The following is a 57,671-nucleotide window of genomic DNA, read 5'->3' on the forward strand; positions in this document are numbered from 1 at the left end:
ATCAAACTCTCATTTTAAAGTTTGTGACTCAAATTTATTACTAGCGAATTGACTTCGCAAATGTTGTCCTTTTTCAAGGCCCTGCACATTTGTTTATCGAAACTTTGTTCAGTTTTCAAAGGTCTACCTTATTTGTTACAACTTCTTAATGATATCAAAAATCATTAATCATGTCAAGATTTTTTTAACCACCGTTCAATCAAGAACAGCTTTTAAATCTCAACAACAATAAATATAATACCAACTTTAAATCTCTAGGTCAAGACTTTTTTGTTCTCCAATTTACAATTTAAGTACAGCAAATAAAAAAATCTACAAATAGGCCATAGAGACCTAAACTTTAAGTATCCAATAACTCTAAATAAAGTAAATCTCCATGACCCAATCCAGGAATAACTGCCAAATATTACCAACAACTCTCACCAGAAGAAAGCGGCAAAATTGAAGCCTACTTGAAAGCCAGAAAACCTCAAGCAGATATTGCCCCTTCAAATGAACGTAACCGCAGCATTATTTCTCGCAAACTCAGATGTAGAACTTTTTTACAGCGTAATTCTGACTATCTTTTCTTTAAACAATATCTTACAGAGATAAGCCAAATATACATGAAAAAGCCCAGCAAAATGCCACTTTAAGAAATTGAAAACATCCTGCCAATTAGTTTTTAAGATATTTTAAACAGCTCTCAAGCGGCGACCTTGCATCGGCAGTGACGACGATTTTATGCAGCTTTAAATAGCCGATAAATAAGCCATGCTCTTCAACGTCAAATGTTAACGCCAACTGTTTATCGTTATATTAATCAAGACTTCTTAATCGAAGAACGACCGAACTTTATAATAATTGTGAATGTTTTGCTACTTGAAAAAGTGATTCAGTCGAAGACAGACCTTAACCGACAAATCAGTACTCATAACTTTGACTGAAAGAAAGACGCGTTTTATATTGTGAAACTTCTCGCCGATAGTTGCTTAAATGACGATAAACAAGTACCCTAACTAATTCAAAACAGTCACTCTTGGCAATCGTTTTGAGTTCAAGTTCTTAGATCAAATTCAAGGCCCTAAGATCTAACTTCGCACACCCATGTTCACTCTGCAAAAGAGGCGGTAACGAGAATCAGAATAACCTTATCCAAGAAAACATTCTTAAAAATCTATCATTACATGGCTTTTCTAATAATGATAGGAGGCGATGAATTAAAAGCGTCTCATGTTCTACCCGTCTTATTGAGTCTCCATTTAGCTAGCTCCCTGGCTCGTTGCACTTGTGTTGACAATTTAGAGAAAGATCGTAACGTTAATCTTATGATAACCGTCGCTCCCAAAGAAAACCCTAATTTAATTCATTAGTCATAAATTAGTAAATACTTTAGAAACAATTTTTGCAGATGAAATCAGGATTTTTGATAAGCTGGCTCCAAGTGTGCTTGACGACAGTTTAAACTTTTTGCCATATTTGCTGCCATCTATGTCAACCATATCAACAGATTTCCCTCAAAAAAGACTTAACATGGAGACATAGTCACTATATATTTCTTTTTTAATCACAAACCTTCTCAGTACGACAGTAATAATTGTTATTATAACGTTAAGGACTAAATAAATTATTTTGAAACTGTTAAATATTTTTGGTCAGTCATACTGATGTTCCATTTTGCCTATCTAAATTTTCACGAACATCTTAAATATAACAAAACCATCTTTTTAACTAAGGTTTCTAAACTCAAGCGCAAGAACATCTCAATCCTTATTATTTTTTAGCAATACAGCCACACTCAAAGACAAAGTCTACCCCCAAAAATTTTCTTTCAAAATGCTATCACTACAGTGCTTTTTTCTACTGATTTAATCACTACTCAAGAGATTTGACGCATCCAGTCAAACAAATTAATGCAACCAAACTCACTTAAGGAGATACGCCTTCCCACTCGCTATATTCAGTTTGACAATTAAGTAAACAACTTGTCAATACTCACCATCCTCAATTGATTCTTTGTTAAATAAAAAAGCAAGTTACTTGTTCAATCAATCTAACAAGTCATTTGCTTTTCTAGATTTATTTTAGTTCTGGCGCATCCGTTTTAAATAGGTCAACAGTTGATTTACCACCATCTTCCATGATTAAACTAGTTTTCTTCTTTTGTTGAGCTTTTTTCAAACTTTTTAGTGTTGCATTATACTTATAATTATAATCCGACTTATTAACCTTCTGAAAACCACTTGGAGTATAGAAACGCAATAAGTCACCAGTTATGATCTTATCAGATAAGGAAAGTACTTTGTCAGTCCTAGATTGCATAGAATTGACTTCTTGTTTTTCACTTTTAGTCAAGCTATTAACAACATTCCCTTGATTATCATAAACCGTACTACCAATTTTACTATAGGTAGGTGAAACAAAATCTCCATCTCTGAACGCCACTGTCTGATTACGATTTGTTGCTAGCAAGTCTTGACCTAGTTGAATTGTATCATCATCTTTAATTCCTAAAAGATCCATCAAAGTTGGCATAACATCGATTTCCCCACCGTATGTGTGGTTGATTCCACCTTTTAATCCGTTCAAATGAATCATGAAAGGTACTTTTTGGAACATCGCCAAATCATAACTTGAAACAGACTTTTTACCCAATAACTGAGCAATTGCTTTCTTATGGTTATTAGAAATCCCATAATGATCCCCGTAAACAACGATCATCGAATTATTATACAAACCGGCTTTCTTAAGATACTGAATGAACTCTCCAAACGCTTGGTCTAGATAATGTGCTGTTTGGACGTAACCGTCAACAGTCTGATCTCCTGTCTTCGTCTTAGAAATAGTCTGATTTTGTTTGTCTAACTCGTAGGGATAATGATTGGTTAAAGTAATAATTTTTGCATAAAAAGGCTGCGGCAGCTGTTGCAAATATTGAACTGCCTCTTTCAAGAAAATCTTATCCTTTAAGCCATAACCAATGCTATAATTCGTTTTATCTTTATAAAAGTCCTCGTCAAAGAAATACTGATAACCCCAAGACTTATAGGTATTGTCACGATTCCAAAAACTACCTACATCTCCATGGAAAGCCGCTGTTGTATATCCTTTTTGATCCAAAATTGCTGGCAAAGCTTGAAAAGTGTTTGAAGAACCATAAGTTGTCATGACTGACCCTGTTGGCAACCCAAAAAGGGAATTCTCCAACATTGTTTCAGCATCCGAAGTTTTTCCTTGTCCGACTTGGTTGAAAAAGTTATCAAATGACAAGGTATTTTGGTCATGATAAAATTTATTAATATTTGGAGTTACCTCTTTACCATCGACCTTATAGTCAATTAAAAACTGTTGAAAACTTTCTAGATGGAAGATAAAGACATTCTTACCTTGTGCTTTACCATAATAACTAATATTGTCACCTACTCGATTAGTTTTCAAAAAATTAAGAACGTTATTTAAATCATTACTACTAGCATTAGCCCGCGTTGAATTTTCACGATAAGTTTGATAAGCATTATACCCGGCATAGAAGTTTATTCCAAGATACTTAACAATATAATTATTATCAAATGTCCTGGTAAGTAATTGAGAACGATCTTTTTCAGCAAATGAAAGATTTATCCCGAATAAAGCAACCGCAATCAGACTAACTGCTGTTGCCCACAAGAATTTAGGCTTGCGCATATCGATCGTTATTACTTTGAAAACCAATAGACCAGTTAACACCAAAAAATCAATAAAAACTAAGAAATCTGTAGGATGAATAATTTCCATAATACTTAAACCTAAGTGATTAGAAACGGAACCCGAAGATTTCATAATACTAAGAGACAAAAAATCAGAAAATTCGCGATAATATAAAATGTTTGCAAAAAGCCAAAGTGAACCTAAGAAATCAATCAGCATCAACAACCAATATGATTTACGGCCTTTAAAATAAAGTGCTATTCCCAACAAAAGCAAAGCGAAAGGGAGCGGATTAAAAAATAAAATAATCTGCTGCATAAAATCACTGATGCCTAAATTAAATTTAGTCAAATAGATAATATAGGTCTTGATCCAAAATGAAATTAAAACTAGCAGGAAAAAGCCCTTTTTTGTATTAAAAAAATTTTTTAAATTATCCTTATAATTATTTTGATCTGCCATTTTATTGCTACTCCCTAAAGACTTGATCAGTCTCCAAAATGAGTTCATTTATTCTCCTCCAAGTTTTAATTCTAATGACTTAATCAGCCAATAAATCATATATTTCCATGGCTACTAAATCAACATCATCAAATTCAAAGACTTGTTGGCTTTTATTCTCATTTAATTTAAAAGTCTTACTCTCAGAATCATAATTTACCGTAGCTACTTGCTGACCATTTTTTTCAAATCGCCGACTTTCACCGTCCCCAGCAGTTATCATTGATTCTAATCTTGAAATAATTGCTGCAAGTTTTGATGCTGCCATAATTTTCTTCCTTCCATCATTAAACTTATTAAGTTCCATTTCCGTCTATTCTAGCAAATTTTTAAAAGTAGTCCAATTAAAACTACTTCTTTTATAAAAAACTTATGACACTTTTTTATTGACTTTTATTTGACTTTTATTTGAATTAACATTACGCGGAGAAATCAGCAATGCAATCAATCCCAAAATAACCCCCAAATAATAAGTTAACAAACGCCATAATAACATAGCTAAAATTAATTTGCTTGAATTAGAAATAAAACTCGAAAAAATTGTTAAAAAACTATATTCAGCACCACCTGATCCACCAGGAATTGGAAAAAGCGAAATTATCATTACAATTAAGATATGTAATGTTGTGACCAAAATCAAACTGACATTTTTTTGACCAAGTGCCAGTAAAATAAAATAGGGGACAATATAATAAAAAACAAGTTGGATCAAGGTCAATCCCCCAATTTTTAATAATAACTTAAAATCACCCTTCAAGCGCATGCTTTCTTGATAAAAGTTTTCAATTTTTTCATCAATCACCAGTTCCCACTTGGCAACCCTCTCTTTTTTTACAAACCATTTAACTGGATAGAAAGATATTCTTACCATTTTTTTAGTAAATGAATACCAATACATTACTAATAACAAGCCAATAATAACTCCGAAATGAATCAAAAGGCCAAACAAAAACAACAATGATAAGGCATGCATTTTATCGGCAACATAATGAAATCCGACAAATAAAGCAAAAATAAAATTGATGACGATCATCGACTGATAAACGACAAACTTCATCAACAAAATTGAAGTTGCTCGCCCAGCATCAACTCCGGATTGTACTAAAGCAAATAATTGGGCTGGTTGTCCTCCAGATGAAAAGGGCGTTATGCCATTAAAAAGCTGTTCAATTAGGGGGACACGAATTGCATTGAGCCATGGAAAATTCATTGTCTCTCGATGCAATAAAATTTTAACAACAACTGCTTCCATCATGAAAGAACATATCATGCTGATCAAAGCAACTACCAACCAGCCCCACTTTAATTTGATCAAATCACTAATTAATGATTTCAAGGAGATTGATTGCAACGAAAAGTACATGATAAGCACACCAATTAGCAGCATCAACAGCAGCACAATTTTATTTTTCCTGGTCATAAATTATTCAGCTCACTTTGCGAACGATAAAATTCCAGCCATTTTTTTGCCAATCGGTCTTCCGAATATTCTTCAGCGATTGCTAAGGATAATCCTTGCTGTTGATCCCTCAATTGCCGACTATTAGCTAAATTAACAAGCAATTGCTGAAAATCATTGATTGTTTCACCAGCTAAATATTTGCCGCCCAGTATCGAACGATATAATTTTAAATTTCTGACAATAATTGGCAATCCACAACTTGCGGCTTCCAGAATGCTCATTGGAAAAAGTTCATTAAACGAAGGCAAAAAAAAGACATCTGCTGCATTATAAAATTCTCCCATTGCATTTCGCTCAACTATTCCTGGAAATTTTAAATTAACCGGCGGATCAGCAACATATTTTTTTAATTCACGATAACCGTCAGTAATTTTTCCAAAAGAAAATCCACCTGCCCACACAAAATAAAAATCCGGCAGCAATTGCGCAAGTTTTATAAAATCTAAGACACCTTTTCTTTCTTGGATTTGACCAACTCCAATGATCGTGAATTTATCAGTTGGTAATCCTAACTTTTTTCGTAATTTAGTTTTTTGTGAATGATCAATTTGATAAAAATTTTTCTTTGCCACAAAATTTGGAATATAAGTTACCCTTTTTTTGTCAATTCCATAAGTAGCTAATTTCTCAATAAATGATGGATTAACCACAACTAGTTGATCCATTCGCCGATAGAAGCTAATAACATAATGATAAAAAATACTCTTAAATGGTTGTGGAATTTTTAAGCTTCCCTCAAGAGTTTCAGGTAAAAAATGTACATAACCAATTTTCCTTCCTCGACCGGGGAAAAAAGTCGACAAATAAAATTGCGGATCAATTGTATGGTAATGACTAATATCTGCTTTTCCAAAATTATTGACCGAAATTTTGATATCTTGAGGAAAATATTTTCTCAATAATCCCATCAATTCTAGATAGGCGCTGCCAACGCCTTGACCTTTCACCTTAGTTGCCGAAGAAAACATATGAACATCTAACATTCTTCAAACTCCTTTTGCCCACTAGCCAACTTCACTCGAATGATTGGCTTCTTTTGCTTTTTCATACATGACCTGACAATCCTGATAGAAATTCAAAACACGTTTTCCAAAATCTTCTGCCGAAATTTTAGCCAGCTTGGGAGTTAATTTCGTCTGGCTGATCGGCTTCTGTGACATTTTTAAATATTTGACGATCAGCTCCGGCAAGGCGTGCAAATTATCAAAAACAACCCCAAAATCTTGATCATTTAATAAACGATCAGTATACGGGCTATGGGTTGTCACTACCCGCAGACCTGAAGCCAACGCCTCAATATAAGTCAATCCCTGAGACTCTGAAACAGATGTTGAAACAAAAAGATCTGCTGCATGATAATAATCAGCAACCTGTTCATTTGAAATCTCACCCGTAAAAATCACATGGCTTTGCATTTTCAAATCGTTAACTTGCTTTTCTAAATCTTCTCTTGCTGGACCATCACCAACAATCATTAAAAGAAGGTCTGATTCCATTGCACAAACTTTTGGCAAAGCAGCAATTAAACGATCAATATCTTTTTCATAAGCTAGTCGACTTAAAGTTAAAATTAATGGACGTTGCGGCGAAATTTGATACTTTTTTCGCACATCAATCCTAACTGGTGCTTGAAATTTCTGTAAGCTGACTCCTGTTGGAATGACTGCAATCGGAGATTTAATACCATAACCCTCAAGTGTTGTTAAAACGCGGTCACTGGGTGCAATAATACCTGTCATATGATAACAAAATGACCGTGACATTTGTTTAACATGACGTGGCTTTAATAGTTTCCCGCGAGCCACATAATGCAAATAGTCTTCATACATTGTATGGTACGTATGAATACAAGGAATCCCCAAATTTTTGGCAACAAATTTGCCAATCCACCCCATCGAAAACTCTGTTTGTGTATGAACAATATCAAGTTGCAATTCCTTAGCAACTTGATAGGCACGAAACAACCCCCTGATAGCAATCCTTCGATCAGTAAAGGAAATAAATGGAATACTTGTAAATCTGAAAATGTTTTTTTCGTATTCTCCAGAAGGTACCTTAGGATCAGTTGTTGTAAAAATATAAACATGGTTCCCCCTACTTTCCAACTGATCCCTCAAAGTTTTGATGGAGGTAGCCACGCCGCTGACTTGCGGATAATACGTATCTGTAAAAATCCCGATATTCACGAGCATCCTCCTTAACTAAGTAATCAAACTAATTATATGGTTTGTAATAAAGTTATGCAAATATTCTAAAGAAATATCTTAAAAAAGAGATAAAATCTTAAAAAATAAGATGAATCAATTCTACAAAAAAACTCATGATCATCGAATAATTTTCTATGATCATGAGAAAAAATCAAATACTCTTAAATTAATACTTGACAACTTTTTTAACTAGCTCCACAACTTCTTCAGTTGTTTCACAATCAGTTACCGCTTTTTCAGCCAATTGTTTCATCTGCGCTGAATTAAGTTTTTTCATTAAACTTCTAGTCTTCAAAATCGAAGTTGCACTCATGGAGAATTCATCAAGCCCCAAGCCAACCAATAATGGCACAGCTACTTGATCTCCAGCCATCTCACCACACATGCCAGTCCATTTACCCTCAGCATGTGAAGCATCAATAACTTTCTTTATCAAACGCAAAAGAGACGGATTATATGGCTGGTATAAATAAGAAACTCGTTCATTTCCACGATCAGCAGCCATTGAATACTGAATTAAATCGTTAGTTCCAATACTAAAGAAATCAGAATACTTAGCTAATTTATCAGCTATCATTGCTGCAGCAGGAATTTCCATCATCATGCCAACTTCAATATCATTTGCCACCGGAACTCCAGCTTTGATCAATTTAGCTCTTTCTTCTTCATAAATTGCCTTAGCAGCTTTAAACTCTTTAACCGTTGCAATCATTGGAAACATGATAGCCAATTTTCCATAATGAGATGCTCTTAATAAAGCACGCAACTGAGTCCGGAAAATATCCTGACGCTTCAAGCTAATTCGAATCGCCCGAAAGCCTAAGAACGGATTCATTTCTTTTGGCAAAGGTAAGTATGATAATTCCTTGTCCCCACCAATATCCATGGTCCGAACGACAACTTGTCTGCCATTCATACCTTCAACAGCCTGCTTATAAGCTTCAAACTGCTCATCTTCAGTTGGCAACTCACTAGAATCCATATATAAAAACTCTGAACGGAATAGTCCAACTGCTTCAGCCCCGTTGTCATTGGCTCCCTTAACATCTTTAGGAGTACCAATATTAGCACCAATGATGACCTTCTGACCGTCGGCGGTAACAGAAGCTGCTGTCTTCAATTGCTTCCATTCTGCTTTTTGTTTAGCAAAGTCGTCAGCTTTTTTTAGATATTCACTAACTTCTGTTTCGCTAGGATCAATTAAAGCTTCACCAGCAATACCATCTAAAACAACTAGCTGACCATCCTTGATTTCAGTTGTCGCAGAGTTTGATCCCACAACTGCAGGTATTTCAAGTGTTCTTGACATAATTGCCGAATGTGATGTTCTTCCGCCAATGTCGGTAATAAAGCCCTTAACATATTTTCGATCAAGTTGAGCTGTATCAGAAGGAGTCAAATCATGAGCTATAATAACTACTTTTTCATTAATCAGTGCAGGATTAGGCAGTTTAGCTCCCAACAAATGAGCCATTACTCGTTTGCAAACATCTCTGATGTCCCCTGCCCTCTCTTGCATATACTGATTATCAGTCATATTTTCAAAGATTTTAATAAACTGATCTGCAACATCTTGCAATGCTTTTTCAGCATTAACCCGATCATTCTTGATCTCATTTTTAATGTTGCCAAAGAATTCAGGATCAGCTAAGATGGTTAAATGTGCCTCAAAAACAGCTGCTTCATCAGCACCCAAATTTTCAACGGCTTTCTCTTTAATAATTTCAAGCTCAGCTTTTGAATCGGCAACCGCATCATCTAATCTCTTTAATTCTTTTTCTAAATCGTCAACTTTTTTTTCTTGGAAAGTCAAGTCAGGCTGTACAAGTAAATAAGCTTTAGCAACCGCAATGCCATCACTTGCAGCAATTCCCTTGAGTACTTTCGTCATTATTCAGCAAGTCCTTCCTTTTTCATTGCATCACTAATAGCAGTCAAAGCATCCGTTTCATCTTCACCATCAGCAGTAATAGTAACATCAGCATTTTGTCCAACGCCTAGTGACATTACACCCATGATGGACTTAAGATTTACAGACTTATCATTAAAAGTCAAAGTGATATCTGAATTATATTTGCTAGCTGCTTGGACGAGCAGTGTTGCTGGTCGTGCGTGAATACCTGTTTCTGCAATAATATGAAAGTTTTTCTTTTCCATTTGAATCAAGCTCCTTTTGATATAAGTTGATAGAAAATCTAATGACATCTAAATTAATAATGAAAAGTCCAAAAACGTTTTCATTAAAAGATGACACAATCTCCCTACTGACATAAATCTTAGCATGAAATAAAAGTCAAGACAATAGTTTTTATTTATTAATATTGCCTTTGTAATAATAAACAACTGTTCCCTTTGGCTGTGCCCTGCCAATAATTCTTTTTCTTTGACGAAAATTCATCAAAATTGGTTGAAATTTCATAAATTCTTCTGGTTCGATTTTTAAAAACTTGATTTTCTTGTTTACCAACTCTTCTAGTAAAGAATGGTAGTCTTTTTCATTCATTTTTATGATTCTCCCATTTTTTAAGTCACATTAATACTATCACTAATGAGTTTAATTAGCTAAGTTGTTCTTGCTTGCTCTTTTTTTCAGATGTAGTATACTATCTGGTGAAAAGGTCAAAGATAGTCAAACAGTTTTTGACCAAGTTAATTATGAAAGGTCGTGAAATGCGATGTTATGTCAAAACTGTCATAAAAATCCTGCAACAATTCACTTAACGACTAATATTAATGGTCGACAAACTTCAGTAGACTTGTGCCAAAGCTGTTACCGAAAGTTTAAAGAAAGTACCCAGCAATATGGACCTCAAGCAACGATGCAAGATCCTTTTGGCTTTGGCAGCTTGGACGATATTTTTCAAGCAATGAGTGGTGGCAACTATTCTACCGCGTCACGGCAGTTCCAGCAGCCACAAGCTGCCCGGGGCGGCAATAATAATCGCGGGGGGGGAATTCTTGGACAGTATGGGCTTGACCTCACTGATGAAGCTAAGAAGAATCGAATTGACCCGGTAATTGGAAGAGACAAGGAAATTTCCAGAGTTGTTGAAATCTTGAATCGGCGAACAAAAAACAATCCAGTTCTAATTGGTGAAGCTGGTGTTGGTAAAACAGCAGTCGTTGAGGGGTTAGCGCAAAAAATCGTTAATGGCGATGTTCCACAAAAACTGCTTAATAAGCATCTTATTCGCTTGGATGTCGTTTCTTTAGTTCAAGGTACCGGTATTCGAGGACAATTCGAACAACGTCTGCAGCAATTGATGAATGAAGTCAAAAATCAACCGAATGTTATTTTATTTATCGACGAAATTCACGAAATTGTTGGAGCTGGAAATGCTGAAGGTGGTATGGATGCAGGCAACGTTTTAAAACCAGCACTCGCTCGCGGTGAGTTGCAATTAATTGGAGCAACTACGCTAAATGAGTATCGAAAAATTGAAAAAGATGCTGCGTTAGCTAGACGTTTTCAGCCAGTTCAGGTCAATGAACCCAGCATTGCTGAAACTATCCAGATTTTAAAAGGAATTCAAACTAAATATGAAAAGTATCACCACGTCAAATATACTCCCGAGGCAATTAAGGCTGCGGTAGAACTTTCAAATCGTTACGTGCAAGATCGTTTTTTACCTGATAAGGCGATTGACTTGCTTGATGAAGCTGGTTCCAAAAAGAACTTGACCATCCAGGCCATCGATCCGAAAATCATTGAACAAAAAATTGAAACTGCTGAAAAGCAAAAGCAGGCTGCGCTTAAAAGCGAAGACTATGAAAAAGCCGCTTATTACCGCGATCAAGTCAATAAATTCAATCAAATTCGAGAAAACAAATCGGCGCAAACTGATACGCCAACTGTTACTGAAAAGGATATGGAAAAAATTATCGAAGAAAAAACCAGTATTCCAGTTGGTGAACTCAAGCGCAAGGAACAACAGCAACTGAAAAGCTTAGCGGATTCACTTAAACAACGTGTAATCGGTCAAGATCAGGCGGTCGACAAAATTGCTCGGGCAATTCGCAGAAATCGAATCGGCTTTAATAAATCTGGTCGACCAATTGGCTCATTCCTCTTTGTTGGACCAACTGGGGTCGGCAAAACTGAAACAGCTAAACAATTAGCACGTGAATTATTTGGAACCACCGATGCTACGATTCGCTTTGACATGAGTGAATACATGGAAAAACATTCAGTTTCTAAATTGATTGGCTCACCTCCTGGATATATTGGTTATGAAGAAGCTGGACAATTAACTGAAAAAGTTAGACGTCATCCGTACAGTTTGATTCTCTTAGATGAAATTGAAAAAGCTCATCCCGATGTAATGCACATGTTCTTGCAGATTCTCGATGATGGTCGTTTAACTGATTCGCAAGGTCGGACTGTCAGCTTTAAAGATACGATCATTATTATGACTTCCAATGCTGGTAGTGGTGATGCTGTAGCAAACGTTGGCTTTGGTGCTGCAGCAACTGGAAAAACTCACTCAGTAATTGACTCTTTAACTAATTATTTTAAGCCTGAATTTTTAAATCGCTTTGATGATATAGTTGAATTTAATTCACTGACCAAAGATAATCTAATGAAAATTGTATCTTTGATGCTTGCTGATGTAAATGAGATGCTTAAAGATCAAAATATTACTTTGAAGGTTAGTGAACCTGTAAAAGAAAAATTAGTTGATTTAGGTTATGATCCAAAAATGGGAGCTCGTCCTTTAAGAAGAACTATTCAAGAACAAATTGAAGATCAAGTTGCTGATTTCTATTTAGAACATCCAGCAACAAAGCAATTAGCAGCAAATTTAAAGGATGATCAAATCATCATCACTCAAGCAACGGCTTCATCTGATGAGAAATAGTCAATAAATTTTTAATTCAGAATATTTGGGACAAATGGTTCTCTCAGTTAGTTTAAAACTAATTTGTAAGAACCATTTTTTAATTTTCAATCATTTTCAAAATAATTCACGATCGAAAAACTTTAAAGGTCCCTTAAACCCAATTCAACGTTTTAATTTCGTTGAAGTAATAGTTTACTTCTTGATAATTGCTTCATGGGGATTTAACTTTTAAAAAAGTATCATTTATTCCAAATATTCTTAACTTTTTAGTACAATCAACTGTTGTTTTTAGCTATAATGAAATTAAGGAATGGAGGATGAGAATTATGCATTTAGTTGATGTTAGTAACAGTTATTCACGCAAGATCAAACGTGAGCTTGAAGTTTCCACGGCACATTTCATCAAGATCTATACTTTAGGTAATACCCGGGTAGTTTATAAACGAAAGGCTCAAACCGACGAATTGCTAGTTTCAAATCGTCTGCGTCCAGTTTCTGACAGAGAAATTGATTTTGTTTTAAAGAAATTGGTAAATTCAACGCAAAAGGATGCTAAAATTACTCGAACAAAGACAGTGGTGGACATTTTGCTACCAGCTAATCAGTAATTCCAGTCAAATTTTTTAAAGTGGTGATGCTAATTGTCTTTTAAAGATTTTCTGCAGAAAATCTTTTCCTTTAGAGATCAGAATGATCATTTCCAAAATAAAGAAAGATTTTCAAACTCAGACACTTTTTTAACAAGTCATCACAATCTGCCACCTCAAAAAGAAGAAGTTACTGCTTTGCAAATGCAGCACAGCACTCAAGATGCTTTAGTTTTAATTATTTATCAGGATGATTACCAAAGAGAAATTGCCCGTCCACAACTTATCAGTGGCAAACTTGGTGAAAAGGTCAATTTTAAACTGCATCCTTTACCAAATTATGATTTAATTAACATTCATGGCTTTAGCCAGCTCTTTTTCTCAAAATATGCCATTATGGTTTTTGTCTATCGAAAACAAGATGGTGCTCCAATTTTTGTTAATTTCATTGACTTTGAGGAAAATTTTCAGTTGCATAAACCATTGTTCTTACGAGGAAAAATTGGTGAAGCTTTTCAAGTTTATCCTCCTGAATTCGACGACTATAAACTTGTTTCAGTCACTGGCAAAATAAAGGGTTTTTATACGTCAAACATTCAAGTCACTACTATTTTTTATCAAAAGAAGGATTGGCAGGCAGTTGAAATGTTAACTGCCTTTTTAAAAATTAAGAAGTATACTCCTGCTTTTAAGCATGTAGAAGATCACCGTTCCTTCTTAAATCTCCATCCAAAAACAACTTGGAAGGTTTTTAAACGTTTACTTAAAGATAATCAGGAAATTTGGCTTAATTTAGGCTCATTCTGGGTCAAATATCAAAAAGATCAAATGGTATTAGAAACTGAAATGCTCTCAACAGTTAAATTACCTCAAAAAGCAAAATTAATTGCCATCGATCAAACAGCCAAGATTAATTTTGTTGCAAATAAAAAGGTGAGCTTTTTTGATGCTCCTAATGGCAACTTAATTGGTCGGATCAATGATGGACAACAAGTAACTACCTCTGCCAAAGTATTTATTGATAAAACCTACTGGTATAAGCTTATTAGTTATGGCTGGATCCCAGGATACTATTTAAAGTAATTAATGTTATTGATGACATTAATCAGCAAAATGTTAAATGCATCGTCAATAAAAAACTTATTACAAAAATCAATTTGAATTGCTGAGAAGCATTTCTATATTAAAATTGTCGAAATAAAAAAGCTGGAAAATTTCCAGCTTTTTTTATAGTTTGGCAGTTAACTTAACTTGGGGATATTTATCCTTAAACCAACGTTCTGAAAACTCATTTTCAAATAAAAACAGCGGTAGTCCTTGGCGATCTTTAACTAAAAGATTTCGCGATGATGACATTTTTTCATCAAGCTGCTCAGGTTTGATCCAACGAGCAATTTTATGACCCATTGATGTCATAATCACATCCGAATGGTATTCGTTTTTCATTCGAAATTGAAAAACTTCAAACTGTAGCTGCCCAACAGCCCCTAAAATATAATCTCCCGTGGAATAGCTTTGGTACAATTGTACTGCACCTTCTTGAACTAATTGTTTGATTCCTTTATGAAAAGATTTTTGTTTCATAACATTCTTAGCAGAAACCTTGACAAAAATTTCAGGTGTAAACTGTGGTAACTTTTCAAACTGTAAAACTTGCTTTCCATTATAAATGGTATCACCAATTTGAAAATTTCCAGTATCGTATAGTCCAATAATGTCTCCTGCGACCGCATGTTCAACAGTTTCCCGCGTATCAGCCATAAATTGCGTTGAATTTGCTAATCTGATCTTTTTCCCTGTTCGTTTTAGATAAACATCCATGCCACGTTCAAATTTACCAGAACAAATTCTAACAAAAGCAATTCGATCACGATGATTAGGATTCATGTTAGCTTGGATTTTAAAAATAAAACCCGAAAATTCCGGATCAGCTGCTGAGATAGACCGACCGTCCACTATTCGATGACTACCAGGAACTGGTGCAAACTGCAGATAAGCGTCTAAGAAAGTTTTTACACCAAAATTAGTTAAAGCTGAACCGAAGAAAACTGGTGTCATTTCACCAGCAGCAACTCTTTGAGGTTCCAACTGATTGCCGGCCATCTGCAATAACTCAATTTCTTCCAATACTTGACGATAGATGCTTTCTTCTTTCAAAGGATGATTTTCAGCTAATTTTCCAGTTTGATCTAATTTTAAAAATTTTTCCCCATGATCTTCTTTCCGGTACAACTCGATCCGCTGATTATAAATATCATAAATTCCTTTTAAGCCTTTACCCATGCCAATTGGCCAATTCATTGCATAAGCATCAATCTTCAAAACCTCTTCTAATTCATTGATTAAATCAAGCGGGGCTCGACCGTCACGATCCAGCTTGTTCATAAATGTAAAAATTGGGATTCCCCGCATGCGGCAAACTTGAAATAATTTTTTAGTTTGTGGCTCAATTCCTTTTGCCGAATCAATTACCATCACTGCTGAATCAACTGCCATCAATGTTCGGTAAGTGTCTTCTGAAAAATCTTCATGTCCTGGAGTATCTAAAATATTTATCCGTTTGCCTTGATAATCAAACTGCATCACTGAGCTAGTGACCGAGATCCCACGTTTCTTTTCAATTTCCATCCAATCTGATTTAGCAAAACTGCCAGATTTTTTTGCCTTGACCGTCCCTGCTTTACGAACAACTCCGCCAAATAAAAGCAACTGTTCTGTAATTGTCGTTTTCCCAGCATCAGGATGGGAAATAATTGCAAAGGTCCTTCGTTTATTAACCTCTTTTGCCAAATCTATGTTGCTCATCAATCATCTCTCACTTTCAAATAATTTAAATTTCCACTTTTGGTTGAGTTTGTTTTTCTGGAGGCAGAATTACTCTTATTTTTAAAATCCTACCTTCGCTAACTTGCTCCGTAACCAACTTCACATCAGCCATTTTAACTACGACATGTGAACCATCTGCTGGGATCTCTCCATAGCAAGCTATTAAATATCCAGCAATGGTATCTATGTCATCTTTTTGCAATTTGGTTTTAAACTTTGCATTAAATTCATCTAATGGTAAGCGCCCTTCCACCAAAAACTCACGATTAGAAATTCGTTGGTACTTGGGCTTAGGCTGGTCGGATTCATCACTGATTTCACCAACAATTTCTTCAATTAAATCCTCCAAAGTAACCAAACCAACTACTCCACCATATTCATCAAACAAAATTGCCATTTGATTACGCGTCTTTTTAAGTTTGATCAAGGCTTCATCGACCGGTAAAGTTTCGGGAATAAATAAAGCTGGCTGCATTACCCGTCTAATTTTAATATGTTCAAAGCCCTCCTCACGAGCTGCATAAAGAAGGTTTTTAATATGAATAATTCCAACAATATTATCTTTACTTTCACTAAAAACCGGGACTCGAGAATATGGTAATTGTACAATGGCATCAATATTTCGATCGTTGTCATTTTTTATGTCGATCATAAAAGCGTCTGTTCTGGCAACCATTACTTCTCGAACAATTTTTTGCTGAAGTGAAACAACGCCTTTGAGCATTTGAAAAGTTCCTTCATTAAAATTACCTTGCTGGTCAAAGAGTTCTTTTAAAAATCCAGCTGGTGTTTTATCCAACTCTTGTTCTGTTGTTGCTCTCAATTTCTTGCTCAAAAATACATTTGCTGTTTTTTTGGTCAACCAAATTACTGGTCCTAAAACTTTTAAACTGACTTTCGCCAATTTCCCGCCAAAAGCTAAAAAAGCTTTGGCATCATTTTTAGCTAACTGCTGAACGATTTCATTCAAGGTTGCAAGCAGGCAACCCCCTAGTAGCAAAAGCCACCACCAATTATTTTGCCAAAAAACATAGGTATTAAAAATCATCCCCAGAATCAGCAAAGCGACACCAAAATTCCAAATTGCTGTGATTCGCAAATCAGCTGACCGTCCTGCAAAGTCAGTTTGATCAAGTTGGACATTTTTTAGCAAACTAACTGGTCGGTTCAGTAAATTAACAGCTGCTGCCATTCCGTTACAGATTGCTGCATTAATTAACAAAAATAGACTGAATAACACCAAAACAGCCGGAGCAGGATCTGGATTCATTAAACTTCAACTCCAATATTTATATTTATCAATTCAAACCTGATATGCTTAAATAGCTTTAGACAAAAAATACTAGTTATTGGGGAACCTTGATTATCGAACCAGCTTTTAAATCACTTTCAGAAGAAATATTATTCAACTGTTTAATTATATCAACTGTTGTCGCATATTTTTGTGCCAGTCCTTCTAAAGTATCACCTGAATCGACATTGATAGTCTGCGTTGCAATTGACGATGATGAAGCTGATGAGGACGAAGCCGATGACGAGCTAGCAGATGAAGCCGAACTCGACTGTGAACTGCTCGAGCTTAGTGAAGAACTGCTTTTAGCTTGGCTAGTTTGGCTCGAACTATGATTTTTCTTTTTTCTCTTTCCAGATGCAGTGGTCAAATGCCTGGTCGATGAAGCTGACTTGAAGGATGGTAATAAAGTAGCAATCGATTCACCGGAAATCATCAAATAACCACCAAATCCGATCACGAGTAAACAAATCAAGGCTAATAAAAGCTTTAACCAACTTCTTTTCTGAAAAGCAGTCTGCTTTTGCTGGGGCTTGCTATCTTTTTTACGAGGTGTAGTGAGTGGATCAGCCCCCCGATCTTTAAAAAATGCGCGACGCATTTTTGGCTCATCTTTACGTGTAAAACCATTTTTAAATTGTTCGATTTTAAATTCTTCATATATTTTTTTTACATCAAACTGTAATTGTTCTGCCTGACGGTCAGCTAAATATTGGTTCTTTTCTGGCAAGGTCAGTTTCCTGATCCAATCTTGAAAATATTCAAATTGCAGCATTACATCAGCTGTTGGTCCCAAAGCTTGAACATGACCAAATTGTAACCAGAGAGTCCTTTCACAAAAACGTTCAATGTTAACTAAATTAGTATCAGCAATTACAAAAGCAACTCCGCTATCTTTCAAAGCTTGAATTTTTTGATTTACTCGCTGACTAAAAGGAATGTCAAGCACATTTAAAACACTATCGATCAAAACTAATTGTGGATTGGCAAAAAGTGCAATGGCTAACGACAAGCGAGCATACATTCCGCTTGAGTATTCTGCCACCGGTCGATAGAGCCACTCCCCTAATTCACAGAAATCAGTAACACCATTGATCAAATGATTAACTTTAAATTCATCTGGCTCCCTTTTTTCAAGTAAATGTTGAATATTTTCAAGACCGGATTCTTTTCCATCAAGTCCCCTCCGGCTGTCAGCATAATTGACATTCCCATCAATCGTTCTAAAACCGGTCGTTTGCTTAAGCCGACCAGCTAAAATCTGCATTAAAATATTCTTACCTGCACCATTAATTCCAATTAACCCGATCGCTTCACCTGGAATCAGCGAAAGTGATATTCCACGCAAGGCCCAAAATAAGCCAGGCTTTTCGAGCGAGATTTTTTTTTGACTTGATTCTTTTTTTCCCTTAACAAGAGGTAATTCTTTAGTTATATATTTAATCTCAATTTTTTCCATTATATTAACACCTGTCTATCAATAAACTTTCCAGCACTCCTAATTAATAAGACTCCGACCTAATTTGACAGCAATACGCTAGTCGTCTTTTTCATAATGCAGTCGATAAATATCATAAATGTACCCAATTACCACTTTTAAAACTGCATAAACAGGTACAGCTAAAATCATGCCCAATAAACCTGCTAAATTTCCAGCTACCAATAATAGTAAAATAATTGTTAATGGATGAATCTTCAAAGTTTTACCAATTACATTTGGATAAATCAAATTACCATCGATCTGCTGAACGACAATGCAAACTACAATTACTAAAATTGCCATTTTGGTTGAAAGGGTTGCTCCCAAGATCAACGCCGGAAAAATTCCAATATAAGGTCCCAAATAAGGAATAATATTGGTCATACCAGCAAAAACTCCTAATAAAAAAGCATACGGCATCCCAATTATCCAGTAGCCTAGTGAAATAAAAGTCGCCACAAATAAACATTCAATCACCTGACCAGCAATGTACTTTGATAAAGTTTGACTCATTTTATGGAATAATTCCGCAACTTGATCTTCATGCTTTGAAGGAAAAACCTTTTGTACATTTGGAACAAAATGCTCGCCATCTTTTAGCATATAAAATAAAATAAACGGAACAGTAACAATTGTAATCGTAATACTGGTGATCGTGTTGATAAATGAACCGAGGCTCATCGTCAAATTACCAGCCAGCTTTTTTAACCAATTTAAAAAATTAGTTTGCAATTCAGTTAAATATTGATCAACTTTCAACTGTTTGAACCAAGTCAACTGATCCAAACGCCGATAGTAATGATTACCCAGGTGTTGCAAAGTTTTTAAATAGTCCGGCGTTTGAACGATCAATGCTCCAATTTGAGAAACTAATAAAGGAATAATAATTGCCGCTGCAATTGCTGTCAAGACTGCCAAAATCAAAAAAACAATAGCAATTGACCAAGTTCTTGAGAGGTTCTTTTCTCGCACCTTAATTTTCATCAACAATCTAACGACCGGATCAAATAGATAGAATAAAAAACCGGCAATTAAAATTGGTGCAAAAAGAGTTGAAATAAAGGTGCCTAATGGACTGAAAACAAAACCAATCTGCGAGCAAACCCAGATCAGAGTTGCTATCAATAAGCACTCGATTGTCAACCACATAACTTTATTTTTAGAGATTCTTTCAAACATTTCAATCATCCTTTGAAAACAAGAGGCTGTCAGCAAAATGATTGCTGCAGCCCCAATTTGGTTATAAACATCGACTTTGTTACTGTACTCGGCGTGATAATTCAAGGTAGCGACTATACCAAATATCTACGTATTTTTTTGAAAAAGGCCCCTTGCCTTTTTCAATCCAATCAACGAGAATCAAGACATTATGTTTTAGAATCCGATCAATGTCGCTTGAATAATGCCACTGGGCACTGTGTGATTTATATTCATCAACATCTAAAAGCTTTTTTTCGCCATTTAGATATACTTTAACATCTAGATCGTAATCAATGTACTTTAATGCCTCGCGATCCAAAATTGCCGGTGAAGCTAAGTTGCAATAGTATGAGATCCCATTATCGCGGATCATCGTTACAATATTAAACCAATAGTGCTTATGAAAATAAACTAAGGCCGGTTCGCGCGTTACCCATCGTCGACCATCATCTTCCGTAACAAGCGTATGATCATTGCAACCGATCAGAGAATTTTCACTTGTCTTTAGTACCATTGTATCACGCCAGGTTCGGTGCAAACTTCCATCATGTTTATAACTTTTGATGGTGATAAAATCACCTTCTCTTGGTTCTTTAGACTGACGCATGGAAAAAACCTGCTTTCTAAACAAGACAGGTGTAACTTACACCGATATCATTTTTATTATAGCAAATTAATCCCCTAAAGCCCATAAATTTTTTGAATTAATCAATTTAATCCTTAACCCGTAAGTTTAATTTAACTAAGGCCTCAATCCGAGCAGTCTGTGGAAACATATCAATTGGCAGTATATAAGCAACTTGATACTTTTTCGTCAGCCAAACTAAATCTCGAGCTAAAGTTGATGGATTACAAGAAACATAAATTAAATTTTTGGTTCTTGATTGAATTATACTAGAAATTAGTTTTCGATCAAGGCCCGTCCGCGGTGGGTCGACAACAATAGCATCAGCAACAAACCCCATTTTTTGCCAGTACGGAATGATTTGTTCTGCTTTGCCACACTCATAATGTGTATTGAAACAATGATTCAGTTTAGCATTTTGTCTGGCGTCGTCAATTGCAGCCGGAATAATATCCATCCCTCTAACTTCAGCCACTTGATCAGCTAAATAAATTCCAATTGTTCCAGCACCACAATAAGCATCAATCAGTTTTTCTTTTCCTGTTAAGTCAAGCGCATCTGCAATTGCCTGATACAGTTTAGCTGTCTGTACTGAGTTCAATTGGAAAAAGGCCTGTGCTGAAAGTTTATATTTTTTGTCAGCAATTTTTTCAGTTAGCTGCTGTTGACCATACAATCGTTTAGTTTTTTCCCCCCAAATCAACGAAGTTTTGCCCGGATTATAGTTTTGCATTAGTGAAACTACTTCCGGCAAATCATGAGTAAGTCGTTCAATAAAAGCCCGCTGTTGGATAAACTTTTCTGAGTTAGTCACAATTGTCACCTGGGCCTGACCAGTGGCCGTTGACTCACGAACGATCAGAGTCTTAATGATCCCAGCATTTTTCTTTTCATCATAAACTGGCAGCTGTAATTCCTCAATTATCCGGCATAATTGACGTATAATTTTCATGGTTAACGGTCGTTGAGTGGTAAAAGTTGGTAAATCAACTAACTGATGGCTTCCGCGCCGATAAAGACCAGCTATGACCTGACCATTAACTTTCCTGACTTGAAACTGAGCCTTATTACGGTAATAATACGGTTCTTTCATCCCCAACATTGGCTTGATTTGATAATTTTTATAACCCATTGGATGATACTTTCTTAAAGCTTGTTTAACAATATCACGCTTAAACTCCAATTGTTTAGAGTAGGACAAATGCTCTAACTCGATTCCACCAACATCATATTGGTCTCTTTTGGCGACCCGATCGGGGCTCTTTTGGCGAATCCGGTGAATCTTAGCACTCGCAAAGCTTTTAGCAATCTTGCTTATTTCAGCGACGACGACTTCACCTGGCAATGCACCAGTTACAAAAACAATCTTATGTTTGTAATAACCAATTCCTTCGCCATTGATTCCTAAACGTTTAATCGTCAAAGGAATCCGCTGACCAACAGTTAATTTGACGGAATTTTGTTGCTGATTTTTAAACATGTTCGATACTCCTCAATGATTTCATTTCATAACGATTGCGCTATAATAAAGATCATAGACAAATAAATCTCTGGGGGTGCTTGTGGTTGATCATTACCAACATACAAACGCAAAAGCAAAAAAATCGGTTCAATCTTTATGTTGACCAAAGGTTTGTGATGGGAATCAGCGAAGATACTTTGATCGCTCACCGATTACATAAAGGTAAGTCCATCACTGACAAAGAATTAACTCAGCTAGTTAATAGCGAAGAGGTTGCGCAAGCAAAAAATGCTGCTTTAAACTATCTTTCATTCCAAATGCGCAGTTGCTTTGAAATCAATCAATATTTGAAAAAAAAAGGATTCAACGAACAAGTTGCTGCCAAAACCGTCCAAAAGTTGCAGGCAATGAATCTTCTAAATGATTTGCAGCTAGCCAACAATTACCTCAAGACAATGCAGCAAACGTCTGACAAAGGACCCCTAGTAATTAAAAAAAAGCTCCAACAAAGAAAAATTTCACCAGCGCTAATTGAGCAGGCCTTTGCCAGTTATGATTTTCAAACGGACAAACAGCGTTTAACTAAACTTGTAATGAAGTACTTTCAGCATTATCACCGTGATTCCTTTCAACAACGTTTGAACAAAGTTAAGCAACGTTTACTGAGCAAGGGGTTCTCAAACGATGCAATTGATGAAGTTCTTAACACGATTCCTGCGATCGATGAACAAACTGAGCAAGAGATTTTAATGCAGCAACTAGATAAGTCTTTAAAACATTATTCACGATTACCGCTTAGCGAACGGCGCCAGAAATGTCTGCAAGCAATGATCCGCAAAGGGTTTGCTTTTGCAGATGTTCAACAAGCTCTTAGCAGCCTTGAAAAATGAGTTTAATTATTTGCGAATTTTGTGCAATAGATAACGATTAATTCGATCCTTTCGCGGCCTGATCTGATGATAAATCGTTTCTTCAAGCGCTGCGTTTAAAACAGCACCTAACATAACGACCCATGCGGAATAATTTAACCAAAATAGTAAAACAATAAAAGTTCCCAGTGTCCCATAGCTAAGAACTGATTTAGTAAAGTAGCGCACATAAAATGAAAAGCCTTGTGCTAATAAGAGCCAGCTGGCTGAAGTAACCAGTGTCCCAGGAAGAATCAACCAGAAATGGACTTTTGCGTTAGGTAAAAAGTAATACATTGCTCCTAAAATTAGTAACAGAAAAATCAAAGTGATCGGCCATTTAACCTTACCAAAGATTCCATTCAAATCACGGGATAAGTTTAATATCGGCGTTAAATAGTCCAAAGCTAATTGTCCAAAACTAAATACCATGATTATAATTGCTAACGCAACAATGAACAAGAATGTGATTAAAATCGAAATCATTCTGGTAACAAAAACATTTTGCACATTTTCAACCCCATAAGCTGTATTAAAAGCCAACTTGAGTGAATTGATCCCACGACTGACTGCCCATAAAGCAACTAGCGCACTAATGGAAATTAGTCCTCCATTCCCATGATCAAGGAAAGAAGAAATAATCGGTTTAAGCGTCTGATAAACAGTTTTGGGCACAACTGTCGCCAAATAGGTTAAAATCGTTGACGCTTTCAAATTGATCAAGGGCAACAAATTACCAATTAAAATAATCATTGGGACAATTGCTAGCAAAGTGTAATAAGCAATCACAATGGCCGCATTATTAATATTAATTGCTGCTATCTTTTTTAAAATTTTAGCCACTAACTGCTTAATAAAAGCAAACTTATTTTTTTTCAGGTTCTGATCCTCCAATTAAATAAACTGACGACGAGTCCAATCTATCTGCTGTTTGAACTTGTCGAAGATGATGGAATTTTTAAAGTTGTTCCAGCTGAAATTGAATTACCTGACAAACCATTTGCTCTAATAATTGCTGAAGTTGTTGTTCCATAGCGACTAGCGATGCTCGAAAGCGTATCTCCTGATTCAACTACAATACTGCGATAGGTTGTTGAGCTGCTTGTACTGCTATAATAACTACCACTTGATGTTTTACCACTATATTCTTTTGAACTAGCCACGTCCTTATCAGCTGATGAGGTCGTTGTTTTTTTGTCGGTAACCTTTGAACTTGAAGTTGATTTTTTTTTCGCATTCGTCGCTGAGCCATATTTTTGATGGGCTAATTTACGCTGACGTTGATATTCGCTTTTTTGGGCTGATTGATTGTCTCCAAAGAAGCTGTTAATTCGACTTTGAAACGTTCTACTTTTCAGCCCCCAAATAACTATGAAACTAATTACGAATATACCAACTATCCAGGTGATCGTTTTTTTTAAAATGCCGTTCTTTTTTCTCCGTGACATTTTCCAACCTCCACAATTTGCTTAAATTTATATCATAATTATCTGATAAGCTAAAGATAAATTTAAGCCATGTTTAATTTTTCTAATTGCTTGCCTAATAAAAAAACCGTGGCAAGCTTTTCTTCATGCCACAGCCACGTGAAAACAGCTATTATTTCAATGTTTTAGCTAGTTCCTTAATATAGTTCTTTAAATCGTCTTTGACTTCTGGATGTTCCAAACCAAACTGAATCGAAGTCTTTAAAAAACCAAATTTGTAGCCAACATCGAATCTTTCACCTTTAAACTCATGAGCAAAAACTCGTTGAATCTTATTCAAACGATCAATTGCATCAGTTAATTGAATTTCATGACCAGCACCTGGCTTTTGTGTTTCCAACATGTCAAAAATCTCAGGTGTTAGCAAGTAGCGACCAATAATTGCTAAATCACTAGGTGCTTTATCGACTGCCGGCTTTTCAACAAACTTCTTAACATCAAAAAGTCCTTGACCGACCTCAGTTCCAGGATCAATTACTCCATATTTATAGACCTGATCATGTGGTACCCGCATAACTGCTAAAGTTGAAGCATGAGTTTGATCATAACGATTAATCAACTGTTTAGTTAACGGAACCTTATCACGCATCAAATCATCACCAAGCATAACAACAAATGGTTCATTGCCCACAAAATCCTTAGCCATCAAAACAGCATCACCAAGGCCACGGGGATGCGACTGACGGATGAAATACAGATTAATATCGGTTGTTTCCTGAACCAATTTCAGCAGACCATTTTTACCTTTGGCCTTTAAATTCTGTTCCAATTCAGGGACTGAATCAAAATGATCTTCGATCGATCGTTTTCCTTTTCCAGTAACAACCAGGATGTCCTCGATCCCAGACTTTTTTGCTTCTTCGACAATAAACTGAATAGTTGGTTTATCAATAATTGGAAACATTTCCTTAGCTAAAGCTTTAGTTGCTGGAAGAAATCTGGTCCCTAATCCAGCAGCTGGAATAACCGCTTTTCTAACTTTCATTTTAATAAGCTCCTTTAAACAATAACAATTTAACAGAGTTATTGTACCATGAATTCGATTTCCTGGAAAATTTTTATCACGATAATAAATACTTTTGGTCAAGAACCGGATCTTGTGACGTTAAGATTTTAGGCCCATCATTCGTAATCACAAGTGTATGTTCATACTGGCAGGATAAACTGCCGTCAGCTGTCCGAGCCGTCCAGCCATTTGGATCATCCATCTCAGCTTTCCAAGTTCCTATATTGATCATCGGTTCAATTGTAATCGTCATGCCAGCCCTTAAGCGCAAACCGTGACCGGCTTGACCGTAATGCGGCACATTGGGACTTTCATGCATAGTTGGCCCAATGCCGTGACCGATAAACTCACGAACATCGCCGTAACCATTCTCATCTTCTGTATAATGCTGAATTGCCGCACCAATATCTCCAATTCGATTGCCAACCTGAGCTTGGTCGATGCCTAAATAGAGAGCCTTTTTGGTGACCCTCATCAATTTATCGATTGCTGGGGTTGATCTGCCGACCACATAACTCCAGCAAGAATCGCTCATCGCACCATGGTAATCAACGACCGTATCGACCTTGATTAAATCGCCATCTTTTAAAACTAAACTCTTTCTGGGAAAACCATGACAGATTTCATCATTAACACTGACACAGGTTGCATATTTATACCCCTCAAAACCAATTTGCGCAGCGATTGCATCATGCTCCTTAAAATATTTTCTAGCAAAGATTTCAATTTCCCAACTCGAAATACCTGGCTTAATAATTTTTCTCAATCCGACATGCATTCCAGCCAAAATTGCTCCCGACTTTGCCATTTCTTGAATTTCTCGTGGTGATTTTAAAGTAATCATTCATAATGCCTCCAATTAACATACAGCATTATTATACCTTAAAGAATTAGGAAAAATCTATCTCTTAGGTTTTTTTTGCAAATTTTTGATTTTAATTTGCTATAATACTAATGTTAACTAACTCAAAGAAGGGAAGATAAATTATGATAAAAGCCAAAGTTGTTTTTGCATCAATCACTGGGAATAATGAAGATGTTGCTGACATTATTTCTGAAGCACTTGAAAAAAAAGGCGTTGAAGTTGAAACAGATGAAATCTCGCAATGCGATGCAGCCGACTTTGAAAACGTCGACTTATGTGTTGTAACTCCTTATACTTATGATGAGGGTGCATTGCCAGACGAGGGAATGGATTTTTACGATGATCTTAATGAAATGGATCTAACCGGAAAAATATACGGTGTGGCTGGATCCGGCGATACATTTTACGGAGAATATTACTGTACTGCCGTTGATGATTTTGCCAAAGCTTTTGAAACAGCTGGTGCAACTCAAGGAGCTGAAAAAGTAAAAATCAATTTAGCCCCTGACTCTGATGAAGATGTACAAAAGCTTGAAAAATTTGCTGATCAGTTATTAGCAGCTTATCAAAAACAAAATGCCTAAAAAAACTCCAAGGAAAGCCTTGGAGCTTTTTTAAATTTAAAATTCTTAATCAATTGCTGCAAATCTGCAATTAAATCAGCTGCATTCTCAATACCAGTTGAAACTCAAATCAAAATCAGGAATAATTCCAGCTTGCTTTAATTCAATTGTACATGGTCGTTGAAGATAAATGAATAATCAATGGTTTGGGATCACCAACATTTGTCAGTCGCGAAGAAACTGTAAAGGTTCAATTAATTTCTTACTAGCTTTTTCACCGCTTTTGAGTTCTAAAGTAAAAATTAAACCATCATATTGAATTAAGGGATCTGCGTAGTAAACTCAGGATAACGTCCACTAGCACGATAATCGAATTGACTATTTTCAACGATCAAGCCATTCATGGCCTTCCATGACCATCGATAAATTTAGTTACTGATTCGACTATAGTATCGACACAACAGTCTAATGACCGATAGAATATAGTCAAGCATCTTATCTGAAATCAGTAGGATGCCATGTTGCTTTCACAATCGTTGCAACTTTTTTCAAATCTACCAAAGTTAACATCAAAATTGCCAATTGTTTCAACAGAAACAGCTTTGACATGTTTATTGATTCGCTCAGCAAAATTTTTTGGATCATCAAAATTGACAAAATTTGTCTTAACTCTAAATCTTGCTAGGGTAACATCAAATAAATTATAAGTTCCACCATACAAAATACTGGCAGAAACAACTCTTATTACTTGCTTTAACAATGCTTGCATCGCAACAGCAATTACTAAAGCACCACTACTTGTTTAGTTCTAAAGTAGCTACCCGTTGTTGTTGGTTTTGGTAAATAGATATAAATATTTTCCAGTTTTTCAAAACTAAAACGATCAGCAGCTTTTTATTTTGCCGAATAATTTTTTATTGTTAAAATTAAACAGAATAAAAAAGGAAGTGACTTAATGTCTGCAATAAAAATTAAAAAAAATCTTAGTCAATGGTGTTTGTTGCTTATCGGCTTAGAACTGATCACACTTTCAATCAACTTTTTCTTTGCTCCCATTGACGTAGCTGCCGGCGGAGCAACCGGAATTGCCATTTTATTAAATGCTGTTTGGGGTATTAACCGAGCAGCGACCGTCTTAGTAATTAATGTGGCAATGATCATGCTCGCAGCTTTTTTCTTAGATACTAAAGTCATTCGCAAAATTTCAGCTGGTAGTTTTATTTTGCCTGGTTTACTTTATTTAAATCCTAGTTTTAAGTTAGTCGACGACCCCTTGCTGGCAGTTACAATTGGCGGAACAGTTTTTGCAGCCGGAATTGCTACCCTTTACCGAATTAATGCTTCCAGTGGTGGTACGACTGTCCCACCATTAATTCTAAAAAAATATTTTCATCTTAACCCGGCGATTTCCTTATTAGCATTTGATATGCTCGTTACTTTATTTAACATTCCTGTTGCTGGTGTTAATTCTTTTTTTCTCGCAGCTTTTTCGCTAGTGATCACTTCGCTCGTCATGCGCTACATTGAAGCCGGCTTAGATCATAAATATCAAATTCAAATCGTTAGTCAAAACAAAATCGATCAGATTCGACAAATGCTGTTAACCAATCAGGAAAGTGTCACCATTTATCAGGCTGAAGGTGGCTTTAGCACTCAAAATAAAGAAGTCTTACTTGTGGTAACTGACGATTTAAATTACGGAAATTTAATCCATCAAATCCATCAAATTGATTCAGAAGCATTTATTATCACCTCAAATGTTGTTAAAGTCCATGGCGGTCGCTGGGGAATGTAATTATAAGGAAGCCCTTGCAAAAATCTCTTTTTTAAAATATAATCATCAGCAGGAGAACTTGGAACGTTCCAAATAAAGCTGATGGAGGAAAAATTATGACCAAATGGTGGCAAAAAGCAGTTGTTTATCAAGTTTATCCACGAAGCTTTCAAGATAGCAATGGTGATGGAATTGGTGATTTACCAGGAATTATTCGACGCCTTCCTTATATCAAAAAACTAGGAGTTGATGTAATTTGGCTAAATCCAATTTACAAAACTTCCAATGTTGATGGAGGTTACGATATTTCGGATTATCAGGCGATCAATCCAGATTTCGGCACAATGGCTGACTTTAAGAAATTATTAGTCAAAGCACATCAAATAGGACTTAAGATCATGCTCGACTTAGTTGTTAATCATAGCTCCTCAGAACATAAATGGTTTATCGAATCACGTCAAAGCAAGGATAATCCTTATCGCGACTTTTATATCTGGCGTGATCCAGTTGATGGACACGAACCAAATAACTGGGGATCATTCTTTTCTGGCCCTGCTTGGACCTATGATACAAAAACTAAGCAGTATTACTTACACTTATTTGCTAAAGAACAACCCGATTTAAATTGGACGAATCCACAAGTTCGCCAAGCGGTGTTTGAGATGATGAATTGGTGGGCTAAACAAGGAATTGATGGCTTCAGAATGGACGTTATTTCCTTGCTTTCTAAACCAAAAGGGCTCCCTGACGGCCCGCAAGCTCCAAATGCTCCTTACGGTGATGGTGGCTCATTAGTCGCTAACGGAAAGCATGAACACGAATACTTGCAAGAAATGAATCAGCAGGTCTTAAGCAAATATGATTGGATCACTGTTGGCGAAACGGCTGGCGTAACGATTGAACAAGCTGCTAAATACGCTAATCTTGATGGTAGTGAGCTAAATATGGTTTTTCAATTTGAGCATATGGGATTAGATAGTAATCGTGATCCGCGTTTAGGAAAATGGAGTGATCGAAAAGCCACCTTAACTGATTTGCGAACTAATTTGACTAAATGGCAGCAAAAATTAGCTAACCGTGCTTGGAACAGTCTTTATTGGAATAATCATGATCAGCCACGAGTCGTTTCTCGTTTTGGGAATGATTCACCACAATATCGTGTTTTAGCTGCTAAAATGTTAGCAGCTATGTTACATTGTATGCAAGGTACACCTTATATTTATCAAGGTGAAGAACTTGGCATGACCAACACTCATTTCGCAACTCTTAACGATGTCGTTGACGTTGAAGCACGCAATGCTTACCATGAATTAGTTGAACAAGAAAAAATTATTTCTGGTCAGAAATTGTTGAGCTATTTTGACGCTAAATCTCGTGATAATGCCCGGACACCGATGCAGTGGAATAACCAAAAAAATGCCGGTTTTTCCAATAACAAACCCTGGATGCAGGTAAATCCAAATTATCAACAGATTAATGCGGCGGCGGCTTTAGCTGACCCAAATTCCATTTTTTATTTTTACCAACAATTGATCAAATTGCGTCATAACTTAGCAGTCATTACTGATGGTGATTTTCAACTAGTTAAAGATAATACTAAAGATCCCGATGTTTTTGCTTACACTCGTCGTAACTCCGATCAGCAATTATTAGTGATCTGCAACTTTACTGATCAAATACTAAAGCGTCATTATTCGCCTGCTCCCGGCTCAAAACTGATTGTTCAAAACTATCAGGGTGAGATGACATCTACTTTACGACCTTATGAAACTCGAGTTTATTTGACTGTTTTAGGAACAACCAATAATGACTGATATAAATGATGTTGCAAAATTAGCCGGAGTTTCGCGCGGATCAGTCTCAAATTATTTAAACGGAGCAAAAATGCGGCCAACAACACGTGCTAAAATTGGCTCTGCTATTGAACAGCTTCATTACTTGCCTAATGGTACCGCTCAAGCTTTAAAAAGGCGACAAACTAACTACATTGTTTTAATCTTGCCTAAAATTACAACGCCTTTCTTTGCCAAATTAACAGAACAAATTCAACTTGAAGCTAAGAAAAGACAATTAAAACTCATTCTATGTATTTCTGGCAGTCAAGCAAAAAACGAACTTGAGTATTTACAAATGGCACAAGTTCAAAAAGTTGCCGGCATCATTACAATGTCATATTCAGATATCACGCCTTGGCTGAATGTTAAGATTCCGTTGATCACTTTGGAACATCGACTAACTGAAGAGGTGCCATTGATCTCAGCTGATAACTACGCTGGCGGCAAGTTATCAGCAAACAAGCTAATTGCTACAGGTTGCCAAAAATTAGCCTTTGTCGGTTATCAACCACTTGAAAATTCTGCCTTTCAACGTTACCAGGGATTCCTTGATCAATGCTTGCAGCAAAATATTATTTGTGAAAAGATTCTGTTGCCGACCCAAACTAATACTAGTTTTTTGGACAAATGGCTGAAACTTAATTTTGATTCAACTAACTCTAAATATGATGGAATTTTTGCGGTTTCTGATGCGCTAGCTCTACAAATTTGGCTTGGATTGCAACAGCGACAGGTTATGGTGCCACAAAATGTCCAACTGATTGGTTTTGACGGTGTACCTGCTTATTCAAATGCTCAATTGCATCTTTCTTCGATCAAACAACCTGTTGAACGAATGGCACAAGCTGCTGTCGTCGCTCTCGTCAGCTTGATTAATGGTCAAACACCGCCTTCACCGCAGATTTTACCTGTTAATTTTCATCCTGGATTAACTACCAAATAAAATTTATTTCGTCAAAAAAGTCGCTAATCAACTGATTAACGACTTTTATTTGTCTACTTAAACTTTTAATCTCGCTTGATCAACGAAACCAAGTAGGCTGCAAAACCACTCGTTGACAACTCAACGGCATCTGGCAAAGCTTTAGCAAAATCAACCGTGACATGCTGATCAGCGATTGCTTGACTAACTGCTTTTTTTATTAAATCAGCCACTTGTTGCCATCCAAGATACTCAAACATCATGACCCCAGATAAAATCATCGAGGTCGGATTTAATTTATTTTGTCCAGCAAACTGTGGCGCAGTCCCATGCGTGGCCTCAAAAATTGCTCGTTTTGTTTGATAGTTGATATTAGCTCCCGGAGCAATCCCAATTCCTCCAACCTGAGCTGCTAAAGCATCAGAAATATAATCACCATTCAAATTCAAAGTTGCCACCACATCAAAATTTTCGGGATGCAATAAAGATTGCTGGAAGAAATTATCGGCTATTAGGTCATTAACGATGATTTTCCCTGTTTTAACTGCTTTTGCCTGAACTGCTTGGGCTTCATCGTACCCAGCCTGCCGCAACACGTTGGTATACTCTTCCATAGTAAAGACTTGATCATCGAATTCCTGAGCTGCCTGATACCCCCAAGCTTTAAAACCACCTTCTGTTTTTTTCATAATATTGCCTTTATGAACAAGTGTGACAGTCTGCAAATGGTGATCAATCGCATACTGAATGGCAGCCTTAACTAAACGTTTTGAACCTTCACTTGAAACGGGTTTGATCGCAAAAGCTGAAGTATTTGGGAAACGGACTTTTTCAAATTGACGATATTTTTTTAAAAGGGCTAATAACTCATCAGCCGCGGGTGTTTGTGCAGCAAAATCGATTCCAGCATAAATGTCTTCAGTATTTTCCCGAAAAACGGTGATGGAAACTTTTCCCGGATATTTGACCGGAGATGGACTGCCAGCAAAATACTCGACCGGCCGGACACAGGCAAATAAGTCAAGTTTCTGTCTTAAAGTTACATTTAAAGAACGATGTCCCTTGCCAATTGGCGTTGTCAGTGGTCCCTTGATTGAAACCAGATATTTTTTTAATGCTGTTACCGTTTCAGCTGGCAGCCATTCTCCTGTTTGATCATAAGCTGCCTGACCAGCTAAATATTGCTTCCAAACCACTTGCTTAGTTCCTTGGTATGCTTTGGCAACTGCAGCGTCAAAAACTTGTTTAGCTGCCGCCCAAATTTCCGGCCCGATTCCATCTCCAGCAATAAAAGGAATAATTGGAAAATTTGGCACTTGTAATTGATCTTGTTGAAGTGAAATTTTTTCTGGCTTTGCCACTGTTGATTCCTCCTTGTATTATATGTTTACAAGTTACACATCTTTTACTAAAGATACTTGTTTTTTGAACACCACATGTTAGTCTTTAATTTCAATTTATTTTTTCTGATAATGACGGTTTTTTGGCCCAACATATTCAGAAGACGGACGGATTAAAATATTTTCTTGACGCTGTTCCATAATATGTGCCAACCAGCCAACCGTCCGGCAAGCAGCAAAAATCGTTGTATAGGTTTCTTTTTTTAGACCAATACAGTGATAAATCAAAGCAGTATAGTAATCAACATTTGGATGCAGTTCATAGTTTTCTAACATATAAGCTGCTAATTGCTGCTGAATTCGATAATAATCTTGATTATCAGTTTCTTCTGCCAGTTTTTTGGCAATTTTTTTCAAAATAAAAGCACGGGGATCACCATTTTTATAAATTCGATGACCAAATCCCATAATTTTACGTTTTTGAGCCACTTGATTATTAATATATTCAACCGGCTTTAACTGTTGATTTTTGATTTCCTGCAGCATTTCAAAAACTCTTTCATTAGCACCACCATGCAGTGGACCTTTCAAAGCACAGACTGCCGCCGTCAAACAAGAATAATAATCCGATAAGGTCGAAGCCACCACTCGTGCTGTAAAAGTCGATGCGTTAAATTCATGATCGGCATGCAAAATCATCACCGTCGAGAACATTCGCGCAAGTTCAGTCGATGGCCGTTTGCCAGTCATCATATAAAGAAAATTTTCCACAACACTCAATTGAGGATCAGCATCGATCAGCGGTTCATTATCTCGAATCCGAATAATTGCTGCAATTGCCGTTAACATTTTTGAAAGGATCTTAGGTGGCTCATCATGTTCAACATCGTTTGTTGTTCCCAACAGTGAAGTTGTTGTCCGCAGAATACTCATTGGATGCTGCGGTTCTTTAGCTATATATAATAGTAATCTGATCGTTTCTGCTGGTAAAACCATTTTATCAACTAATTGTTGCCGAAATTTTTTTAGTTCCTGCTGATTAGGCAGTTGCTTGTACCATAAGAGAAAAACAACTTCCTCAAATGACGCATTAGCAATTTCCTCAATCGGATAACCCACATAAGTCAGGTGTGCATTAGCCGTCGAACTGATTTTTGTTTGGTCAACAACAACTCCGTCTAAACCTTTTTGACAATCCATTAAGTTCCCTCCTCAGAAATAAATTAATTCTCCGCCATTTTCTTGGTTAAGACATATGGCAAAATTCCTTGTGACTGATAGTACTGATTGTCGATCGGTGCATCAAACCGAACCTGTACATCAAATTCAACTTGATGCTTTTGATTCTGAGCTTTAATATGAGCAGTTTGTCCAGCTAATTCGATGGTAAACGTTTCACTGCCGTCCAATTCCAAACTGGCAGCGTTTTGACCTGGCAAATACTGCAATGGCAGCACACCCATCATAACTAGATTTGAGCGATGGATTCGTTCAAAACTTTCAGCAATTACCGCCTTGACGCCTAGCATTTGAACACCCTTCGCTGCCCAATCACGAGATGAACCCATTCCATAATCTTTACCAGCTAAAATAACCGTTCCAACCTTCTGTTTTTTGTAATTCATTGCTGCAGCATAAATGGTCGTTTCTTGGCCAGTCAGCCAAGATTTAGTAAAACCGCCATGTTTTTGCGGCGTAAGTTGATTTTGCAACCGAATATTAGCTAGGGTTCCTCGAATCATTACTTGATGGTTCCCGCGTCGTGAACCATAAGAATTAAAATCTTCAGGTTTTACACCACAACTCAATAAATATTGACCAGCTGGAGTATCCTGACCAATAAAACCAGCTGGTGAAATATGATCCGTGGTAATTGAATCACCCAACTTAGCTAACACTCTTAAACCAGTTAGCTGCTTTGCTTGTTGCTCAAATAACGGCGGTAAAGCTAAATAAGTTGAACTTTGATTCCAATGATAAGTCACAGATTTTGTGACTGGTAAAGCATTCCAAGTTGCATTTTGTTCAAAAATATTTTGATAATTAGCTGAAAATAATTCAGGCTTAACATAATCATGAATTGTTTTAGTAACCTCTTCAACCGCTGGCCAAAGATCCTTTAGATAAACTGGTTTGCCAGCCTGATCTTGACCAAGTTTTTCTTTAGTCAAATCAATATCTAAGGTCCCAGCTAAAGCATAAGCAACTACCAAGGGTGGAGAAGCTAAATAAGTATCTTTGATCAAAGGGTTAACGCGCCCTTCAAAATTACGATTACCACTTTCGATCGCAGCTAAAGGATAGTTAGTTTGTGCAATGACTTCTTGAACACCGGGATTTAATTTACCTGAATTGCCGATGCAAGTCGTACAACCATAGCCGACAATATTAAAGCCTAACTGATCCAAGTAAGGTTGAAGACGTGAAGCTTTGAGATAATCAGCTACAACGCGCGAGCCCGGAGCAAAAGAGGTCTTAACATACGCTGGAATCTTGAGCCCCTTTTGAATAGCTTTTTTCGCAATCAAAGCTGCTGTTATTAAAATTTCTGGATTTGATGTATTGGTACAACTAGTAATTGCTGCAATTCCTAAAGCACCAGGCTGCAAAGCAAATTTTTGTCCATTAACCTCTACTTGACAATCCGGCAGGTCATAACCAGCAAAATACTTTGGCAATTGAGCTAAAGTCACTAAGTCTTGCGGACGTTTTGGTCCAGCAACACTACTTTTAACGGTTCCCAGATCTAATTCAACGTTTTCAGAGTAATGTCGCTGATCATCTTCTGCTTGCTGATAAAACAAGTGATTAGCCTGAGCATACGTTTTGATCAGCTGAATCTGGTCAGCTGAGCGATCAGTTAACTTCAAATAGGCTAACGTTTGCTCATCAATCGGGAAAAAGCCGCACGTTGCACCATATTCCGGTGCCATATTAGAAATAGTTGCCCGATTTGCTAAAGGCAAGTTCTGCAAACCTGGACCATAAAACTCAACAAATTTACCAACAACATTGTGCTGACGCAACAAATGAGTCAAGGTCAAAGCCAAATCAGTTGCCGTTGCCGTTGCTGGCAATTCACCGGTTAACCGAACTCCAACTACTCGTGGCATTGGAAAATATGATTCTTGTCCCAACATGCTGGCTTCAGCTTCAATTCCACCAACACCCCAGCCTAAAACACCCAAGGCATTGATCATTGTTGTATGCGAATCGGTTCCAACCAAAGTATCAGGAAACAAGACTGGTACTGGAGCGTGGCTGAAACGAACAACTGACGATAAATATTCTAGATTTACTTGGTGAATAATTCCGGTATCAGGCGGAATAACGGTCAAATTTGAAAAACTAGCTTGGGCCCACTTTAAAAAAGTATACCTTTCTCGATTACGTTTAAATTCTTGTTCAATATTATATTCAAATGCTGTTGGTGTTCCAGCCATGTCAACTTGAACTGAATGATCAATAATTAAATGAACCGGTACATCAGGATTAATTGTCGCCGGATCTCCCCCTTGCTGTTTAACAGCTTCGCGCATTGCTGCTAAATCGACTAAAGCAGGAACTCCTGTGAAATCTTGTAAAACTACTCGTTCAGGCTTATAAGGCACATCATGATCATGTTGTTGATCCCAATCAATGAATGCCGGTAAAAATTTCTTTAAATCAGTCCGATCCTGACTGTGACGTAAAGTTAGCTCTAATAAAATTCTAATCGAGTATGGCAGACTAGCTACATTCTGATCCTGATCAGCCAAAAAGCCAGCAATATCAAAATATGAATATTCTTTTTGTCCGATTGTTAATTGTCGCTGATAATCTGGATTTGTAGTCATTTGCTAAAACATCTCCATTCATCACCATGTCATGAATTTTTAAATTTTCTAACATGGTCTAATTTCTAATCATTCTAACATACTTCTAATCGACTGCAAATTACACCTAATGTTAAGTCTTACTAAAAACTATTCTTTTCAAATAAAAACTGTAAATATTTCTATTTTTATAATTAAGTAAGCGGATACAAATTTGTAAACAAAAAAATATTGCTTTTTTACCTTTCAAGTTTTTGATCTTTGATCTGGCTTGAAAGCTTTAGCAATATCGGTAAAATAAATTTATTTTTGTTGATCGGACTTTAGCATTTGCGCACACAATCGGTGACTCAAGCAAATGTTTTTCTGTTTAAGCTTGGTTGAAGTTTTTGATTCCACAGCTTGAATAAATGATTTTACCATTTGATAAAACCCACAAATTTCAACTGGTTCTGACCATTTTTTGGAAGTGCTAACCTGTTTGATCAATTGATTTTGAATTTCTAATTCCTGTAAATCATTTAAAATATAATGTCCACGCTCACTAGTTAACTGGATTTGCTCATCATCAGCATTTGAATGAACATCTAGCGCTAACCAAGCAGTTGAATGCTCAGTTTCCAACTGCATAACAGCAGTATCCAGTATCCCATTTTGTTCCTTGATTTGACTATTGACCTGTTTAATGGGTTCATCAATTAGATAAATTGCCGTATCAATCAAATGAATAAAAACTTCATCAATCGCAGTAGCTGTTGTCAGCTTTAAGTCACTATAATTTTTAGTTATCATCAATAACCTTTTATGCTCGACTTGCTTAAGATCGTCTACTAAAGGAGCAAATCGGCGATTAAAACCCAACATTAAAATTTGGCGATGATTTAACGCCAAGTTTTGTAACTGACGCAACTCAGTCAAAGATTCACCCACCGGCCGATCAATAAAAACATGAACGCCATTTTCCAAACATTTTCTAGCTAATTCAAAATGAGCCGGTGTTGAACCATGAATAAAACAAGCATCAATTCCTAAATCCAGTAATTGTTGTAAATTATGGTATAAATGACTTAAACGATATTTTTGCATCAATGTTTGTTCAATTTTTTCATCCTGAACTGCAAAATAAAAATCACCTGAGTCGCGCATTGAAAAGTATAATGGCAAATATTCCTTCAAAGCCCGTTTTTCAATTCCAACTACTCCAAATTTCATCTATTCGTCTCCCTTAGCAATTTTACAAACAAACTATCTGAGAACAATTTAAAACACTTTGAGAAAATTGTCCATAAAAACTCAGCAGCTGAAACCATTCAGATTTGCTTTAGCTGCTGAATTTCATTAAAGACATTCATGGATTCTTTTGACTAGATATTGATTTTCTTCTGGCTTGCCGATCGTAATCCGAACATCTGTCGGTAAATTCCAGCCGCTCGCTGGTCGAATAATGACACCTTTTTCCATTAAACGGGTCGCCAATTGTTCCGATGTCCCAAACTTCTGAGGAATCTTGGTTAAAATAAAATTAGCCTGTGAAGTTAAGGATCTAAAACCTAGCTGCTTTAACTGGTGAAGTAAACCGGAGCGTTGCGCCAAAATTAGTTTTTTTACTTTTTGAGCTTCTGGTTGATCTTTCGTCAAAGTTGCTAAAGCTGCAAATAATCCGGTTCGATTAACACAAAAAGGCTCTGTGATTGTATTATACATTTTGACGACTGAAGAATCAGCTACCAGATAACCCACGCGTGCTCCCGCTAATCCAAAAAATTTTGAAAAGGTTCGAATAATAATAACCTTTTTGTGCATTATTTTTGAAACTAAATCTGGCCGCATACCATCTTCAATAAAATCTGCATAAGCCTCATCAACAACTACCCAGACATCATCTGCTACTTGATCGATTAACTCTTCAACTTCGGCTGGCTGATTGATCAAACCTGTCGGATTATTCGGATTGCAAAGCCAGATCAGCTTAGTTTGCGATGTAATTTTGCTCTTAAAATCAGCTAAATTAAAGGATAAATCAGCTTGTGCCTTGACCGGAATAACTTTTGCACCCATTAAACGTGATACTTCGCGATATAAACGATAGGTTGGCTCACCAATTAAAACCTCATCACCTTCATCTAATAATAAACGAGCAACTGTTTCAATCACGTTGCCTGCTCCACTGCCTAAAGCAACATTTTCGGCCTTTACCTGATTTGCCTTAGCTAATTGTGCTGTCAAAGCCCGATATTCATCTTCCGGATAGCGATTTAAATACTTAGTACTCGCAACAATCGCTTGACGCGCATGTTGATAAGGTCCGTAAGGATTTTCATTAGAACCTAACTTGACGACAAAGTCCAATCCATAACGTTTTAAAACTGTTGCCTCGCTTTCACCAGGCAAATACGGTTGACAATCAATAGCATACCTTCTAAAATCAAAATTTTTAATCAAATATCTTCACCCTTTAGACTTAAAGACTAGCAGCAATACTTTCATCAAGGATCTTAAGAGCTTGTTGCAATTGATTCTTTTCAACAGTTAGTGGCGGAATAAATCGAATCACATTATGCTCAACACCGCAATTTAATAAAATCAATTTACGTTTTAAGGCTTCTTGTCTAATCTTAGCAACCAATTCAGTTAACGGTCGCTTTTCGTCAACTGACCGGAACTCCGCCCCAATCATTAGACCCAATCCCCGAACACTGCTGATCATTGGATATTTTTGCTGCAACTGGCGCAAGCCTTGCTTAAATAGTTCACCTTTTTGGCGAACGGTCATTAAGAATTCTTCGTTTATTAAATCTAAGACTGCCACTCCCGCAGCACAAGCAAGTGGATTCCCGCCAAATGTGCCACCATGAGCTCCTGGCAGCCATTGATCCATGTATTCAATCTTGCCTAGCACAGCACTCAAAGGTAAACCATTAGCAATTCCCTTGGCAGCGGTCAAAATATCCGGTTCAATGTCATAATAGTCTTTAGCAAACAAGTAGCCGGTTCGCCCATAACCAGATTGAATTTCGTCAAAAATCAGCATTATCCCGTATTGATCGCAAATTCGACGTAACTCGGCTAAAAAAGATTTAGGAGCTGGTAAATAGCCGCCTTCACCCTGAACCGGTTCAACAATAATGCAAGCCGTCTGTTGTGGAGTTAAAAGATTAGTAAATAATTGTTTCAACTGGTCCAAGCAACGTTGAACTTCCTGCTGTTCATTCAGTTCAGAATTATCAATGTCTGGAAAATCAACATGATAAACTGGCGGTAAAACACCTTCGTAATTCTGCCGATAACCAGCATTCGAAGCTGTCAAAGCTGTTGTCAACAAAGTCCGGCCATGAAATGAACGAGAAAAAGCAATAATTCCATTACGCTTAGTCACACTCAAGGCCAGTTTGACGGCTCCTTCATTAGCTTCAGCACCACTGTTGGAAAAATAGACCTTATAACCCTTGCCCACACGCTTAGTCAGCTTTTCTGCCAATTGAATGTAAGAAGGATAATAAACTACATTATGCCCACCATGAATCAACTGCTGCAATTGTTCTTCAATCGCAGCCACAATTTTAGGATGATTATGCCCGCAGTTGACAACCCCAACTCCTGCAGCAAAATCCAAGTATTGTTGACCATCTTCACCCAGCAAATAAGTTCCTCGACCCTTAGTAACACCCAGTTTAGTTGCGCGAGCAGCCACCGGTGGCAGAACTGCCAAAGATCTTTCATACAAAGTTTTCATTCTCACCGTCTCCTAAATCAACTTTGATCTTACATAACCTTCGAAATGAACTCTTTAGTTCGCGGATTATCTGTTTCCTTAAAAATATATGCTGGACTGCCGCTATCAGCAATTTGACCCTGATCCATAAATAAGACTTTGTCAGCCACTTCTTGAGCAAAGCCCATTTCATGCGTAACAATAATCATGGTCATCCCTTCCGCAGCCAGTTTTTCCATAACCTGCAAAACATCGCCAACCATTTCTGGATCTAACGCTGAAGTCGGTTCATCAAACAACATCACTTCTGGATCCATCGCCAGTGCGCGAGCAATTGCTACCCGTTGTTGCTGTCCACCAGAAAGTGATTGCGGATAAGCATTGGCTTTGTCTTTCAAACCAACTTGTTCCAACAAACCAAGCGCCTTCTCTTTTGCAGCCTGCGGTGATGCAATCTTTAATTTGATTGGTGCAAAAGTAATATTTTCCAAGACTGTCTTATGTGGGAAAAGATTGAACTGCTGAAAAACCATTCCCATTTTTTGTCGCAAGGAACGTAATTTTTCTTTACTAGCAGTGCTAAGATCCTGGTTTTCAAAGATTACTTGTCCTGAAAAGTCTTCCAATCGATTCAAGCAACGCAACAATGTACTTTTTCCGCCGCCAGAAGGCCCAATCAAAACGACTTTTTCGCTCTTTTTAACGGTGAACGAGATGTCTTTTAAAACAACATTTTGTCCGTATGCTTTCTTTAAATTTTTGACTTCGATAATATTTGGCCCAACTGTCATCTTATTAAACACCCCTTAATTGCTTTGGACATATTTGCGGCCCATTTTTTTCTCAATGATCTGCATTAACTGCGACAACAGGAATGTCAGCACAAAATAAATTGCAGCAGCAACAATCAGCGGTGGTACAAAATTATATAGCGTCCCACCAATACCTAACGCTTGGGCAGTAACTTCTTGCACACCAATATAAAATAAAACCGATGACTCTTTGATCAGTGAAATAAATTCATTGCCCAAAGCTGGCAAAATATTGCGCACCGCTTGCGGCAAAACAATCGAAAACATCGTCGTTTTTTCGCTTAATCCTAATGATAAACCTGCTTCAGTCTGACCACGTGAAATCGAAATGATCCCTGAACGAAAAATTTCAGCTGTATAAGCACCAGAGTTAATCCCCAAGGCAATTGATCCGGGAATCACTCGATCCAGTCCTGAACCTAAAAACTGAATTTGAGGCACAGAAATTGCTTTTGATAAAGTATAATAAATCAACATAACTTGAATCATCGAAGGTGTCCCGCGAACGATTGCAATATAAACACGTGCAAGATACTCAAGAACCTTTAACTTTGAAAGCCGCATCATAACAAATAATAACCCTAGCAGAATACCAATCAGAATGCCAATGATCGAAATTAGAATCGTTTGGGCTGTTCCTTCAAGAAATACTGGATAATACTGCTTCATGAAACCAAACATGAACTTCCTCCTTAAAAATCAAACTTATTTGCCATACTTATCTTGCAAAACTTGTGCTTGTTTTAACATTTTATCCATTTTTCCACTATTTTGCAATTTTATTAAGACTTTATTAATTCTCTTAAGTAAAGCTTTATCAGACTTTCTGACTGCTATATTAACCGAGCGTTGATCCTTAGGAGTTGTTAATTTAACTTTAGCAATTGCATATTTATTAGGAAACTGTCTTAAATAATTATCAGCAATTTCATTTTCAACGACGACACCAGCTAATTTTCCTTGCGAAAGTTCAGTTGTTAAACTGGTCAAAACTGCTTCAGTAACAACATTTGCACCTTTGATCTGTTGTTTAGCAATTGACTCTTGCGTCGTTGTTTGCTGGGCACCGATCTGTTTGCCTTTTAATGAAGCAACTGTATTGTAAGTATTAGCATCCTTTTTTTGAACCAACAAAACATTTTTTACGGTGTAATATGATCGCGAAAAAGCCACTACTTTGCGCCGCTGCTTAGTTGAAACCATACCAGCTAAAATCAGATCAACTTTATTATTTTTTAATTCCGAAATCAGTGAGGGAAATTCTGTATTTTCAATTTTTAATTTGACGCCTAAATTATCAGCAATTTCTTTGGCAATCAGCATGTCGTAACCAACGATCTTCTTTTGCCCATTTTTAACAATTGGAAATTCAAATGGTGCATAATCTGCTGAAGTTCCAACAGTAATTGTTTTTTTATTCTGAATTTTTTTGACACTATTATCTTTGCTGCTGCTTGAACAACCAGCTAAAACTAAACTGGCAATTAAACTAGTTCCCACAATTGCTAAAGCTTTTTTCCATCCCTTTTTCATAGCTTGATCCTCCCGTTATCCGCGGCTCAGTGGATAAGTCATGCAGTGTGGCCCCCCACCTGCTTTAAGTGTTTCTGTAATATCCAATTCAATGACATCGATCCCATGAGCCTCCAATTGACGATTGACAGTTTTGTTTTGTGCTAATGACAAAACTCGTTTTTCTCCAAGACTTTCTAAATTACAACCATGTTTAAAAATAGCTGCTTCTTTCACTGGGATAATTTCAATCTCCATTCGATTAAGCAAATGTAAGAAATCAGCTGGTAAACCTTGGCGATATGCGACCGCTAAATGATCTGCAACTAAATTGAAACACATATCTAAATGTAAGTAGCGAGAATCTGCCGGTACCGGATAAACTTGATAACCATACTTGGCTAATCCAGCTCGGACCTCAGAAAAGCCTTCTTGGTCTGTCCGAGCAATCATTCCCAAAGCAACTGTTTTTTCATTTAAAAAAGCAAAATCACCTCCTTCAAAAAAGCCATTTTTAACTTCAACAATTTTAGGAATTCCCAGTTCAGCCATCTTTTTTTCATACGCTTGGCGTTCAGAAAAACGCAAACTTTCTTTAAAGCGTCCTAAAATATAGCCTTCTTTAACACAACCGCCAAAATCACGGGCAAAAACCGAATTTGTCATTGACGAATCAGCAGTCAACTCTTCAACTTCAACCCCTGCTTCCACATATGCATCCAGCAATTGCTGATACTCAATCAACAGTTTTGACTGATTTAATGGTCGATCGGCATATTTTTTTGAAATTTCGTTAATCGGTGCGGCCATTTGCAAAAAGGTCGGTGGACAGGTCAAGACACGGTTTAATTTACTAGTTCCATCTTTAACAAACATTTGATCACTCCTTAGTTGCTTGCCAAATCTGCTGAGAAAATTCGCGAATCAAGCACGGTAAGGCGTTAAATGAATATGGTTTATAAACTCTTTCTTTCCAAGTATGGGCACCTTTTCCATAGACACCAATATCTACAGCTGGAATTGCTAGCTCACGCATCTGATCAAAGGGCAGCGGATAAATTTGTTCAGCCAGCGGAAAGTTTGCTTGCAATCGGCTCAACTCTTTGCTGGTTTCATCAATTGCTAAATAACTGCTGTCGGATAAATAAGGGAAAAATTCCTTAAGTTCAATTTCAGTCTGATTTTGCGACCGTTTTAAAACCTTGACTAATTGTTGATAAACCACAGTTGTTTTTTTAACACTGTTGTGCGGACAAAATGGCGGTTCAATAAATAACACAACTTTTGCTTGATTATCATTGAGATGCTGATCTAAAAAGTCAATCAATTTAAACCCGACTTGGCGGCGATCAAATTGATCCGCTTGCTGAGAAAACTCTGCAACTAAAGCCGCCGTATTCAGTCCTTTTGTTTTTAAGTAAGCCAAATACTCCGCAAAGGTGTAAACAAAAAGCTGCTTATGTTCCGCAACTGCCGGCATGCCTAATGTAGAAAAAAACTTTTGTTGCCGCACTGTCAGCTTTTTTAGTAGTTGTCGACAAGCTTCCTCAATTGCATCCCTGAATAATTCCAAAGTATCAGCAGCCGGACGTTGGTAAGTAAAGGTATTGAAATACATTTCAGTTACTTTCGCAGTTTGAACATTATAAAAATCTTTTTGATCCCTTAGCTGTAAACATGAGGATGGTAAAACTTCCTCATTAGGAATCTGCTCAACGAATTGAGGATTATTGTTTAGCAACAAATTGATTTGACTAGCAATTAAGGTTGAATCGATACCTGAATAAGTATTTCCAACATGGGTTTCAATTCCCTTGATATAACAACAAGTTAGCATCTTGCCTGCCGCTCCGTAATAAACATATTTGTTTTTATCCCCAGCATATTTCGGACTGTTAAAATCTGTATTAATGGCAGTCACATACTTCAAATTTTGCTCGACTTGCAAACGATGCAGCTCACTCAAACCAGTAATCACCCCACTGTGATCATTTTCCTCAACACAGTTTCCCATGAACAAAAGATTACCGCCAAGTTCAGCTGGATGTTCGCTATAATACAACAAATTGACTAAATTAACTGCATCACCACTTTTCATATCCAAAGCACCACGTCCAAACAACCAGTCGCCTGACTGAGCGTCAGCTTGTACTTCATGATCCGCTTGATAAGTTGCAAAATATGCCTGCAAAGCTGTTGGATCAAAGGCTGAAGCTTCAAGGGCACCAAAATCCTGAATTCCGACAGTATCAAAATGGGAATGGTAAATAATCGTCTGGCGGCAGTCCGGTTTTTTTAACAACGCAAAAACATTTTTGCGGCCTAGCTGATCATGTGGCAAGGATTGTGTCCAAACCCAGGCTGGATGCTGCTGAAAGACTGGAAAACTTCGCAAAATCTTTACCAATTCATCTGCTAAATCAATTTCACCAGTTGTACCGTTAACACTACCAATTGAAACTAAATGCCGTGTCAATAATTCAATTTGCTTTGCTTGTGGCAAAGAATGTAATTGCTGATACATGAATTGATCCCTTCGACTTTCTTTAAATTTAGTCGAATTATAGTTTATGCAAAAGCTAATGTCAATTTATATAACATAACCCCAAAAGCTTGTTTTTTAGCTCTTTCAAATGGATTATTGCTTAAATATTTCGTATTTAAATAAAAAACCGCTTTCTTATTTGAAAAAGTCAGCCTACTGGATGTATATTTCTTCTAACATGGTTTGCAAGTTATTCAAAAACAACTTTTTCTTCGTCCCAAATTATTAATTCTTAATTTTTTAGCCTACGAAATCCAAGATAAGCAAAGCAAAAAAAGCTGTGATCAAACCTATGCTGATCACAACTTTTAGAAGCTCTTTAGTTCTTAAAAATTATTATTTATTTTGCTGATGCTGCAGTTGATACATTTTAATGTATTGTCCGTGTAATTCTAGTAATTGCTGATGAGTTCCACGTTCAACAATTTGACCATGATCCAAGACTAAAATCAAATCAGCATCTTCAATGGTCGATAAACGGTGGGCCACGATGATTGTTGTTCGATTTTTTCGCATTTTAGCTAGACTTTTTTGGATCAGTTTTTCAGTTTGCGTATCTAAATTGGCAGTTGCTTCATCGAGAATTAATATTTTAGGATCCCTGACAATTGTTCGCGCAAATGCCAGCAGTTGACGTTGCCCTGCTGAATAAGTCATTCCTCTTTCGGAAACTTGCTGATGATAAGTTTCTGGAAGGTCTGCAATAAATTTGTCCGCTTGAACAAATTCAGCGGCTTGCTTAATTTGCAAATCCGTCATTTTTTGATCAAACATGCGAATATTTGAAGCAATATCTCCATAAAATAGATATGGTTCTTGCAAAACTAAACCCAATTTTTTTCGCAGTTCCTGTTGACGATATTCTCGAATATCGTGACCATCGATTTCAATTGATCCTTTTTGAAATTCATAAAACCGCATTAAAGTATTAATTGTTGAACTTTTACCACTCCCAGTATGACCCCACAAAAGCAATTGTCTGTCCAGGATAAGCAACAAATGAAATATCTTTTAAGATTGGCTTGCCAGGTTGATAGGCAAACCAGACATGCTTAAATTCAATTTTCCCACTGGTAATTTTGAAAGTTGACTTTTCATTTTGAGTTGGAATTTTAAGCGGTTCATCAATTATTTTAATAATTCGACTGCCGGCAACCATTCCGTCTTGAAAAAACGTCAAATAATTCATTACATCGCTCATCGGATTAAAAAAGGCTTGTAAATAGGAAATAAAGGCATAGATCAAGCCAGCCTGAACAAAAATAGCTTGACTTTTAAAGCCAAAATGAGCTAGAGTCATTCCTTCAGCTAATAGAAACATTAATGTTACCACTGGATAAAGCAACAAAGATTCAACTTTAATCATCGATAAGCGGCTTTGAAAATATTTCTGATTAGTCTTTTCAAAATCTCTTTGAATTCGAGCTTGCTGCCGAAATTGCTGAATTATGTTGATTCCAATCAGATCTTCATTGAGTTTAGCATTCAAGCGGCTTAGTAATTCACGCATTTGCCGATATATTTTTGAACTAAATTTTTGATAATAAATGATTACTAAACATAATATTGGCAAAAATAATAGAACCCAACTGGTCAATGCCTTATCGGTCAGCCACATCGCAATCACCGCTGAAATAATTGAAAAACTGGCTACCAATAACGATAAAAACAGCATCCAAAAATTATACAGTGTTTTAGTATCATTAGTAACTCGTGAAATAATGGCCCCAGCAGGTGTCTGATCAAAAAATGTCATTCCAATCTGCTGCAGTTTAGCAAATAAATCAACCCTGATCTTTTCTAGCGAACGCTCCGCCCCCATTGAATAAGAAAATGATTGCATAAATTGTAAACATGCCTTCAACAAGGTTCCTAAAAAATACAAGCCCGCAAAGGCTAATAAGATCTGTAAACCAGTAGATTTATTAGTTAAAACATGGTCCATATAAAATTGCAGCAGCCGTGGCAGTAGCACATTCAAAACGCTTAAACCAGCAGCTGCTAGGATGGCAATCACAAATTGACATTTAAATTGTAAAGCATATGGCAGTAATCTTTTAATGATCAGCCACTGCTCCTTCAAAGTAAACGATTTGCTCCAAACTGACTTTTCTTTTTCAGTCACGACTTAGCACCTTCTTTTGCTGCATTTGAAATGTTTTTTGATACCAGCCAACTTGGCTGATCAATGCTTGATGCTGACCTTGCTGGACAATTCTTCCGTGATCCAAAACAATGATTTGGTCCGCAGCAGTAACACTGCTTAAACGGCTAGCAGCAATGATCGTTGTTTTGTTTTGCCGAACTGACTGTAAATTTTGCAAAATTTGCTGTTCAGTTTTAGCATCAACAGCCGAAAGTGCATCATCCAAGATCAATAATTCAGGATTTAATAAGATTGCTCGAGCGATCGATAAGCGCTGCTTTTGCCCACCTGACAGTGTAATTCCCTGTTCACCAACTTGCGTTTGAAAACCAGCTGGAAACGATAAAATATCAGCTTGTAAACCAGCCAACGAACTAGCCCTTTCAATTTCAGTTTGAGAAGCTGTCGGTTTAGCAAAACGAATATTGTCAGCAATTGACATTGAAAACAATAAACTAATTTGGGGAACATACCCAATCGCTGGCAAATAGCTATCTAATGAATAGTCGCGAATATCGACACCACCATAAGTGATTTTGCCATGATAATTATCAAACCTACGAACCAGCAATTGCAATAATGTGCTTTTTCCAGCACCGGTTGGACCAACTATTCCTAAAGTTTGACCATTTTTTAACTTAAAGGCAATATCAATCAATGCTGGTTGTTTGATCCGCAGATAACTAAACTCACTAATTGCAAATTGCAGTTCTCCTTGCGGCGGAGTTGCAATTGCTCCCTGCAATTCAGTAATTTGACTTTTGACCCTCAGCAGCCTCTCAATTCGATCATAACTGGCACTGCCAAGTTCAATTACGTTAAACAACCCGCCAATCGCAAACATCGGCCAAATCAAGTTGCCAATATAAGCAATAAAAGACACTAGTTGCCCAATTGAAATTGTTTGTTTTAAAACCATCATTCCACCAATGATGATCGTCATGACATAAGCTAAGCCAATAATCAAACTAGTCAGCGGATCGAAAAGCGCATCCAAGCGATAAGCTTTTTGATTGGTTCGAATTACTCCATTAACTTGTTTTTTAAAATCAGCTAAATCTTCTTTTTCCTGTCCGAGTGTACGAATTACTTGGATACCTTGAATACTTTCTTGCGTTTTGTTGTTGATCCTGGAAAAAGCAGCCTGTGAATCATCATAAGCTTGATGGATCTTACCACCTAATTTGCTTGATAACAATGTCAACAATGGCAATGGCAAAATCGCGATCAAAGTTAACCGCCAGTCCACAAGAAAAATCATCGCAGCTAAAGTTGTCCCCCCAGTAATTAAAGAATCAGCCAATGTTAAGATTCCAAAACCGGCTACTTCTTGAACCGCATTGACATCATTGGTTGCATGTGCCATTAAATCGCCGACCCGATGCTGTTGATAAAAATTTTCATCCATTTTTAAATAATGTTCCATCAACTGCGCACGCAACTTTTTTTCAAGCAGAGCTGCACTGCCCCAAATATACTTGCGCCACGAGAAACGACAAAGATATTGAAAAACCGCCACACTGATCAGTAACAACAGCCAAGCTAGCAAAGTAGTCGATTTCAACTGATGATGTTGGATCAAATCAATAATGATTCCAACAACTTTCGGCGGGATAACATTGGCCAAAGCTACCATTAATAAAAAAAAGATGCCCTTAAAATATGATTGCTTTTGTTCCTTGAAAAACCATGATAGTTTTTTAAAAATTGTCAATGCTTCTCATCTCCCTAATTGTCAATACATATAATTGAAATTATACACTAATAAATTAAAAATATCATTCCACATATTTTTCAATGCTTAAAGTAATCTTTTTAATTATAAGAAAACCTAATAATAATAAAAAAGTATGTTTTATTTAACATACTTGAATTTCCTGCTTATAATAGATTATTAAAGGATATTTATGCTATAAAAATCTTATTCTAACTTATGCTTATAATTGCTTTTGTTAAAAGCAAACTACTTTTTTTACTATGTAAGCTAAAAAGTTAAAAAAAAGATTTTTAAATGAGGAGGGTTAAAATTTGAAAAGAAACTTTTCAAGCTTTTCTAAGCAAAGCCCGGCAACCCATGCAAAGCGCAAAATGCGGATCATCGCCTGCATCGCAACGCTCGGTGGTTTGCTGTTTGGAATCGATACTGGTGTCATTAACGGTGCTTTGCCTTATATGGCAGCTCGATCTGAATTAAATCTTTCACCACTGCAGCAAGGTCTAACCACTAGCAGTTTAACACTTGGGGCGGCTCTTGGGGCGCTGATTGCCGGACAGCTTGCCGATCGCTATGGACGCAGAAAGCTGCTTTTTTATTTATCGTTCATTTTCTTAGGTGGGACATTTTGTTGTTCAATTGCTTCAAATGCGCTTAAATTGATTGTTTTTCGCTTCATTTTAGGTTTGGCCGTTGGTGGTGCATCAGGGATTGTGCCAACTTACCTTTCTGAAATTGCAACTGAGAAGCTCCGGGGACAGTTAGTCACCCAAAATGATTTGATGATCACGAGCGGTCAATTATTGGCTTTTATTGTCAATGCAATCATGGGAAATCTTTTGGTTAATACAAGTGGTATTTGGCGATGGATGATTGCGTTTGGCATGATTCCAGCAGTTTTATTACTAGTTGGTGTGTTCTTTATACCAGAATCACCCAGATGGCTCATTCAAAATCAGCAATTGCCAATGGCTACCAAAATATTATGTTCCTTGCGAGCCAATCAGGCACAAATCAAAACAGAAATCAGTGCAATCCAAAAAAGTCTTGCTCAGCAAAAGCAGCAACATTTTGATTGGCAATTATTGAAATCGCCCCTTGTGCGAAAAGCACTGTTAATTGGCATTGGGTTAGGCATCGTTCAGCAAATCATTGGGATCAACATAATTATGTATTATGGCACGACAATCTTGCTTAAAACTGGGCTCGATCATCACGCAGCTTTAATTGCCAATATTGGTAATGGTATCATTTCGGTAATTGCTGCAGATATGGGTCTGCAGTTAATGGGACGCTGGTCGCGGCGCAAAATGCTATTAAACGGCATTGGCATAACAACCTGTTCATTAGCAGCGATTACTTGGTGTTCAATTCAGCTCAGCAATTTAAAAATTTTCCCTTTTTTAATTATTGGCCTTTCAATGATCTTCTTGTTCTTTTTCCAAAGTTTAGTTTCCCCTACAACTTGGGTCGTAATGTCAGAAATCTTTCCCCAACCAATCAGAGGTGCTGGCATGGGGATCGCCACCTTTTGCTTATGGCTCGGTAATTTTTCAGTTGGTTTAGTTTTCCCAGTTTTGTTGAGTTCACTTGGTTTGGCAAAGACTTTTCTGATTTTTGTTTTAACCAATATCTTGGCGTTTATCTTTTGCGACCGGGTTGTTCCAGAAACTAATGGCAAATCATTGGAAAAAGTTCAATTTGAATTACGCAGACAAGCAAAAAAGAAAGCTTGATCGTTCATTTGTTCAATTCTAAAGTCAAAAATTTTTAAGGAGGAATTTAAAATGAAGATTACTTTGATCACACAATTTTTAGAGGGGCACGGCGGAACTGAACGAGTAATTTCTGAATTAGTCAATCATGATTTGAAAAATACTTATCAGGTTCTTGTTCCGGCTAGTGGCAAACCTGACTGGTTGCAATGGGTTCAGCGTTCAACGGGTTATATAGTTAAAATTTGTCAGCAAACTTCTCCTGCAGGACAAGTTGACTTCATTACCAAAAACATTCGGGTTTTTAAACCGAGAATAGTTTTAGGTCTTGAAGGGAAAGCCAATCGTCTAGCCTTTAAGATCCGACAAAGGTTTGCTTTACATTATAAAATCATTTCGTGGGGACATACTTCGATTTTAGAAACCAATTATTTTGCTAAGCAAGATCTGGTCTATTCAGACTATCATTTGGCTATTAGTTCCGGTATTCAACAACAATTGATCCATTTAGGTGTTAATCCAGAAAAAATTTTTTTAATCTACAATCCAGTTAATGTCCAACATTCAGAACTAATTCTACCGCCACAAGATCAAATTTTTCGACCGGTCTTTATTGGTCGGATCTTGTTAGATGGTCAAAAAAATCTGCGAATGCTCTTAGAAGCTTTAAAACTGCTAAAGCTCCCATGGCAAATTGACATTTTTGGGCAAGGTGTTGATTTGTCAGCTGCTAAAAGATTAGCAATCAAGCTGGAAATCAGTAAAAAAATTATTTGGCATGGATGGGTTCCAGATCCATGGCAAGTCATTAAGCAAGCTGACTGTTTATTGCTCTGTTCAAAATATGAAGGATTCCCAATGGTAATCGTTGAAGCACTTTCTCGTGGCTTGCCTGTGATTTCCACTGATTGTCCTACTGGCCCACGCGACATCATTGATCAGTCCAACGGTATTTTAACTCCAATGGACGATCAGGCCGCCTTTGCCCAAGCTTGCCAAACACTTTATCGGCAACGCAACCAATTTCAGCGTCAAAAGGTTCAAGCTTCAATCAAGAAATTTGATATTAATCATTACATTAAGCAGTTGCAGAATATTTATCAATTTGTTGCCGCTGCCCCAACTAAGGTAACTTTACAGCTAAAAAAAGAAAATGGCAGTAATCCAACAGCAACCACTTACTGAGCTGTTAATAAGTTGCTTAGCTAATTTTTTTAAGAAAAACTTTCTTTAAACTTAAATTAATTAATTTTTTCTCCCAAATAAATGCTAAAATAAAATCAAATCAGATTTAAGTGGGGGAAGCAGATGTTTACTGGAATTGGAACCTTAGCAAATACTGGATCAGTGATTTTAGGCGGTACTGTTGGCTATCTTTTCCAACGAATTTTGACCAAGAGGATGCAGACAACCTTAATGCAAGCTTTAGGAACCGCAGTTGTTTTTATTGGCATTGCCGGTGCGCTCAGCAAGATTCTCGTCATCAAACATGGAACAATTAGTACGCAAGGCTTGATGATGGCTGCTGTTTCACTAGCCTTAGGAGCTTTTTTAGGTGAATTACTCAAGATCGAAAAACAATTTAACTCTCTAGGCAATTGGCTGCGTATTCGCGTTGGTCGCTCAGATGACGCTCGTTTTATTGAAGGGTTCGTAGCAGCCACTTTGACAACTTGTGTTGGCGCAATGACCGTAATTGGCCCCCTGCAAGATGCTCTTTTACATGATCCGACAATGCTGTTTACTAAATCCATTTTAGATGGAGTAATCGTTGCTCTTTATACGTCGGCACTCGGAATCGGAGCAGCTTTTAGCGCTTTGCCGATTTTCATTTTTGAAGGCAGCATTACTCTTTTAGCTACTTTGATTTCGCCTTATTTAACAACCGCTATGACTAATGGTTTATCATTAGTTGGTTCAATGATGATTTTTTGCATTGGCTTAAACTTACTACTTGATTGCAAGATCAAAGTGGCTAATATGTTACCGGCTTTAGTGGTCGTTTTAGTTTACGTCGTTTTGGCTTAAGTCTTACTAATTACGTTACAAAAAGTTTTATATTTTTAACTTGCTAGCAATCTTAAAATCCGAGTGCTAAATAATTGCATTTATTTAGGAAATGTTTATTATAGAAGATGAAACAAGGAATTAAAGAAAGGATGATTTTAGATGGCTAATGATTTAAACCGTTATAATGGATTTTTAGGAAACTTAGGCAGCTGGATGAACGATGATTTCTTTAAGGACTTTGGCAAGAATATGTTTAGCAAGTTACCAGTAAAATCCGATATGAAAACTGATATTAAAGAAACCAAAGAGGCATATCAAGTTAAAATTGATATGCCAGGATTTGATAAGAAAAATATCCACGTCAACTATGATGATGATACTCTATCAATTGTTGGCAGTCGTGACAGCTTTAGTGATGAAAGTAATAAGGATGGCAATGTTGTCTATAGTGAACGTTCTTATGGGCAATTTGCTCGTCAGTATCATTTGCCAGATGTTGATCGGGATAAAGTTGCAGCTAAATACGACAATGGTGTCTTAAGTTTGAATTTGCCGAAGTTGGAGGAAGTCGAAGACAGTTCAACTCATATTGAAATCGATTAATTTGATTTTGGCTGATTTTAGTTAGTTGATCTTTGTTTAAACTTTAAGTAGAGTAATTTTAGTTCGGGGGATAGTTAAAATTTAACTATTCCCAGAACTTTTTTATTTTCAACCGGATTTTAATTACACCTTTTAATTTGACAAAACCATTTACCTGCAAAACATCCTTTTCAATTCAAGTAAAAAAGCTCTAAATTATTGACTTGCTAAAAAAATTCTTTTAGCTTATAATGACATATTGTCACATGACAGATTGTCATATAAATTTTAGAAAGGAGTTTAAGATGCCTACAACAACTTTTTATCATTTAGATCCGCAAAAAAAACAGCGACTCTTTGAAGCAGTTCTGGCAGAATTTTCGCAAAAAAGCTTTGCTGATTCAGCCATCAGCGAAATTATTCGAAGAGCCAAAATTCCCCGCGGCAGTTTTTATCAATACTTTGAAGACAAATTAGATTGCTATCTTTACTTTGTCAGTCAAATTCAAACTGAACGCAATCAAACTTTTTTAAAAGCTCTTAAAAAATCAGATGGAAATTTGCTGCTAGCAACTAGAAATTTTTATCAAATTAGTATTAATGAAATAATCAACGGCCCTTATGCTGCTTATTTTCAAATCATGATTCAGGCTCATGATTTTCGACTCCATCGAATGTTACCTCATGGCAGTCAGCAGCAGCTAACTGATCAGCTCTATGAAAATACTAACTTGCAGCTTTTAAAAGTTAATGGAATTGATGAATTTCGCTGCTTGATCGAAATGATTTTAAATATTTTTTTTCGGTCGGTTGGTCGTTACTTTTATTGTCAACAAGCAGGCAATTTTCAACCGATCGAAACAATTAAAAAGCAATGCCTAACAATGCTAAGTTGGTTAGAAAATGGCGTTGCAAAATAATTAGAGAGACTGGAGTGAGTTTATGTTCAATTTAGCACGTAAAAGATTATCCCCTTGGGCAGTTTTAAGTGCACTGATTTTCATGATCATTCAGGTATTTTGTGATCTCAATTTACCAACCTTGACTTCAGATATGATCAACAAAGGTGTTATAACTGGCGATATCGATTATATTTGGCGAATTGGCGGCAAAATGCTTGTCTTTGCATTGTTTAGTTTACTGGCTGCAGGTGGCAATGTCTTTTTTGCTTCGACACAAGCCCAAAAATTTGGCACAAAACTACGGGAAGAATTATTTACCAAAGTCTTGAACTTTGGCAGTCATGAAATCGATCAATTTGGTGCTTCCTCTTTGATCACACGAACAACTAATGATGTCTTGCAAATCCAAAACGTCACGATCATGGCATTGCGCATGATGATCCAGTCACCAACCATGTTAATTGGTGCTGGAATCATGGCTTATTTAAGTGAGCCAAAATTAACAATTGTTTTTTTGATTTCTTTACCACTTTTAGCGATTGCTGTCGGTTGCGTAATGTATTTTGCTGTTCCCCTCTTTAAAAGTTTGCAGCAAAAAACTGATCGGATCAATTTAGTCTTTCGTGAAGGTTTAACTGGTGTCCGCGTTATTCGAGCTTTCAGGCGCGACCAATTTGAACAAGAACGTTTTAAAGTTGCTAACAAATCATACACTGACACCGCCATCAAAGCTTTCAGTTTAGTTTCAATCATGTTTCCAATCATGACCTTAGTTCTGAATGGTACTAATATTGGCATTATCTGGATCGGCGGTAAGCTAATTTCAACTCGCTCAATGGAAGTTGGAAATCTGGTTTCGTTTATGAACTATGCTGCAATGATCCTCTTTAGCTTTATGATGTTATCAATGGTTTTCGTTTTCATTCCGCGAGCTCAGGCAGCCGCTAGTCGGATTCAAGATGTTTTGCGGACACCTGATTCGGTCAGAGATTCGGATGATGCTGCTGAACTGCAAACCAAGCCGACCCATGAACTTGTCTTTAAGCACGTGGACTATCGATATGATCACGCTGAAAAACTGGCTCTTCAAAATATCAATTTTTCTTTAAAGTCAGGCCAAACTTTAGCTATTATTGGTGGCACCGGTTCTGGAAAATCAACGTTGGTCAACCTTTTACCACGTTTGTACGATATTGAAAAAGGCGAAATTACTTTGGACGGTACTAATATTGCTAAAATCACCCAAAATAGCCTGCATCACGAAATTTCTTTTGTTCAACAGCGTTCCTTTCTATTTCACGGTACCATCAGAAGTAATCTAAAATATGGCAAACCAGATGCAACTGATGATCAAATGTGGCACGCTTTAGAAATTGCCCAAGCCCAAGACTTTGTGAGTGAATTACCTGGTGGACTTGATGCACCAGTTGAACATGGCGGCGCAAACTTTTCTGGTGGTCAACGTCAACGGCTGGCAATCGCCCGAGCAGTTATTAAACCTGCTGCCGTTTATGTTTTTGATGATTCTTTTTCAGCGCTTGATTTTAAAACTGATGCCAAGTTGCGGCAAGCACTTAAAGCTGATCCGCAAATCAGTCAGGGAATCGTCATTATCGTAGCACAGCGCATTGCAACTGTTACACAAGCCGATGAGATTTTAGTTCTTGATGGCGGTCAAGTTGTTGGCCAAGGTACCCATGAACATTTAAAAGCTACTAATTCAACATATCAGGAAATTATGCATTCGCAGTTACGAGAGGGGGAGATATAAATGCCAGGAAGAGGTCCTGCTGCTCATATTGGTCGACAAGTTGACAAATCAGAAAACTTCTGGAAAACCACCTGGCGTCTATGCAAATATATGGCGCCTTGGAAATGGCTTTTCCTAATGGTTTTTGTTTTTGCGATTGGTTCAACGATTTTTCAAATAATCACACCTAAGATTTTAGGCCAAGCAACGACTGAAATTTTTAACGGAGTTTTAAAAGGCTATCGTGAAATTAAACTTGGACAACATCTCACCAAGTTCCCAATTGATTTTACCAAAATTGGCCAAATTTTAATTTCTGTTGCAATTATGTATGCAATTTCTGCTGTGTTAGCATTTTTCCAACAAATCATCATGGCAAATGTCTCACAAAAGATTGTTTACCGCCTACGGGCTGATTTAAAAGCTAAACTTCAGCGACTGCCAGTTAACTATTACGATTCACATTCTAACGGTGATATTATGTCTCGGGCAGTCAATGATATGGATAATATTGCCGGAACTTTGCAACAAAGCTTAGCGCAAATGGTGACTAGTGTCGTAACCTTTGTTGGTGTTTTAATCATGATGCTGACAATTAGCTGGCAGCTAACTTTAATTGCCTGCATAACGGTTCCACTTGGATTGGTCGTTGTTTCGATTATTGCTCCACAATCACAGCGTTTTTTTGCCCGTCAGCAAAAAAGTCTTGGCTTATTGAATGATCAAGTTGAAGAAAGTTTTTCTGGGCATTCGATTGTTAAGACCTTCAACCGCGAACAGCCAAGTATTAAACGGTTCAAAGAACAAAATGATATTTATTACCAGGCTTCTTGGAAAGCTCAAATGATTTCTGGCTTGATCATGCCGATGATGAATTTTGTTAAAAACTTTGGCTACGTTTTAGTAGCGATTGCCGGTGGAATTAAAGTTGCTCACCGACAGATTACATTAGGAAATGTCCAGGCATTCTTGCAGTATGTCAATCAATTTACCCAACCGATCACTCAACTGGCCAACTTAGCAAATACGATCCAAGCTGCCGTAGCTTCTGGAGAAAGAATTTTCGAAATTCTTGATGAACCAGAAATGAAAAAGACGCAAGTGGCGATTGCCGACCAACCAGCTAACGACAGCAAGATCAAATTTGATCAGGTTGATTTTGGCTATTCTGCAGACAACCTTCTAATCAAAAATATGAACTTGGATGTTAAAAATGGCGAAAAAGTGGCCATCGTCGGCCCAACCGGTGCTGGCAAAACAACGATGATCAATCTGCTAGAACGTTTTTACGATATTAACGGTGGTTCATTAAAACTTAAAGGCCAAGATACCCGTAACCTGACCCGCGAAGAAGTTAGAAAACATTTTGCCATGGTTTTACAAGACACTTGGCTTTTCACTGGGACAATTTTCGATAATATTAAGTACGGCCGAGAAAATGCCAGCGAACAGGCCGTCTACCAAGCTGCCAAAGCTGCTCATGCTGATACTTTCATTCGTCAGCTGCCTGACGGCTACCAAACCGTTTTAAACGAAGATGCTTCCAATATTTCACAGGGACAGCGACAGTTACTGACGATTGCTCGTGCATTTTTGGCCGATCCGGAA

46 protein-coding genes and 1 pseudogene (1 of these 47 running past the window's edge) are annotated in these 57,671 nt (G+C 37.0%); 15 read left to right on the forward strand and 32 right to left on the reverse strand.

The window, feature by feature from the left end; genetic code table 11:
- Positions 1-2,058: 2,058 nt before the first annotated feature.
- From KH893_RS01230 to KH893_RS01265, 8 genes are all read right to left on the reverse strand, one after another.
- Positions 2,059-4,128: an LTA synthase family protein gene (locus KH893_RS01230; protein ID WP_281164533.1), complete on the reverse strand. Its 2,070-nt coding sequence runs from the start codon at positions 4,126-4,128 to the stop codon at positions 2,059-2,061.
- Between the two features lie 79 nt (positions 4,129-4,207).
- Positions 4,208-4,435: a YkuJ family protein gene (locus tag KH893_RS01235; protein WP_281164353.1), complete on the reverse strand. Its 228-nt coding sequence runs from the start codon at positions 4,433-4,435 to the stop codon at positions 4,208-4,210.
- A 102-nt stretch (positions 4,436-4,537) separates the two neighbouring features.
- The gene (locus KH893_RS01240) at positions 4,538-5,587 is read right to left on the reverse strand and encodes a lysylphosphatidylglycerol synthase transmembrane domain-containing protein (RefSeq protein WP_281164354.1); all 1,050 of its coding nucleotides are present in this window, start codon (positions 5,585-5,587) and stop codon (positions 4,538-4,540) included.
- A complete protein-coding gene (locus KH893_RS01245) occupies positions 5,584-6,612 on the reverse strand; it encodes a glycosyltransferase family 4 protein (RefSeq protein WP_281164355.1) in 1,029 nt (342 codons plus the stop codon). The genes KH893_RS01240 and KH893_RS01245 overlap by 4 nt, the downstream gene beginning before the upstream one ends.
- Before the next feature lie 21 nt (positions 6,613-6,633).
- On the reverse strand, positions 6,634-7,815 hold the full coding sequence (locus KH893_RS01250) for a glycosyltransferase family 4 protein (RefSeq protein ID WP_281164356.1): 1,182 nt from the start codon (positions 7,813-7,815) through the stop codon (positions 6,634-6,636).
- A gap of 187 nt (positions 7,816-8,002) precedes the next feature.
- The gene (gene ptsP, locus KH893_RS01255; RefSeq protein WP_281164357.1) at positions 8,003-9,727 is read right to left on the reverse strand and encodes a phosphoenolpyruvate--protein phosphotransferase; all 1,725 of its coding nucleotides are present in this window, start codon (positions 9,725-9,727) and stop codon (positions 8,003-8,005) included.
- Positions 9,727-9,993 carry a phosphocarrier protein HPr gene (locus KH893_RS01260; RefSeq protein WP_281164358.1) on the reverse strand — a complete coding sequence of 89 codons (267 nt, stop codon included), beginning with the start codon at positions 9,991-9,993 and terminating at the stop codon, positions 9,727-9,729. The genes ptsP and KH893_RS01260 overlap by 1 nt, the downstream gene beginning before the upstream one ends.
- Before the next feature lie 151 nt (positions 9,994-10,144).
- Complete coding sequence (locus tag KH893_RS01265) at positions 10,145-10,339, reverse strand: hypothetical protein (protein ID WP_281164359.1); 195 nt, start codon at positions 10,337-10,339, stop codon at positions 10,145-10,147.
- Between the two features lie 172 nt (positions 10,340-10,511).
- Here KH893_RS01265 and KH893_RS01270 point away from each other — a divergent pair, with 172 nt between their 5' ends.
- The 3 genes from KH893_RS01270 to KH893_RS01280 all read left to right on the forward strand — a co-directional run bounded on the left by KH893_RS01270 (position 10,512) and on the right by KH893_RS01280 (position 14,347).
- Positions 10,512-12,695 carry an ATP-dependent Clp protease ATP-binding subunit gene (locus KH893_RS01270; RefSeq protein ID WP_281164360.1) on the forward strand — a complete coding sequence of 728 codons (2,184 nt, stop codon included), beginning with the start codon at positions 10,512-10,514 and terminating at the stop codon, positions 12,693-12,695.
- A 308-nt stretch (positions 12,696-13,003) separates the two neighbouring features.
- A complete protein-coding gene (locus KH893_RS01275; RefSeq protein ID WP_281164361.1) occupies positions 13,004-13,285 on the forward strand; it encodes a DUF1827 family protein in 282 nt (93 codons plus the stop codon).
- A gap of 33 nt (positions 13,286-13,318) precedes the next feature.
- On the forward strand, positions 13,319-14,347 hold the full coding sequence (locus KH893_RS01280; RefSeq protein ID WP_281164362.1) for a MucBP domain-containing protein: 1,029 nt from the start codon (positions 13,319-13,321) through the stop codon (positions 14,345-14,347).
- A 144-nt stretch (positions 14,348-14,491) separates the two neighbouring features.
- Here KH893_RS01280 and KH893_RS01285 read toward each other — a convergent pair whose 3' ends face one another.
- The 6 genes from KH893_RS01285 to rlmD form a co-directional block, all read right to left on the reverse strand.
- Positions 14,492-16,069, reverse strand: a complete 1,578-nt coding sequence (locus KH893_RS01285; protein ID WP_281164363.1) for a peptide chain release factor 3 — start codon at positions 16,067-16,069, stop codon at positions 14,492-14,494.
- Positions 16,070-16,094: 25 nt separating this feature from the next.
- The gene (locus KH893_RS01290; RefSeq protein ID WP_281164364.1) at positions 16,095-17,360 is read right to left on the reverse strand and encodes a hemolysin family protein; all 1,266 of its coding nucleotides are present in this window, start codon (positions 17,358-17,360) and stop codon (positions 16,095-16,097) included.
- Positions 17,361-17,436: 76 nt separating this feature from the next.
- Complete coding sequence (locus KH893_RS01295) at positions 17,437-18,840, reverse strand: ATP-binding cassette domain-containing protein (protein WP_281164365.1); 1,404 nt, start codon at positions 18,838-18,840, stop codon at positions 17,437-17,439.
- 78 nt (positions 18,841-18,918) lie between these two features.
- Complete coding sequence (locus KH893_RS01300) at positions 18,919-20,040, reverse strand: AI-2E family transporter (protein ID WP_281164366.1); 1,122 nt, start codon at positions 20,038-20,040, stop codon at positions 18,919-18,921.
- 79 nt (positions 20,041-20,119) lie between these two features.
- Positions 20,120-20,668, reverse strand: a complete 549-nt coding sequence (locus KH893_RS01305; protein ID WP_281164367.1) for a DUF402 domain-containing protein — start codon at positions 20,666-20,668, stop codon at positions 20,120-20,122.
- A gap of 106 nt (positions 20,669-20,774) precedes the next feature.
- Positions 20,775-22,166 (reverse strand): 23S rRNA (uracil(1939)-C(5))-methyltransferase RlmD, encoded by a 1,392-nt coding sequence (rlmD, locus tag KH893_RS01310; RefSeq protein WP_281164368.1) that lies wholly within the window; start codon positions 22,164-22,166, stop codon positions 20,775-20,777.
- Positions 22,167-22,252: 86 nt separating this feature from the next.
- Between rlmD and recX the strand changes: the two genes are divergently transcribed.
- Positions 22,253-23,038, forward strand: a complete 786-nt coding sequence (recX, locus tag KH893_RS01315) for a recombination regulator RecX (RefSeq protein ID WP_281164369.1) — start codon at positions 22,253-22,255, stop codon at positions 23,036-23,038.
- A 6-nt stretch (positions 23,039-23,044) separates the two neighbouring features.
- On the opposite strand, the gene KH893_RS01320 is transcribed toward recX, so the two are convergent.
- From KH893_RS01320 to map, 4 genes are all read right to left on the reverse strand, one after another.
- On the reverse strand, positions 23,045-23,950 hold the full coding sequence (locus KH893_RS01320) for a YihY/virulence factor BrkB family protein (protein WP_281164370.1): 906 nt from the start codon (positions 23,948-23,950) through the stop codon (positions 23,045-23,047).
- A gap of 26 nt (positions 23,951-23,976) precedes the next feature.
- Positions 23,977-24,504: a LysM peptidoglycan-binding domain-containing protein gene (locus KH893_RS01325; RefSeq protein WP_281164371.1), complete on the reverse strand. Its 528-nt coding sequence runs from the start codon at positions 24,502-24,504 to the stop codon at positions 23,977-23,979.
- Between the two features lie 151 nt (positions 24,505-24,655).
- Complete coding sequence (galU, locus tag KH893_RS01330) at positions 24,656-25,528, reverse strand: UTP--glucose-1-phosphate uridylyltransferase GalU (protein WP_281164372.1); 873 nt, start codon at positions 25,526-25,528, stop codon at positions 24,656-24,658.
- 76 nt (positions 25,529-25,604) lie between these two features.
- Positions 25,605-26,393: a type I methionyl aminopeptidase gene (gene map / locus KH893_RS01335; RefSeq protein ID WP_281164373.1), complete on the reverse strand. Its 789-nt coding sequence runs from the start codon at positions 26,391-26,393 to the stop codon at positions 25,605-25,607.
- A 143-nt stretch (positions 26,394-26,536) separates the two neighbouring features.
- Here map and KH893_RS01340 point away from each other — a divergent pair, with 143 nt between their 5' ends.
- Entirely contained in the window at positions 26,537-26,998 is a 462-nt protein-coding gene (locus KH893_RS01340; RefSeq protein ID WP_281164374.1) for a flavodoxin, read from the forward strand.
- A gap of 484 nt (positions 26,999-27,482) precedes the next feature.
- Here KH893_RS01340 and KH893_RS01345 read toward each other — a convergent pair whose 3' ends face one another.
- Positions 27,483-27,737, reverse strand: a complete 255-nt coding sequence (locus tag KH893_RS01345) for a PLP-dependent transferase (RefSeq protein ID WP_281164375.1) — start codon at positions 27,735-27,737, stop codon at positions 27,483-27,485.
- 195 nt (positions 27,738-27,932) lie between these two features.
- On the opposite strand from KH893_RS01345, the gene KH893_RS01350 reads away from it, so the two are divergent.
- The 3 genes from KH893_RS01350 to KH893_RS01360 all read left to right on the forward strand — a co-directional run bounded on the left by KH893_RS01350 (position 27,933) and on the right by KH893_RS01360 (position 31,529).
- A complete protein-coding gene (locus tag KH893_RS01350) occupies positions 27,933-28,772 on the forward strand; it encodes a YitT family protein (RefSeq protein WP_281164376.1) in 840 nt (279 codons plus the stop codon).
- Positions 28,773-28,867: 95 nt separating this feature from the next.
- Positions 28,868-30,565: a glycoside hydrolase family 13 protein gene (locus tag KH893_RS01355; RefSeq protein WP_281164377.1), complete on the forward strand. Its 1,698-nt coding sequence runs from the start codon at positions 28,868-28,870 to the stop codon at positions 30,563-30,565.
- Entirely contained in the window at positions 30,558-31,529 is a 972-nt protein-coding gene (locus KH893_RS01360; protein ID WP_281164378.1) for a LacI family DNA-binding transcriptional regulator, read from the forward strand. Before KH893_RS01355 ends, KH893_RS01360 begins: the two co-directional genes overlap by 8 nt.
- A 65-nt stretch (positions 31,530-31,594) precedes the next feature.
- On the opposite strand, the gene icd is transcribed toward KH893_RS01360, so the two are convergent.
- From icd to KH893_RS01425, 13 genes and pseudogenes are all read right to left on the reverse strand, one after another.
- On the reverse strand, positions 31,595-32,869 hold the full coding sequence (gene icd / locus KH893_RS01365; protein WP_281164379.1) for an NADP-dependent isocitrate dehydrogenase: 1,275 nt from the start codon (positions 32,867-32,869) through the stop codon (positions 31,595-31,597).
- A 96-nt stretch (positions 32,870-32,965) separates the two neighbouring features.
- Complete coding sequence (locus tag KH893_RS01370; RefSeq protein ID WP_281164380.1) at positions 32,966-34,048, reverse strand: citrate/2-methylcitrate synthase; 1,083 nt, start codon at positions 34,046-34,048, stop codon at positions 32,966-32,968.
- A 23-nt stretch (positions 34,049-34,071) separates the two neighbouring features.
- A complete protein-coding gene (gene acnA, locus KH893_RS01375; protein ID WP_281164381.1) occupies positions 34,072-36,684 on the reverse strand; it encodes an aconitate hydratase AcnA in 2,613 nt (870 codons plus the stop codon).
- Positions 36,685-36,966: 282 nt separating this feature from the next.
- The gene (locus KH893_RS01380; protein WP_281164382.1) at positions 36,967-37,875 is read right to left on the reverse strand and encodes a Gfo/Idh/MocA family protein; all 909 of its coding nucleotides are present in this window, start codon (positions 37,873-37,875) and stop codon (positions 36,967-36,969) included.
- 126 nt (positions 37,876-38,001) lie between these two features.
- Positions 38,002-39,105: a histidinol-phosphate transaminase gene (gene hisC / locus KH893_RS01385; protein ID WP_281164383.1), complete on the reverse strand. Its 1,104-nt coding sequence runs from the start codon at positions 39,103-39,105 to the stop codon at positions 38,002-38,004.
- A gap of 19 nt (positions 39,106-39,124) precedes the next feature.
- Positions 39,125-40,396, reverse strand: a complete 1,272-nt coding sequence (locus tag KH893_RS01390) for an aspartate aminotransferase family protein (RefSeq protein WP_281164384.1) — start codon at positions 40,394-40,396, stop codon at positions 39,125-39,127.
- Positions 40,397-40,425: 29 nt separating this feature from the next.
- Positions 40,426-41,166, reverse strand: coding sequence for an amino acid ABC transporter ATP-binding protein (locus KH893_RS01395; RefSeq protein ID WP_281164385.1), 741 nt, complete (start codon positions 41,164-41,166; stop codon positions 40,426-40,428).
- A gap of 15 nt (positions 41,167-41,181) precedes the next feature.
- Positions 41,182-41,868, reverse strand: a complete 687-nt coding sequence (locus tag KH893_RS01400) for an amino acid ABC transporter permease (RefSeq protein WP_281164386.1) — start codon at positions 41,866-41,868, stop codon at positions 41,182-41,184.
- A 24-nt stretch (positions 41,869-41,892) separates the two neighbouring features.
- Positions 41,893-42,720 carry a transporter substrate-binding domain-containing protein gene (locus KH893_RS01405; protein ID WP_281164387.1) on the reverse strand — a complete coding sequence of 276 codons (828 nt, stop codon included), beginning with the start codon at positions 42,718-42,720 and terminating at the stop codon, positions 41,893-41,895.
- A 15-nt stretch (positions 42,721-42,735) separates the two neighbouring features.
- Positions 42,736-43,575: a dimethylarginine dimethylaminohydrolase family protein gene (locus KH893_RS01410; RefSeq protein ID WP_281164388.1), complete on the reverse strand. Its 840-nt coding sequence runs from the start codon at positions 43,573-43,575 to the stop codon at positions 42,736-42,738.
- Between the two features lie 4 nt (positions 43,576-43,579).
- Positions 43,580-45,223 carry a peptidase M20 gene (locus KH893_RS01415; protein WP_281164389.1) on the reverse strand — a complete coding sequence of 548 codons (1,644 nt, stop codon included), beginning with the start codon at positions 45,221-45,223 and terminating at the stop codon, positions 43,580-43,582.
- Between the two features lie 357 nt (positions 45,224-45,580).
- Positions 45,581-47,369 (reverse strand): annotated as a pseudogene (locus KH893_RS01420) (ABC transporter ATP-binding protein).
- On the reverse strand, positions 47,362-49,104 hold the full coding sequence (locus KH893_RS01425; RefSeq protein WP_281164390.1) for an ABC transporter ATP-binding protein: 1,743 nt from the start codon (positions 49,102-49,104) through the stop codon (positions 47,362-47,364). Before KH893_RS01425 ends, KH893_RS01420 begins: the two are co-directional and overlap by 8 nt.
- 314 nt (positions 49,105-49,418) lie before the next feature.
- Here KH893_RS01425 and KH893_RS01430 point away from each other — a divergent pair, with 314 nt between their 5' ends.
- From KH893_RS01430 to KH893_RS01460, 7 genes are all read left to right on the forward strand, one after another.
- Positions 49,419-50,840, forward strand: coding sequence for a sugar porter family MFS transporter (locus tag KH893_RS01430; RefSeq protein ID WP_281164391.1), 1,422 nt, complete (start codon positions 49,419-49,421; stop codon positions 50,838-50,840).
- A gap of 51 nt (positions 50,841-50,891) precedes the next feature.
- Complete coding sequence (locus KH893_RS01435) at positions 50,892-52,004, forward strand: glycosyltransferase (protein ID WP_281164392.1); 1,113 nt, start codon at positions 50,892-50,894, stop codon at positions 52,002-52,004.
- A 123-nt stretch (positions 52,005-52,127) separates the two neighbouring features.
- Positions 52,128-52,847 carry a DUF554 domain-containing protein gene (locus tag KH893_RS01440; protein WP_281164393.1) on the forward strand — a complete coding sequence of 240 codons (720 nt, stop codon included), beginning with the start codon at positions 52,128-52,130 and terminating at the stop codon, positions 52,845-52,847.
- A gap of 141 nt (positions 52,848-52,988) precedes the next feature.
- Entirely contained in the window at positions 52,989-53,432 is a 444-nt protein-coding gene (locus KH893_RS01445) for an Hsp20/alpha crystallin family protein (RefSeq protein ID WP_281164394.1), read from the forward strand.
- Positions 53,433-53,716: 284 nt separating this feature from the next.
- A complete protein-coding gene (locus tag KH893_RS01450; RefSeq protein ID WP_281164395.1) occupies positions 53,717-54,331 on the forward strand; it encodes a TetR/AcrR family transcriptional regulator in 615 nt (204 codons plus the stop codon).
- A 22-nt stretch (positions 54,332-54,353) separates the two neighbouring features.
- Entirely contained in the window at positions 54,354-56,084 is a 1,731-nt protein-coding gene (locus tag KH893_RS01455) for an ABC transporter ATP-binding protein (RefSeq protein WP_281164396.1), read from the forward strand.
- Positions 56,085-57,671, forward strand: the 5' portion of a protein-coding gene (locus KH893_RS01460; RefSeq protein WP_281164397.1) for an ABC transporter ATP-binding protein. Its footprint extends 258 nt past the window's final position; the window shows 1,587 of its 1,845 coding nt (coding positions 1-1,587); it begins with the start codon at positions 56,085-56,087; its stop codon lies off the right edge, out of view.

This window comes from Liquorilactobacillus sicerae (assembly GCF_029916425.1).
In the GTDB taxonomy this organism is placed as follows: Bacteria; Bacillota; Bacilli; order Lactobacillales; family Lactobacillaceae; genus Liquorilactobacillus; species Liquorilactobacillus sicerae.

Bases quoted from the DNA above. Each gene is read 5' to 3' on its own strand.
- map (WP_281164373.1), bottom strand. From the start codon at position 26,393: ATGATTACTTTAAAATCACCACGAGAAATTCAAGAAATGGCAAAGTCG.
- KH893_RS01450 (WP_281164395.1), top strand. From the start codon at position 53,717: ATGCCTACAACAACTTTTTATCATTTAGATCCGCAAAAAAAACAGCGA.
- KH893_RS01265 (WP_281164359.1), bottom strand. From the start codon at position 10,339: ATGAATGAAAAAGACTACCATTCTTTACTAGAAGAGTTGGTAAACAAG.
- KH893_RS01410 (WP_281164388.1), bottom strand. From the start codon at position 43,575: ATGTTTGTTAAAGATGGAACTAGTAAATTAAACCGTGTCTTGACCTGT.
- KH893_RS01270 (WP_281164360.1), top strand. From the start codon at position 10,512: ATGTTATGTCAAAACTGTCATAAAAATCCTGCAACAATTCACTTAACG.
- KH893_RS01445 (WP_281164394.1), top strand. From the start codon at position 52,989: ATGGCTAATGATTTAAACCGTTATAATGGATTTTTAGGAAACTTAGGC.
- KH893_RS01415 (WP_281164389.1), bottom strand. From the start codon at position 45,223: ATGTATCAGCAATTACATTCTTTGCCACAAGCAAAGCAAATTGAATTA.
- KH893_RS01275 (WP_281164361.1), top strand. From the start codon at position 13,004: ATGCATTTAGTTGATGTTAGTAACAGTTATTCACGCAAGATCAAACGT.
- KH893_RS01230 (WP_281164533.1), bottom strand. From the start codon at position 4,128: ATGGCAGATCAAAATAATTATAAGGATAATTTAAAAAATTTTTTTAAT.
- KH893_RS01405 (WP_281164387.1), bottom strand. From the start codon at position 42,720: ATGAAAAAGGGATGGAAAAAAGCTTTAGCAATTGTGGGAACTAGTTTA.
- KH893_RS01245 (WP_281164355.1), bottom strand. From the start codon at position 6,612: ATGTTAGATGTTCATATGTTTTCTTCGGCAACTAAGGTGAAAGGTCAA.
- galU (WP_281164372.1), bottom strand. From the start codon at position 25,528: ATGAAAGTTAGAAAAGCGGTTATTCCAGCTGCTGGATTAGGGACCAGA.
- KH893_RS01390 (WP_281164384.1), bottom strand. From the start codon at position 40,396: ATGAAAACTTTGTATGAAAGATCTTTGGCAGTTCTGCCACCGGTGGCT.
- KH893_RS01290 (WP_281164364.1), bottom strand. From the start codon at position 17,360: ATGAATCCAGATCCTGCTCCGGCTGTTTTGGTGTTATTCAGTCTATTT.
- KH893_RS01350 (WP_281164376.1), top strand. From the start codon at position 27,933: ATGTCTGCAATAAAAATTAAAAAAAATCTTAGTCAATGGTGTTTGTTG.
- KH893_RS01370 (WP_281164380.1), bottom strand. From the start codon at position 34,048: ATGGATTGTCAAAAAGGTTTAGACGGAGTTGTTGTTGACCAAACAAAA.
- KH893_RS01285 (WP_281164363.1), bottom strand. From the start codon at position 16,069: ATGAGCAACATAGATTTGGCAAAAGAGGTTAATAAACGAAGGACCTTT.
- KH893_RS01400 (WP_281164386.1), bottom strand. From the start codon at position 41,868: ATGTTTGGTTTCATGAAGCAGTATTATCCAGTATTTCTTGAAGGAACA.
- KH893_RS01355 (WP_281164377.1), top strand. From the start codon at position 28,868: ATGACCAAATGGTGGCAAAAAGCAGTTGTTTATCAAGTTTATCCACGA.
- KH893_RS01340 (WP_281164374.1), top strand. From the start codon at position 26,537: ATGATAAAAGCCAAAGTTGTTTTTGCATCAATCACTGGGAATAATGAA.
- KH893_RS01395 (WP_281164385.1), bottom strand. From the start codon at position 41,166: ATGACAGTTGGGCCAAATATTATCGAAGTCAAAAATTTAAAGAAAGCA.
- KH893_RS01440 (WP_281164393.1), top strand. From the start codon at position 52,128: ATGTTTACTGGAATTGGAACCTTAGCAAATACTGGATCAGTGATTTTA.
- KH893_RS01295 (WP_281164365.1), bottom strand. From the start codon at position 18,840: ATGGAAAAAATTGAGATTAAATATATAACTAAAGAATTACCTCTTGTT.
- KH893_RS01305 (WP_281164367.1), bottom strand. From the start codon at position 20,668: ATGCGTCAGTCTAAAGAACCAAGAGAAGGTGATTTTATCACCATCAAA.
- KH893_RS01380 (WP_281164382.1), bottom strand. From the start codon at position 37,875: ATGAAATTTGGAGTAGTTGGAATTGAAAAACGGGCTTTGAAGGAATAT.
- KH893_RS01455 (WP_281164396.1), top strand. From the start codon at position 54,354: ATGTTCAATTTAGCACGTAAAAGATTATCCCCTTGGGCAGTTTTAAGT.
- acnA (WP_281164381.1), bottom strand. From the start codon at position 36,684: ATGACTACAAATCCAGATTATCAGCGACAATTAACAATCGGACAAAAA.
- KH893_RS01260 (WP_281164358.1), bottom strand. From the start codon at position 9,993: ATGGAAAAGAAAAACTTTCATATTATTGCAGAAACAGGTATTCACGCA.
- KH893_RS01300 (WP_281164366.1), bottom strand. From the start codon at position 20,040: ATGTTTGAAAGAATCTCTAAAAATAAAGTTATGTGGTTGACAATCGAG.
- KH893_RS01360 (WP_281164378.1), top strand. From the start codon at position 30,558: ATGACTGATATAAATGATGTTGCAAAATTAGCCGGAGTTTCGCGCGGA.
- KH893_RS01235 (WP_281164353.1), bottom strand. From the start codon at position 4,435: ATGGCAGCATCAAAACTTGCAGCAATTATTTCAAGATTAGAATCAATG.
- ptsP (WP_281164357.1), bottom strand. From the start codon at position 9,727: ATGACGAAAGTACTCAAGGGAATTGCTGCAAGTGATGGCATTGCGGTT.
- KH893_RS01240 (WP_281164354.1), bottom strand. From the start codon at position 5,587: ATGACCAGGAAAAATAAAATTGTGCTGCTGTTGATGCTGCTAATTGGT.
- rlmD (WP_281164368.1), bottom strand. From the start codon at position 22,166: ATGTTTAAAAATCAGCAACAAAATTCCGTCAAATTAACTGTTGGTCAG.
- KH893_RS01325 (WP_281164371.1), bottom strand. From the start codon at position 24,504: ATGTCACGGAGAAAAAAGAACGGCATTTTAAAAAAAACGATCACCTGG.
- KH893_RS01435 (WP_281164392.1), top strand. From the start codon at position 50,892: ATGAAGATTACTTTGATCACACAATTTTTAGAGGGGCACGGCGGAACT.